This window comes from Mycobacterium sp. (assembly GCF_044223235.1).
Lineage (GTDB): Bacteria > Actinomycetota > Actinomycetes > Mycobacteriales > Mycobacteriaceae > Mycobacterium.
Genome location: NZ_JBGAME010000025.1, coordinates 1 through 57,671, shown reverse-complemented (window position 1 = coordinate 57,671; position 57,671 = coordinate 1). Strand labels below are relative to the sequence as shown.

Sequence of the window (57,671 nt, the reverse complement as noted above, 5' to 3'; positions counted from 1 at the left end):
ACCGAACGCGCGGCACAGCTCGCGGATCCGCACCGCCGGTTCGGATTCCGCGACATCGTCTTCGGAGGAGAACCGGTCGTCGCGTGGCATCGTCAACGTCAGCCGCGACGCCAGCAGCGACTGGGTGTATTCATGCTGTGGATTGCGCACCACCTCGGCGGCCGGCCCGATTTCGACCAGCTCACCGCGGTAGAGCACGGCGAGCCGGTCGGCGATCTGGTCGGCGACCCCGAGGTCGTGGGTGATCAGCAGGACCGAGCAGCCGAAGTCGTCGCGCAGCTCGCGCAGCAGGTCTAGCAGCTGCGCCTGCACGGTGACGTCCAGCGCGGTGGTCGGCTCGTCGGCCACGATCAGGCTGCCCCGGAGTGCTTTCCCGTCGCTTCGCTCGCCCAGGCCTGCAACCGCGATCGCCGCCATGACCCGCTGCCGCAGGCCGCCGGACAACTCGTGGGGATAGACCCGCAGCCGCAGCTCGGCGTCGCGCACCCCGACCGTCTGCAGCAGCCGCACCGATTCGGCGTCGTCGTGGGTGCGCTCGCCGATCTGTCTGCCGATGCGCATCGTCGGGTTCAGTGACGTCATCGGGTCCTGGAAGATCGCGCCAAGCAGGTCTCGGCGCACCCGGCGCACCTCGGCGGCCTTGGCGCGCAACATGTCCACCCCACCGACCGCCACCTCGCCCTCGACCTGCGGCTGGGAGGCCTGCGGCAGCAGACCGAGCAGGCTAAGGGCGAGAACGCTTTTGCCCGAACCGGATTCGCCGACCAGCCCGAGGATCTCGCCGGGCCGGATCCGCAGGTCGACACCCTTGAGGACCTGGCTGCGAACACCGTTGCGCACCAGGGAGATCGAGTAATCGCTTACGCTCGCGACGGCGCCGGTCATGACCGCAGCTCCGCGACCGGCGCCGGGAACAGGCTGGGCGCATCCAGCACCGCCCGGTATATCTCACCCGGCGTGGTCAGCCACACGCCCGTGGCCTCGGCGACGTGTTGCAGTGCCCGGCGCACCGCGCGCAGCCGGAACGGCACCCCGCTGATGAAGCTGTGCAGCACGACGCTCATCACCATGGGGTGCCGGGTTGCCGACATCTCGGTGAACTCGTCGACGATCATGCTCTCGAACTCGTGGGCCGATGCCTGCCTGCCGATCATCGTCGACGAGTCGTTGAGTTCGGCGTTGTATGGGATCGCCAGCAGCCGGCCGGCTTTCGTGGCCAGCCAGATGGGCTGGTCGTCGGCGCGCAGATCGAGTACGTAGCGGTATCCGGTTTCGGCCAGCAGCCCCAGCGTCGCCGGGGTGTGGCTGAGCCACGGACTGGACCAGCCGCCGGGCGGCGCGCCCTCGTGCGCGCGGATGCGCTCGGCGACGCCGGAGAGGTAGGCGCGTTCGGCGGACGGCAGCATCCCGGACAGCGAATCGGAGTTGGACCGGCCATGCCCGACGATCTCGGCACCGGCCAGCCGCGCCGCGTCCAGTACCGCGGGGGCCTCGTCATAGACGTCGGTGTTCAGCAGCACAGTCGGTGGAATACCCAGTCCGGCAAGCATATCGAGGATCCGGAAGACGCCCACTCGATTCCCGTAGTCCCGCCACGCCGTGTTCACCAGATCCGGGGCGGGTACGCCGGGCAGCACGTCTTCGGTGTGGCCGTCGCCGAATCGGTAGGACTCCACGCCGACACACACCACGACGGCCAACCGGGCCCCATTCGGCCAGGAGCCTGCCGGTCGGCCCGCCAGCGGACTGTAGGTGTAGCCCGCGGTCATGGCGCCACCCACCGGCTGAAGCCGACGTCGGTCGCGGCCGCTCGGCGGACGATGTGCTGGTAGGCCGGGAGCAGGTGTTCGGCGACGTCGCGGGCGGCGTTGAGCGCGGATCGCTTCGCGGCGAACAGCTCCCGCGCCTCGTTCAGGATTGCCTCCTCGTCGACGGTGGTGACTTGGCCGTTCTCGGCGACGACGCTGCCGCCCACCATGGTCAGCACGACGCCGCGGCCGTCCTCGCAATGCACCAACTGTTCCCTCAGGTCGTTGAGCGGAGTGAACGCGACGGTGTGCAGGTCGACCAGCGCGAGGTCGGCGAGCATGCCGGGCGCGATCACGCCCAGGTCGTCCTCCCGCCGGACTGCGCGGGCGCCACCGGGCCACAGGGCGTCGAGAATCTCTGCGGGCGTGGGCCATTCGTCGCTGTCCAGACCGCTGATGTTGTGGATCAGGCCCGCGGTCTTGGCGACCGTCCACACATTGATGGTGTCGTCGCAGATCGCCTCGTCGGTGCCCAGTGCCACCGGGATGCCGCGCTCCAGGAACGACCGCCACGGCGCCACCCCGCTGCCCAGTCGCAGGTTGCTGACCGGGTTGTGCACGACGGTGGCGCCTGCGGCGGCGATCGCGTCGAGGTCGGCATCGTCCACCCACACCGCGTGGATCACGTTGGTGTGCGGCTTGAGCAGCCCGGCCCGGGCGGTGTAGCCGACCACGGAACGTCCATCGAAGCGCGGTTGTTCGGTCATCAGCGTGCGCTGCACCTTGGTTTCGAGCATGTGTGCGTAGAGCGGCAGCCCGTGGCGTTCGGCGAGATCGTCCAGCGCCGCGAAGTACTCGAGGCTGACCCGCTGCGGCGCCGAGATCGATACCGCGGCACGAATCCGATCATCCGCCGCACCGTGCCAGGTCTCGATCAGATGCTGATACATCTCCAACAGTTGCCAGGATGGCGCGGGTGCAGGCGCGGTGAGGACTTTGCGCACGGCCTCGTCGAGTTCGCCGACGAATGGCAGCTTTTCGGCCTCGGGCAGCTCCGGCTGATCCAGCGCCATGAAGGCCCGGATCCCGCTGTCGCGGTAGGCCGAGGCGACCGCGTCGATGATCTCCGGTTCGGGAAACGGCATCATGAACGCGTCGTCCTGCACACAGGTGATGCCGCGCTGCAGCATCTCGATGGCGCCGAGCATCGTCCGCAGGTACGCCTCCCGCGGGGTGGGGGTCAGCGCGGGTTCGGCGGGCGACTCATAGAGCATGAACAGCTCCAACGGCAGGCTGCGCACCGAACCCTTGAGATGGTTGGCGGTCGAATGGAAGTGGGCGTTGATCAGCCCCGGCACCAGCAGGTGACGCCCGCCGCCCTCAACGACCCTGGCCCCCAACGGGTCCGGCACCGCGCGGACCGCGGCGATCCTGTCGCCCTCGACGAGCACATCCGTCGGACCGGTCATCGCATTCGGGGCGGCGGCGTCGTAGACGTACACCTCGCGGAACAGCACGCTCATGGCAGATCCACCAAACCGACCGGCGGCAGCTCGACATGGGCGAACGTGTTGGCGCGCGAGGTGTTCAGCCCCATCGCCACCAGGCCGGCCGCGATGCCGACACCGGCGGCTACCCCGTCGATGACGGGCAGCCCCAACGTTTCCGACAACGGGTCGGCGAGGTCGGCCAACCCGGCGCAGCCCAGGACCACGGCCTCGGCGTGGCGGGCGGAGCGGGCGGCTGCGGCGAACGCGTCGAGCAAATGGGTCGAACCCGCGGTCAGCTCCGCCACCGGCACGTCGACCGCGAGCACGTCGCAGCGGTGCTCCAGCCCGAGCGCGCGGACCACCCGCTCGCTGTGGGCGATGGTGCGGGCCGGAAGCGTGATGACCACGAAGCGGTGCGCCACCAGACATGCCGTCTGCAATGCGGCCTCGGTCATCCCGACCACCGGGCAGGTCGCGACCTCGCGGGCCGCCGCCACCCCGGTGTCGCCGAAGCAGGCGATCACGAACGCGTCGGTGTCGGCCTGGTATTCGCGGACCAGTTCGATGACCCCGGCGGCGGCGACGGCTTCCTCCGCATGGCTTTCGACGCTGGACACACCGACCGTCGGGTAGATGCCGGTGACGGTCACCCCGGGCCCGGCGACCGCCTGGGCCGCCTTGGTGATCGCAACCATCAGCTCGGCCGAGGTGTTTGGGTTGATGACGGTGACACGGGTCATGACGGCACTCCCGGCACCAGCGCGCTCAACAGTCCGTTGACACCCGGCCCGCTGACGGCGACACGCGCCGCGGCCGCCCCGGCCCGTGCCGCGGCATACGCGTCGCCGCTGCGCAGGTGTTCGGCGGCGAACGCACCGCAGAACGCGTCCCCCGCGCCGGTGCTGTCCACCGGGTCGACCGGGTCGGCGCGAACGAGGATGGGTTCGGGATGCTCGCGGGTCGCGACCAGGCAGCCGGCCTCGGCAAGCTTGACCACGACCACCCGCGGGCCAAGTTCCAGGAAAGCCCTGGCGGCCGTGCGCTCGTCCGCTGCGCCCGCTAGGGCGGTGGCCTCAATTGCACTGGGCAGGAACACATCACAGCTGCGAACCGCCTCGAGCAGCGCCGGCTCGTTCCCGGTGATGTAGTCCTCCTGCGGGTCGAAGTAGATGGTGGCGGCGGTGCGGGGCCGTAGCCAGGCGGCCAGGTCGAGCTGGGCGTGCAAGCCCATCGCCGACATCAGCACGGCGTCGGCGTTCCACGCCGCGGCCGTGACATCGCAGCGGTGCACCGACAACATCTCAAAATGCTCCTCGCCGAGAATCAGATCCCATACCCGACCACCGGCGTCGTCGTAGCGCACGACGTTGCGCACGGTGGGCAGGTCGCGGCGCGGAAGCGTCGCCGGATCGGTCCCCGCGGCGCGGATCGCGTCCAGCAGTTCCGGAGTGGCGTCGGCGCCCAGCGGGGCGAGCATCGTCGGATGCCCGCCGGCCAGCCTGGCGGCGAGCGCTGCGAAAAGTGCGTCGCCGCCGACGGATTCGATGCGTCCACCCGACGGCGAGACTGCCTCGTCGATAGTCAGGTTGCCGATGCAGATCAACCTGTCATCCACGGGCGGCCTCATAAGACGCCAGGCCGAGGTGGTAGCCGACCAGTTGGGCGGGCAGCATATACACCAAGGGCGACAACGGTTCCGGGACCGGTGGCAGGGTGATGACACGGCCGGCAAGACCGTCGAACGCCCGCTCACCCTCGGTGGTGACGACGTAGAGACGTCCGCCCCAGCGCAGCGCGTCGCTGCCCGTGTCGACCGCGCGCGGCACCGACGGGCCCGACGGCGCGAGCAGGAACAGCGGCTCGCCGGCCTTCTGCGAGTTGTAGTGGTGGTACTCCTCGACCTGGATCTCGAGGGCGTGCAACGTCGTGCACTCCTTGACCTTGGCCGCACCGACGATCGCCGACGCCAGATTGGGACCGGCCCCGGAGAACAACACGGTGTGCACCCCGGCGGCGACCTCGTCGGCGGCGATGCCTGCGACCATCGGATCGATCCGGTGCAGTGTCTCGGCCATGGTGTCGGGAAGCCCGTCGAACGCCGCGCGCAAAGATACGGCCAGGTCTGGGACGCGCCACTCGCCGACACGGATGGCCAGTTCCAGCAGCAGCGCCAATGCGGCGGTCGAGGACTGGGTGGGCCAGCCGACCCGGGTGGCCTTGATCGCCAGCGACGTGTCGGCCTCGGCCTGCAACGTAGAACCCGGCGTGTTCGTCAGGGAAACGGTATACGATCCGCGAAGTTGAGCGGTCAGGAGCGCTTCGACGGTGCGGGTGGTCTCCCCGGAACTGGACAGGGTGACGACGGCGGTGCCCGCGTCGGCGAGGCTGGCGTGGTAGTAGGCGAACTCCAGGCTCTGCATCGGTTCACAGGGCACGCCGAGCATGGTTTCCATGGCCCGGCGGGCGGCGATCATGACGGCGAGCGAATCGCCACAGCCCACCAGCACGACCCGGCGGATCCCCTCGGTGAGCCGCTCTGCGATGGAATCCAACGCTGCCCCATTGAACTGCAGCGTTGCCCGAATGGCCGCGGGCTGGCCGAAGAGTTCGGGTCCGGTGGCCTGCACGCGCGATCGCAGCTTGGGGTCGAGCGGGTCGTTGCTGGGCAGGGCGAGGATGTGGGCACGCTCGGCGTCGGCGACCCGTTGCACGACCGCGCGCTGGCGCTCGTCGAGCGGGCTGCCGTTCGGGTCGAGAAGGGGGCTCACAGGAGCGCGCAACGCGCACCACGCTTTCGTTCCTCGGCCGCGGCGCGGCGCGCCGTCATCTCACCTGCACAAAACGGTATACCGTTTGTGTTTCATCGGTGTGACGTTTGGTCCAGCGCGCCGAATGTACAGATGCTGTACACACAAATCGCGAGACGGTGCGCGAACAACCGTACGTTCGGCGCTAAGGCAGGGCTAAGGCTGGGCTAAGGCTGGGTCAGCGCCCCAGCGTGAGATACACGGGCCGCAGCAACTCGGCCAGCGACCGCCCCCGCACCGCGACGCCGATGTCGGGGAGCTGATCGAGCAGGGCCGTCGACGAGGTCATCGGCGGGCTCGGCATACACGCCACGTCCTGTCGAACGAAGAAAGAATCGAGGCAGTCGGTGAGCGGCCTGCCGGACTGCACCGTCCGGTCCGCGGCCGCCGAGCCCGACCGAGCAGCCTGCAGGTTGGCCAGCAGATCCTCACGCTGGCGGCCGCGCCAGGCGAGGATCACGAACGGATCCTCGTCGAACGACTCCGCCAGCAGATAGAAGACGGCGGCCAAGTGCTTGCACGGCACCGCGCTATCCGGGCAGGTGCAGTCGAGCGACACCTCGCGTGCACTCGTGGGGAACAACGACAGGCCCACCCCGTCGAACACGTCCTCCATGTCGCCGGGCATCTCGCTTGCCAACAATGCCGCTGTGTACGAGGCGTCTTCGGCAAGAGCCCGCTCGACCAGCGACCACTCCGCTTTACCGAAGGCTCCCAATCCGATGCGCACCCGGTAGGGCCGCGCCCGACTGCCCTGAACCTCCGCCGTCACAAGGCCGGGGGCGACGTCCAGTGAGATGACCTGCCCCCTGCGCGCGTAGTTGCGCCCACGCTGCAGGCGGCTACCGACCCCGATGTCCTCGAGCACCTCGATGAAGCGTTGAGACCACCAGGTCTGGGCGATGGGACCGCGGGCACTGCGGGCCTTCAGGCCGCCGTCGACCGCACGCGGCCGCGACGGCGGCGGAAACCAACCCGAGCGGGAGTCACTCACCGACGGCTCCTTCCGACAGGGCGAACAGGCTGCGCAGCTCGCCGGTCGTCATCTCGGTCAGCCAACCCTCACCGTCGCCGACCACGAGATCGGCCAACGCCTTCTTCTGCTCGATCATGTCGTCGATCTTCTCCTCGAGCGTGCCCGTACAGATGAACTTGCGCACCTGCACGCTGCGCTTCTGCCCAATCCGGAACGCGCGGTCGGTGGCCTGGTTCTCCACCGCGGGATTCCACCAACGATCCAGGTGCACAACATGATTGGCGGCCGTCAGGTTGAGTCCAGTGCCACCGGCCTTCAACGACAGCAGGAATATCGGCGGGCCCTCACCGGATTGGAAGCGTTCCACCATCTCGTCGCGGCGTTGCTTGGGTGTGCCTCCGTGCAGATAGAGCACGTCCTGCCCGAACCGCGCCGCGAGATGCGGCACGAGCATTTCGGCGAACTCGGTGAACTGGGTGAAGCACAGCACCCGGTCGCCCTCGGCCAGGATCTCCTCCAGGATCTCCTCCAGCCGGATCACCTTCCCGGACCGCGCGCCCACCGGTGACCGGTCGTGCAGGAGCTGGGCGGGGTGATTGCACACCTGCTTGAGCTTGGCCATCGCGGCAAGGACGTTGCCGCGCCGCTGAATTCCCTCACTGTTCTCGATCTTCTGCATCATCTCGTCCACGATGGACTGGTACAGCGAGGCCTGTTCGGTGGTGAGGCGGCAGTACTGCTTGATCTCGATCTTCTCGGGCAGGTCGTCGATGATCGTCGGGTCGGTTTTGAGCCGACGCAACACGTACGGACGGGTGATCGCACGCAGCCGTTCCGCCGGCTCGGTCTGGCCATGCCGTTCGACCGGGATCGCAAAGCGGGTGCGGAACAGCTCCGGCGAGCCCAGCAGTCCGTGATTGAGGAAGTCCATGATCGACCACAACTCGGCCAGGCGATTCTCCACCGGTGTCCCGGTCAGGGCTACCCGGTGGCCGGCGTCGAGCCGTCGGACCGCCCTGGCTGCCCTCGACAGGCTGTTCTTGATCGCCTGCGCCTCGTCCAATACCACCCGGTGCCAGCGGTACCCGGCGAGTTCGTCGATGTCGCGGGTGGCGGTCGCGTAGGTGCTGACGATCAGGTCGGTCGCATCGAGTTGATCGCGCAGCTCCTCGCCGCGCAGGCGACCGCCGCCGTGGTGCGCGTACACCCGGAGGTCCGGGGCGAACTTGGCGGCCTCGCGTTGCCAGTTGCCGACCAGCGACATCGGACAGATCAACAGGCTGGGTCCGAGGTTCGGATCTTGTTGACGGTCAACGGATTCCAGGGCGAGCAGTTGCACGGTTTTACCCAGCCCCATGTCGTCGGCCAGGCAACTGCCCAGCCCGAGCGAGGACAGGAACGACAGCCACGACAGGCCGCGTTCCTGGTAAGGACGTAGGGTAGCGGTGAACGAAGCCGGCGGCTGTACGGGTTGCAGCGACTGGCCGGCGGCCCCGTTGAGCAGGTCGCCGAGCCAGCCGTCGGCCCGCACCTCCGTGACCTCGAGCGGGGTGTCGGTGTCCTCGGCGTGGCGGGCCGCCAACGCCAGGAGTTCGGCGACACTCCCCTTCTCGCTGGGTTTGCGCGCCAGGAATTCCAGTCCGCGGCGCAACTGCTCCGGATCCACCGCCACCCATTGACCACGAAGCCGGATCAACGGCGCTTTGGCCTCGGCGAGCGCGCTGATCTCCTCGGGGGTGAGGGTGTCGTCGCCGACCGCGAGCTCCCAGCGGAACTCGACCAGCTGGTCGCGGCCGAACCTTCTGGTCGTGGCAACCACTCCATCGACCGGCGTGGACGCCGACACCACCAGTCCGAGCTTGTGCCGCCGATCCCACCAGGACGGCAGCAGCACGCCGAAGCCCGCCCCGTCCAGCGCCGGCGCGGCGGCGGACAGGAAGTGGTGGGCGCCGTCGGCGTCAAGGCTGATCCCCGATGGGCACGCCGTCCGCAGACCGGCGGTCAGTTGCGGGTAGATGCGGGCGGCGCGGCCGAGTTCGGTGAGCAGCAGTTCCTGCGGGCGCTCCAGCCACCGCCGCAGGCCACCGTCGTCGTCCCAGGTCTGCTCGGCGGACACCAGCAGGCTCGGGTCCTCCAGGGATTGCAGCAGGAACTCCAGCCGCCAGCCCGAGTCGTCTTCCGTGTCGTCTTCCGTGTCGGTCAGCCGGAACGTCGCCCTGGCCGAACCCGGCCGGTCGGCCCCGATCTCGTTCCACGGCCCGAGCTGCTCGGCCAATGCGTCGAGCTCGCGGGCGTCGGCGTCGAAGCGGCCGTCGGCGGCGGTGAGCGCGGCCAGCCAGCCCTCCGGCGCCGGCAGGCGTTTGGGTCGCGGGCCCCGCCTCGGCGGGAGCAGTTCGCACGCCGGCGGCACCACATCGCGGACCGCCGCGTCGACCATCGCGCGCAGCGCCGCCGCGGCGAGGGCATGGGGATCCGGTGCGCCCGACTCGGCGCGGCAAACGGGCGGCATCGCGGCGGTCAATGCGTTGAGCGCCATGGCATCCGGGCCTTCGACAACGGGACGCCAGACGGCGGCAGGCCCGTGTTCGTCGCGGTCGAGTGCCGGCACGATCCGCCCGCGCTCGACAAGATCCCGCGCGAAGGTTGCCAGGTCGGCGAAGTAGCCGATGGACGCGCCGTACCGCACATCCGCGGCGGGCTGGGCCAGGGCGGCCAGCGCCGACTCCGCGGGCAGGGACATTACCGGAACCGTCCATGCCAAGAGTGTGGGCGGAGTCCGCGGTGCGGGCCGCGGGGTGATGCGCAACAGCTCCGGCGAGTCCATCGGCGCCGACCGCAACGACGGCAGCAGCAGGGTCACGGTGCCGGGCTTGCCCGGGTGGATTCCCGCGATCACGTCGGCCGACGCGGCGAACGGATGCGGGCGGGCCGTGCGCAGCGCCTGGCTTGGGCTCTTCACCGCGAGGGTGGAGTCTTCTGCCCACATCGACAGACCGTTGGACCACAGCCCGTGCAGGACCAGCATGCAGCGCCTCTTTCGTGGATGTGCGGCCAGGCTAACCGGTCGCGGTGACAGCGACCGCGCCCCACGCCGGGCGGGGCCAGGCACACGGGCGCGGCCGGGCAGACGGGCGCGCCGAATGTACGGAAGTTGTACACAAATCGCGAGAAGGTGCGCGAACAACCGTACATTCGACGCGGAGGCGGCGGGCGGCGCAGGCGCAGGCGCAGGCGCAGAGGCGGCCTCTACTGCTGCGGGGCAGGCGTCAGCACGCTGAAGATGGCGCCCTGCGGATCGCTCACCACCGCGCAGCGCCCGACCGACGGAATGTCGAACGGCTGGGCCACCACGCCACCGCCCGCTGCAGCCGCCGCAGCCGCGGTCGCGTCGGCGTCGTCCACCGCGAAGTAGACATGCCAATGGTTGGGCACGCCGGGCATCGGCGGTCGCGCGCAGCCGCCGACATCGACTCCGTCGACCTTGAGCAGCGTGTAGGTCTGCCCTGGCCCCATCTCCACCGACGCGTGCGATATGCCGACCACTGCGTCGAGGAACGCCAGTGCGGAATCCGGGTTGTCCGTGAGCAATTCATCCCAGATGAGGGTCCCCGACTCGTTGACGAGCGTTGCACCGATGCGCTCATTCGCCTGCCAGAACGCCACGGTCGCGCCGGTGGGATCGGCGGCGACAGCCATCCGGCCGGCGTCGCCGATGTCGAACGGCTGCATCAACACCTGCCCGCCGGCCGGCGCAACCGCGGCGGCCGTCGCGTCGACGTCGTCCACCGCGATGTAGGTGTTCCACATCGGCGGCCTGCCCTCGGGGACGCCGGGGGGCATCGGCGCGATCGCCGCCACCGTCTCGCCGTTCACCGTGGCCATCGAGTACACGGCGCCCGGCATCGGAAGGTCGTCGTACTCCCATCCGAAAAGCGAGGCGTAGAACTGCTTCGCCCCCGCCTGATCGGTGGTCTGCAGGTCAACCCAGTTGGGCGTGCCCTGGGCGTATTCGGTCCGCTTCGGCATGAGAGATCCCTTCTACTTGGCAGATGCAACAAAGGCTGGGCGACGGCCGGTGAACGCGATCAGCCGGTCCAGCGCTGCGGCGTCGGGCGCCGGGTCGACCTGATCGGCGAATCCGGCGTAGCCCCGCGCCGCCGGGGTGATCACCCGATTGGCAATCCCCAGCACGTACTCCGACACCGGATCGGAGACGGTTACGGACGTTCCCGTAGCCTGAGCGAAATCCCAAGCGTGGACCAGGAATTCGAGCGACAGGATACCTGCGGGCAGCACGGCTGGCACTTCCGCCGCGGCCAGCTGCACGGTGCCGGCCAGGCCCCGCTGCCGCCATGCCTCCAGGGCCGCCTGGGCGGCGTCGGCCACCTGGGTCTCCAGCGGGGCGTTCTTGTCGTGCGGCGGCAACGCCGCGTCCGCGGCCGCGCCGATCGTCGCGATCGAGCGCAGGAGGTGATCCGCCAGCGCCGCGACGTCGTATTCGGTACAGGGCGTTCGCTTGCTCAGATCCGATACGTCCAGCCCCCGCAGCAGGTTCTGCAGGACCGCCAATGTTGCCTCGGCGCTGGACAATTCGTCGAGCTGCTGGGGTGCCGCCGCCCACTCGTCGGCACCCGCATCGCCGCGCGTGCCCGCGACGACCAGCCGGTCCAGGTAATGGTTCCACCCCTCGGCGTGGCGGGCGGCCTGCTCGTCGGTCAGGCCGTCGTGTACCAACCGGACCTCCGTCCCGCCGTCCACCGGCGTCAGCGTGACCGTCACCGTCGATCCGCCCGGGTGGGGATCGCCGTCGGTCCAGCCCCAGGTCAACACCACCCGCCTGCCGGGTTCCATCTCGACGACGCTACCCGCGGCGATGTGGCCGGGGGTCACGGTCCACCGGTACTCGCCTCCCGCGCGCAGTTCCAGCCGGGCGGTGACCGCCAGCCAGCGCCGAAGCCGGTCAGGCTGGGTGATGAGCGCGAACGTCTGCGCCGGATCCAGCGGCACGACGACGGACTTGTCGAACGGCATCGGTCACGTCTCCTTCTGTCGGGGTCGGGTGGCGTCGGCGACGAGGCGGTCGAGTTCGGAGCTCCAGAAGGATTCGAACATCTCCCGGAGCCGCCGCATCCCCTCCCCGTCGAGCCGGTAGTACCGTTCACGTCCCCGCTTGCGGGCGGTGACCAGCCCGACTTCGGCGAGGATCCCCAGATGCTGCGATATCGCGGAACGGGTGACGGGGAACTGCGACGCGAGTTGCGTGACGGTGCACTCGCCTGATGCCAGCAGTTGCAGCAGCCGACGCCTGGTCGGCTCCGCTGCGACCTCGAGCACGTCGAGCACACGGTAATACGTTAGTCATTCCTAACGTATTACGTCAATCGTCGAGCAATTCAAAGGCGGGGTGGACTCCAGCGAAGGTTCGTGCCACGGTGGAAAGCGGATGTCCATTTCGACCAGGAGGTGCGACACCATGGAACAGCAACAGCAACAAGCCGCTCAGACCTGCCCGGACTGTCACGCGCTGACCGCAGACCTGGCGGCACACAAGCAGTGGCATTCCCGGCTCGTCCACGACATCGCCACCGCCGTGGACACGGACGTGACGCGACGCGTGGGAGCCCATTAGGAGAGCACGCGTGGTCTGCGTTACACAGGGCGCAACGACGGCTTCTCGCGCTGCGAGCACATCCTGCTTTCTGGGTTCTGAGTTCACAGTGTTGCGCGAGTAGTCAAATACCTGCGCTGCATGGGAATGCCTGCAGTAGCTTCGGGGCGCTATCGGCCGAACGCCTCTCACGGGGTGCCCTGGCGGGTTCCGGGTGTCTTTCAGCATATCGACAGCCGATGTTCAGCTGGCGGATCGTTGGTCGGGTGCGCATGACTCCGGCGGCAAACCGCTGAGGTTCAGTTGATGTGTTTGTCTCACAGTGCTCCGTGCTGCCGGTAGCACCCCGGAAACAAGTAGCTCTCTACTCATGCGCCCGATCGACGAGGTGCCTACCGTCGAAATTCACCACAAGGACCGCGTCCTCGGTCGCGAGGGCTGCCGCGGCTTCCTCGTCACCCGTGATCAGGCATCGGAGTGAGAAGTACTGGGAATGGCCACACGAGAAATCACGTTCTCCGCAACGTATTTGACGCTTGTCGAGGAGTTCGCACTGTGCATCGGCGGTCGTCGGGTGCCGATCCCGCCGATATCCGAGCGGGTGCTGGCCTATCTTGCGCTGGCAAACCACCCCGTGGCGCGGGCGCGGCTGGCCGGTTCGCTATGGCCCGACTGCACCGATGACTCCGCGGCGAAGCGGCTCAGGACCCTGTTGTGGCGCCTGCGCCAGGTCGACCGCAACCTGGTCCGAATCACCGGCGAGCGAATCTGCCTGGATCCCGATGTCGCAATCGATATTTGCGAACTGAGCGAACTGGCACATCGACTGGTACACGCCCCCGACAGTGAATCCCTGTCCCAACTGCAACTTCTGATCGATCGCGTCGAAGTCTTGCCCGACTGGGACGACGACTGGGTGGTAGCCAGCCGAGAACGATACCGGCTGGCACGCCTTGCCGCCCTGGAGAACGCCGCACACACCCTGCTCGACCGACAACAGCCAGGACCGGCGTTGATCGCAGCGCTGGCCGTGGTCCAGAGTGAGCCGCTGCGGGAAAGTGCACGGCGAATCGTGATGCGCGTCCATCTCGCCCAGGGCAACGCCGTCGAAGCGATGCGCGAACGTCACCGCTACCGACGACTGCTGCGCTCCGAGTTCGGCGTCGAACCGTCGGCCGAGATGGAGGAACTCCTCGCCACCTGCTACCGGTAGTCACCGAACTCGCCGTCGTTGCGCTGGTGTCCCCGGAGCAGACCTGCCCTGATCGTCGGCCACTCCGAGCGAAGAGCGCGGGTCAGCGCCGCTGCCACCGACTCCAGTTCGGCCTCGTCGTCGAACAACTCCCCGGCCTCGAACATGTCCTCGTACTGATGTTCCCATTCGGTGTCCTCGAACGCCTCACCCGCGGCGCCCGGCGCCAGGACGCGAACCGCGCCGGCCGGCAGACCTATAGCCGGTCGCTGGATGAAGAACGCGTTCTTCAGCTGATTCAACTGGGCGACCTCACCGATCCATTTCCACTTCTTGGCTCCGGCGAAGGCCAGGGTGTACTGACGCCATTCCGCGGTGCTCGGATAGCGCCCGTGCTTCTGACGGAAATAGACCCTGGTGGAGGCGAACTGGGTGGACAGCCCGATCCCCGGGTTGGCCAGCCGACCGGTCAGCGCGCGGGTGGCAAGTTGCCGCGCTGACAGTTTCACCGCACCCCACGGCGCCTTCTGGATGTCGAGATGCCGCTTCAGCTGGCCGCGAGGAATGTCGGTGCCCGGGTAGGTGCCCCCAGTCCTGACGAATTCGCTTGGCGGACGGTGCATGTGCCGGGCGGCCGCCTGCGGGTTGCGCAGCACCGGCTGCAGGGTGGTCGAGTAGGCCCGGATGAAGCTGCTGAAGCTCAGGTAGTCGTCGTACGTGAACAGCGCATAGCGATTGAACATCGCCCACAGCACGGCGGCGTTGTCCACGTTGTCCTCGCCGCCGGCCTCGTGCACGAGCAGTTTGGCGGTCCATACCAGATCCTCGGCGGTGAACTGGTAGGACCAGGTGCGGGTCGCGGTCCGCACCACAAGGCTGCCAAGAGCCACGTTCGGTGAATCGACCTCCCACTCGCCGGCGTCGTCGACCTCCCACTCGCCGGCGCCGCCTTCGTCGGCCCCCTCTTCCTCACGCATGTCGACGAACTCGCCATCGTCGAGTTCGTCCACGTAACCGACGTCCTCCGCTTCGGTGACATCCTCGAAGGTTTCGAATTCGTCCGACCCGGTGTGCGATCCCTCGTCCCATTCGTCCTCCCGGGCCACTGCTCGTTCCGCCTGAGCGTCGGGCATATCGGCCGAGGCATCGATGAGCAGTCGCCAGCCGTAGTTGCGCGGAATGGCGAAATGGTCGTAGTTGCTCGCCTCCACGCGATACCACCGCGCGAGGTCCCCGAGGTGTCCGGCCAGTTGATCGCGCAACCGCAGGCTGTGAGGTCTGGTGCCACCGCGGACCCGACCCTGGTAGAAGACGCGCAGCGCTCCGCCCTGCGTGCGCATGTATTCGTCAGCCGACTGTGTCCCCAACGCCTGCAACGCCTGTCGATCCCGGGCGATGCGGTTACGCGCCCATGTGGCCAGTGTTCCGGCGTCCTGATAGAGGGCGTCGAACACATGGACCTGATGGGGGTCGGTGTGCTCGAGGATCTTCAGCAGCGCCGCTCCGCCACCCGAGTGGGCGGTGAGGATCAGCCGGCCGACGCGGGGCGGCGGTCCACCGACCTGCTTCGCGAACCGCTCCAGGGCAAAACGGATGAGGCTGTCCAGTCCGTCTTTCGTCACGATCCGAGGGAAGGTGAACTTGTTGTATCCGTACTTGTAGGTACCGTCTTTCTGCTTGTACTTCTGCGTGACACCGGTGTCGTGCCCGCGGGGCAGCACTGTGAGCGTCGGACGTGAGCGCCGCTGGGCGCTCTGCGTTGGCGACAGATCCACGCCGCTGACGGGCCTGATGTCGTCGAGCACCTTCGGACGGGGATACCAGTAGCCGTGCAGGTGTACCACGACATCGATCGCCTCGGGAATCGCGGACATGGTGTTCCAACCCAGCACGAGGTCGTAGGACGGCCGGGTGCCGCGATGCGCCGACAGCAATGGCACACTCTGTACCTTGATCTCACCCGCCGAGATCGCGCCGCTTGCGGTCTCGTCCTCCCACGCTTCTGCACCGACGGGACGCCGGTAGGTCCAATGCCAGGCTTCGGCTTGGTACGGATGGAACCCGAAATGCCGGGCATGCGTGGTCAGCCACTTGTGGAACCAGGACTTCGCGCCGATCTTGCCCAGCCCGCCGTGCCGGCGATCACCCGTCCCGAAGTCGATGGCCAGTCCGTCCTGGTGATTGCTGAAGCCCGGCGCCGCAATCCATTTCGCCATCTCCGTGGCCATCTTTGCGACGGCCGTCGGCCCGAAGTCGCCACGGCGCAGCCGTCCGGAGTCGAGCATTTCCTTGTAGTAATAGGGAAAGCCGCCGGACCTGCCTTTGCCCTGCCAGATGACGAACTGATCACCCGCCGACCGGTAGGCGCTGACGATGCCGATCGTCACGCGGTCAGCCAGGCCCGCGGCGGCCAGATCCACCCGGGCCTGAGCGAGCATCTCACGCGCGGCCGCCGCGGCATCCGGACGCGCGGTGTGCCTGCCCTCGATGGTGGCAACCTGCGGCAGATCGGCCGTGTACGTCCCGGTCGACTTGGCTCCCTGACGGTCGTAGACCGCACGCATGAACGCGAGTTCCTCGGCGGACCTGCCGGGCCATTGCAGCCTGCTCGCCGGGTAGTCCCCCGCTGCGCCGTCCTCATCGTCGAAGGACCCTGACACTTCGAACTCGTCCTCACGGCTACTGGAAGCACCCTTTCGGTATTCCCAATGCCATTCCTCCGTGGGTATCGACTGGAATCCGAACAGCTCCGCATTCTGCCCCAACCAGTGATGAAACCAACTGTCCCGCCATGCCTTTCGTGCACGCGACGTCGTCGAGTTCCTGACCGCGTGGCCAGCGGTGCGATCCTGGCGGAAGTCGATCGCGATGCCGTTCTGGTGGTTGCTGTAGCCCGGGGCCGCGATCTTTCCGCGCAAACCGAATCCACCGGGGTCGAGCATGTATTCGACCGCGCGTTGGGAATGCGGACCGTCGGGCAGGCTCGCACGGGCGACGCGGGTCTGGTTGTAGTAATCCTTGAAGTAGCCCAGCCAGAGTTCTCGCTGGCGTTGACTGCCGCGATAGCCGCTGTTGACGCCGAGTCCGATCGTGCGCAGCGCGTCGGCATTGCCGGCTCGCTTGGCAGTTGCCAAGTCCGCGTGAGCCGCCCGCAGCAGGCGGCCCGCCGCAGCAGCCGTGTCGGGGAACGTCGTGACGTTCGTCCCCGGGATCGTCACCAACCTCTTCGCCTCATCGGTCGAGAGGTCTCGCAGCGGTGCGCCGCGCCGCTTCCTGGTGTGTGCGAGGTGTGCAGCCAGCACCCGCTCACGGAACTGGAGCTGTTCGGCCGAGCCCGTCCAGGTCGGCGATTCGAACTGCTCGGCCTCATCCAGTTCTGCCTCGTCCGATCCGAATTCGGGTTCCGCGTATTCGAATTCGGTCCCCTGTGCATCAACCTCGTGTGCATTGGCCTCGTGTGCATCCTCGGCACCTTCACCCAACATGTCGGCGAAGCTGGGCGACTCAGCGACGAGAGCGGCGAACGGCGATTCGAGCGCCGGCGTGGCCTCGTCGGCTTCCGGCTGCGCTATCCGACCCGCGAAGGGCGAGATCAACGTGTCGGTGGCCGATTGCCCATTCGTGGACACGGTCATGATCAACTCCTACGGGTCTCACCGATGTCCATTGGTGGCGGCGACGGCGGGCACGGGATCGGGAGTCGGGATCCGCAGCGGCTGCGCGCTGAGCACACCGGCCGTGTTGCCGATCGGCCGGTCCTTGACTCGATCACCGGTGGCCGACTGCCACAGGTCGATGATCTGGTTCATATCCCGCACCAGCTGTTGGTTGACCCCACCCGCCAGCGGCACGTACAGCGTCTCGGCCTTCTCTCCGGTGTCGAAGTCGCCGAGCTCGATCATCCGCAGCAGCGTGGACATCAGGTCGGCAAGGTCGAACAACTCGCGTGCGCGCGGAGCCGGTTGCATGCCCACCAGCTGCGCGATCCTGGCCAGCCGGTCGGCCTCGCTGGTGGCGTCGGCCCGCAGGTCCTGCACGATCGGGCTGTTGCTTGCCAGCGTCAGGTGGAACCACGACATCGTCGAGACGTAGATGAACTCCTCGCGGGCGAGCTGGCCGCCGCGCCTGCGCATGTTCATCATGTCCTTCAGCGCGCGAGCGAGCAGTGCGATGTACTCCCGGTCGGTGGCGTTGGGCCCGGTTTCGTTGCGCGCGTTCTCGATTCCCAACCACACCTGTCGGAGCAGCTCGGTCCACTTCTCCCGGAACCCGGAATTCACCCCGCCACCGATGTCGGACTTCCACGTCTCACCGCCGCCGGATCCGGCCCACCGGCCCGGGACCGGGTGAGGCAGGTCCAAGGCGAACATCCGCCAGTAAGCATTGCGCTGGTTGACGCGGTCGTACGGACGCACCTCGCTGACCGCTCCGCTGATCGAGAACAGCGGCGGGTCACGGAAGAACAGCTCCTCGGTCGACCGCAGCCACTTGATGCTGGGCGCACTCAGGGTGTTCAGCGTCTCACCGACGAGCAGGCGGCGCACCACCTCGGCCATCACCTCGAATACGCCGGTCGACTCGATGAGGTAGGCGTAGATCAGGTGGTCCCACACCAGCCCGGCGGACGTAGTCACGACCCCATCGTTCTCGGTGACGATCCGGTAGGCCCGGTTCGTGAACACGTCGGGGTCGACAACCTGACCGCCGATGAAATCGATACCCGCCGGGGCAATCTCCTGCTCCTGCGAGTAACCGATCACTTTGGGACGCGGCAGATCGAGGATGTCGACGATGTCCACGTCGCTGATGAAAGGCGGCCGCGAAGAGGTCGGATGTCCGAAGGACGGGACGGTACTCGCCGACGCCCACGCCTCGTCGAGCCAGCGGCTGAGTTGCATGGGATGAATACGGAACACGTCGGTGGGGCTGCCCATCAGCCGCGCAAGGTTTCTGAACATGTCGGTCTCTTTCAGTCGTCTGTTCGGGTGCGGGTCGATCGAGGTGCGACCATCCGCGGGCCGACGCGCAGCGGTCGGTCGTCCTCAGCGAGAAGTTCGATACGGCCGATGTCCCGGCCCTTGGAAGCGCCCAGGACCACGTCGATCTGGTCGCTACCGACCCAACTCAAATCCGTGATCACCTCCGGGTCCTTGGCGCCGTCGACCTGCACCGATACCTTCGCCACACCGTCCGGAACGCCGATCAGAGCAAGCGAGGCCGGATTCCCGAGGGATCGGCGTGCACTGACCAGATTGTCCTTCTGGAACACATCACCGGCGCGGCCCATCATCTGCCCGATCGCCCGGTAGTTCAGGATCGTTCGCAGTTGCTCCACGCCGGCTTCGCGGTCGTCGGTTCGTTGCGCACCGCGTTGGTCGGCCCGCGCCAGCATCCGGGTGTTCTGCTCGAGGTTCTGGCTGAGGACCTCGATGAGCTTCTGGATCACGACGTCAGCCGAGGGCGCAGGCGCGTCGCCGTTGCTGACCGGAGACATTTCCAGCACCTCGTGCACGGTTTTGGCGGTCGTGGTTTTCCGAGGTGGCCGTACCGACTTGCTCTCCATGGGCGTTCCTTTCTCAAAGGTGTTGTCAGGCAATACGAGCGGTGGGCTCGGCGGACAGGCCGGCCAACCAGACCTGCAGCGTCTTGCGATGGGCGGCGGCGTTGACCGGATCGGCCGTCGACCGCGTCGACAGCCACGACAGGATCTCGATCGAGTTGCGCCGGGCGAGGTATTGCGATGTGAGCAGCGCCGGACCCGCCTGGTGCGCGAGCGCATCGAGAGCCGTCGGCGACACCCGCGTGGGGTCCGACAGCGCACTCAGCGGTCGTCCGCCGAAGGCGTCCATCGGTCGCCGGGTGCACACGTCGACGATGTCGCCGAACGCCCCGACACTCAGCCGCGCCAGGGCGCCGATATCGGCGGGTGCCTTCGACGGCGGGTGGCGCTTGACCCACGCCGCGGCCACCGCGTCCCACGGACCGGCGCCGAACCAGCTCCTGCACAGCGCCGTGTTGAGCATGACCCGGATCCACGGAAACGGGTGTGGGTCACCGGGGATCGTTCGGTACACGCCGGCACTGTCGCCGTCGACGACGTTGGCCAGCGGTGCCAGCGGGGCCCAGCCCGCCTGCACGAAGGCGTGCACGTCGGCGGCGACCTCGCTGGCCCAGCCCCGCCAGGTCGACGCGAGCTCGGCCGATCGCGGCGCGAGGACGCGATCCAGGCAGTCGGCAAGTTCACCGGTCCAGCCGGTCAGGTGGGCGACCTGGTGTCCGGTCTCGTGCAACAACGCTGTCGGGCACCACAGGTTGTGGCGGGTCAGCTTGATCGCGGCGACCGGTGACACACTGGTCCGGTCCCAGAGGCGGACGTCGGCGCGCAGGATGGCTGCGCCAAGTCCCTTGTCCACGTACACCATTGCGGTCGGTGCCACGATCCCCAATGGCCTCAGCATCCGTTCGAGGCTGTCCGCGGCGATCACGTCCAGTCCGCGCAGTGTGCCCGCCAGCGTCGGGTTCTTTCTGGAACCGACTGCGTCGCCGTAGAAATCGAGCACGGTTTCGACCTGCAGGTAGTGCCTGCGCAGCCGCAGCAGCCGTCGCCGCACTTCCGCGGCCGCATCTCCGCGGGCCGAGCCACTCGACACCGACGCCGCTTCGCGCGACAGCTCCGCGACCGCGGCGGCCAGCCGGTCCCGCACCCGCATCCGCAGGTATTCCTCGAGGCTGGCCCACGCCGCCGGGGAGGCGACGGAGTCGAGATCGGCCAAGGCGTCGCAGGCGAAGCGCCAGTGGGCGATCTCGTCCATCACCTGGTCACGCTCCGCGGCCGCGGGGTCAGTCACGGCGGTGTCCGGGGCGGATGGTGAGCGCCGGACTGCCCGGTCGCCCGTCGAGCAGGGCCGTGCGATCCGGGTACGGGAACGCGAACGTCAGCGTGATCCCACTCGCGGGGTCCTTGGCCGCGCTCGCCAGCGTCGCGGCCGCGGCGGGAAGGTCTTTGGCGACGGCGGTGAGCATGGCTTCCGCCAGGGTGTCCGCCATCGCGAGACACCGATCGTCGGACAAAGGGTGCGTGGCGTTGAGGGCACGGCTGCGCCCCAGCCGCGCCGCGATCCCCCGGCGCGCGGCCGGACCCAGCAACGTGCGGATGGTCGCGACCACCTGTGTGTGCGCCTGCTCGGCGAGCTGACCCGCCATCACGTGCGCGGCACGCTCACCGATGCGCAGGTGCACCCGCAGGACCGGTTGAGCCGCAACGACATCCAGCCGCAGCGCGATGCGGCGCACTCTCCGCCCGGCCGAACGGCCCGCGGTGACAACCCGGAAGTACCGCAGGCCGGGCGCAGCCATCCTGGTAGCCCCACCGCGAACCGCCGGACGGCCCAGGCTGGGGGCGTGCAGCAGCACGCCCGCGGCGTGCGGCGTGAGTTCGCCGAACTCAGTGCTCGGCGCCCATTCGGCGGACATGGGATCGGTTGCGGCACCGGACAGATGACCGAGCTGGGTACCGGGGATCGCCTCGTACAGATGCACTTCTGCCTCCGCCGGCCACACCGTCACACCCTCGTCGAGGAGGCGGTCCTCCAGTGTTTCGTCGTTCTCGAACATGATCGCGCGCGCGGCAGGCCGGCTCAGCAACACCCGGTGCGGGCGGGTGTGGGCCCGGTAGCGGAAGTGCGGGCGCGCTCCCCTTGGCATCATGACCCAGCCACCGCGCTCGGCTTCGGCTTCACCCTCTTCGAGATCCGCCCGGAGCATCCGCGCAGGCAGGTATCGGGCGGCGGCGTCGGCGAAGGCTTCCTGCACCTCCGCGCGCACCCGCAGGTCGTCGGCCAGCGACTCTTCTGGCAGTGAAAGCACCTGGCGGACAGTCTCTTCGACGGTCGACACGAGCGCCTCCAGGCCCAGTGTGGCCGAGGTTTCATGTTCGAGCTGCAGGAGTTTCATGCCGGCATCGGCGATGTGGGGCGCCAACTGGCCCGCCGCCTGACCGCCGATGTAGGGCGCAATGAACGCCGCGACCGGTTGCGCGAGCATCCCCTTGATCCGGTCCCGTCCGATCATGCGGGTCGCGGTGCGGATGAGCGGCATCGCGGCCATGACGGCGGGGATGAACTGCTCGATCTGCACCACGGGTGCTTCACCCGTCGTGGCGGTTCGAAGGTCGTCGACCAGCCGGGCCCGTGCCTCGCCGAGCGCCCCGATCGGATCGTCGGCCGCGGCGGCGGCGGCCTCGTCGGCGGCGGTCAACACCCGGTCGAACGCCGCCGAGTTCGGGGCCGTCAGCGCCTGGGCCACCTGCCGGTCGAAGTCGGCGCTGAGTTCACCGGCGGTGGCGGCGCCCCCGCCGGTGAGCCGGGCGGCCAGCGTTCGGGCCGGTCCCTGCAGCGCCGGGGGCAACCGGTTGACGACGGTGTTCACCACGCGCTGGACCAGCGGACCCACCAGCTTCTTGAGCAGACCGGTGATCTGGCCGAGTCCGGCAATCCGGCCGACCGCCGCCAGCCCCGTTTTCACCGCGCTCTTGAGTTTGCTCCCAAGTCCGCCGAGGAACTGCTCGGTGGCGGGGCTGACCGGCTCTGTGTTGAATTGTGCTGTGGCAAGGTCGATCTCGGCCTCGGTGAGCGAGTCGAGCGCGCGGTCGGCGAATTGGCTCTCCAGGTGATCGAGCAGGCGGTGGGCATCGTCGGTGACTCGCCGACCCCACGCCTGCAGATGGTCGAGCCCGCCCTCGGATTCGGTCGCCCACGGCGAGGACAGTTGCAGGGCGGCGGCCTCGTCGACAAGCGCCTCCACCGCCTCGTCGAATGCCTCGTCCTCGAGCTCGTCGAACAGCCGCTCCTGTGCGTCCTCGTGCTCGCCGAGCCCGCGGCTGACCACGGAGCCTGCGAACGGTGAGACCAGGCCCGCGACGGGAGCGTCCGCGAACGGGGTGCTCGCGGGTACCTCAGCGAGGTAGCCGCCGCCGAGGAACGGCGAACCGGTCGGCGCGGCCCCGTTGCCGTTGCGGGCGTAATGATCTTGGGCGAGAACCGACTCCATGACGACCTCCTGGATGGGCTTGCCGTCACGCTAGGTTCACCGGGTCTCCCCAACGTCACGGGCGCGTCCCCGGATCGCCACCGGCGCGCCCCGGGCCGGCCTGCGGTAGCCTCGCGGCCATGGGGCCGGAGGCGGAGTTCACCCACGAGGCGGCCGATCCTCACGATGCGCCGGTTGCGCTCGCACCCACGAGTCCCGTTGCGGCGAAACATCGCTGGGGCCTGGGCGCCTATGTCGTCGTGGAGCTGGCCTACCTGCTCACCTCGGCGGCGTTCCTTCCGCTCCTCTCCGGCGGCAGCCCGCTGCCGCTGTCGACCGTCCTCGTGGCGGTGGCCGCACCTTCGGTGATCGCGGCGGGTCTGGCCCTGCTGATCACGATGATTCGCGGTAACGGCCCCGGACCCGATTTGAGGCTGTTCTGGTCGGGGCGCGCGGTGGGGCTCGGCCTGATGTTCGGCTTCGGCGGGCTGTTCTTCATCGTTCCGGCCGCGATGCTGTACGCGACGGCCGTCGGGCCCGACGCGACGTCGGCCGCGGGGGCGGCGTTCGGCGGCTTCCTGGCCGCCTGGCCATGGGCAGTGGCGGTGTTCGTCCTCGTGGTGTTCCTCGCGCCGGTCTGCGAAGAGATCGTCTACCGCGGCCTGCTCTGGGGTGCGGTGGAGCAGCGGTGGGGGCGGTGGGCCGCGCTCGCGGTCACCACGGTGTTGTTCGCGGTGGCCCATCTGGAGTTCGAACGGACCCCGCTGCTCATCCTGATCGCGATTCCGATCGGGCTCGCCCGGTTGTACTCCGGCAGCCTGTTGGCCAGCATCGTCGTGCACCAGGTGGTCAACCTTCTGCCGGGCGTCGTACTGATGCTCAGTGTCGCCGGTGCCATCCCACCGGTCTGAGAAAGCCAGTCAGCGAAGTACTCGCGGTCGGAGGAGTTCACCGCGCCCCGCACCGCCGCCGCCGGCTGGTCGACACGCGAACTGTCCTCGGGCAGTTGAAGAACCGAGAATCGCAGCGGGCCCTTGGTGGTGTTCACTAACGACTTGGCGCCGGGCGCGAGTTCATCGCCGTCGATCTGCTACCGCCCACGTCCCCCGCGCGACCGCCGCCGTCACCAGCACGTCGGTCGTGATCACGTCGGAACGTGCGCACTCGGGCGCGTCGGACCCGGGGTGGGACACAGTCAATCGATGCTGCATCAGCGCGGGACTTATCGCACGCCGATACGCGATCTGCGTGCGATAAGTCCACGCCCAGCGACGCGAGAAGTGGTCCCGATGTAGATTCTGGAAATGAGAGACGCCGCGACCGGCTCGGTGCTGCCGGCGTGAACGAAGCTGCCCCGCCGCTGGATCCGTTCGGCGCGGGTCCGATCGCGGTGCGGTTCTCGGCGCCGCGCACCGGCAATGACGATGTGCGCCACGTCCGGCAGCGGCTGCGCGACATCGCCGACGGCGCGACGGGTGAGCTCGACCTGATGTGCCCACCGCCGACGGCTGCGTTCGGATCCCGCGACGCGCTGCTACCCGGCTATGGGCGGGCGTGCGCCGAGGTCGAGGCGCTCGGGTTCGCACCGATGGTGCGCCCGGTGGGCGGGCATCTGGCGATCTATGACGAGGCGGCACTCGTCGTCCACCTCACCGCACCCCATCCCGCCGCGCGGGATCACATCACGCAGCGCTTCGAGGCCTTCGCGCACGTGCTCGTCGACAGTCTGACCGGATTCGGCGTCGACGCGCGCATCGGGCCGGTGCCAGGTGAGTACTGCGAGGGGAAGTTCAGCGTCAATCGCGCGGGGACGGCGAAGCTCGTCGGCACCGGCCAGCGGCTTTCGCGCGGAGGCTACGCATTCAGCGCGGTCGTCTCGGTGCGGGAATCGGTTCCCGTGCGCCGGGCACTCGAAATCGGTTATGCGGCTTTGGATCTCGATCTGAAACCGGAGAGTGTGGGTTGCGTCGCCGATACCGCTCCCGACGTGACGGTCGCCGATATGCGCCGCGAACTCGTCGCGGCATTCGGCAGGGTGGTGTCGCTGGCCGACGCGTCGACGCTCCGCGTCGGCTCATGACCGCCGTCGCCAGGTCGTTCCCCCTGCCGATCGCAGGCCATATCAGTGCGGGCGGAGGGACTCGAACCCTCACGCTCTTTCAAGCACGGGCACCTAAAGCCCGGGTGTCTGCCAATTCCACCACGCCCGCAGCGTCGCGATCGTATCGCTTTGACGGCGCCCGCCCCGCGTCGGGCGCCCGGGTGTGTCTCGGACGAACCGCGGCCCGAGCCGCCCGCCGTCGCCCCGGCGAGGGAAACGGTCGTTGGGAGCCCACCCGTACTGTCGCGGTACCGTGGAGCGGTGTCCACTACACATCGTAGGAGGCCGGCACTGGTCGTGCTGGTGATCCTCGCCGCCGTGGGCTGCCTGGCCCTGGCCTGGTGGCAATGGACCCGCTTCGAGTCGAACTCCGGCACCTTCCAGAATCTCGGATATGCCCTGCAGTGGCCCTTCTTCGCCGGATTCTGCGTCTACGCGTACTACAAGTTCGTCCGCTACGAGGACGCCCCGCCCGATCCGAACCCTGGCACGGATATGACCGAACTGCCCGCCGGACTGCTGCCCGAGCGCCCCCAACGCCACAGCACCGCCACCGAATCCGACGACGATCCGGCCCTGCGCGAGTACAACAAGTACCTCGCCGAACTCGCCGAGGCCGACAAAGACGACAGGACCCGTCCGTGACCGCATCCGATACCGCCAGCACCGCCACCCCCAAGGAGACGATCCGGAAATCCCTCCTCGGTTATCGTGTGCTGGCCTGGGCGACGGGTCTGTGGCTGATCGCGCTGTGCTACGAGATGGTGCTGAAGTACATCGTCAAGGTCGACGATCCGCCGAGCTGGATCGCCGTCGTCCACGGCTGGGTGTACTTCGTCTATCTGCTGTTCGCCGCCAACCTGGCGGTCAAGGTGCGCTGGCCGATCGGCAAGACCATCGGCGTTCTGCTGGCCGGTACGGTGCCGTTCCTCGGCATCATCGTCGAGCATTTCCAAACTAAGCAGATCAAGGCCCAGTTCGGCTTGTAGGGCGCAGCGCCGGCATCGACCCCACAGACGCGAAAGGGGCACCCGAACAACGGGTGCCCCTCGCCGACGCTGACGTCAGCGGCTCTGGTGAACCGTGGTGTCGACGTGCGGTACGGAGACCGACGGGCTGATCTGATAGATCCATGTCTGATGGTCGACCGCGGCCTGCGCCGGACCCGCCGCAGCGAGGATGCCTACCGCCAAACCCGAGGCGACGATTGCGGCCAATCCAAACTTCTTCATGATGATCACTTCTCTCTGAGGTTCTGTCCTCGACTTCCGATGGATAGAACCAGCAGGCCAACCGAATGATTCCGGGAGTGACGAGCAATGACGCCCCGCTGGCGAGCGATGCTCGTCACCCGAACGCACCAGCCTCTTAGGCTCCCGCCAGCTCCCGCAGCGCGGGCAGCAGCAACGCGAGTGCGCGGCCCCGGTGCGACACCGCATCCTTTTCGGCCGGACTCAACTCAGCAGCGGTTTGCGAGGTGCCCTCGGGCAGGAAGACAGGGTCGTAGCCGAACCCGCCGGCTCCCCGGGGCTCGGCGACGATCGACCCGCGCCATTCCCCTCGTACGACGGTCTCACCGGCCGCCGACACCAGCGCGCACGCCGACACGAACGCCGCACCGCGCCGATCGGCGGGCACCTCGCGCATCTGCCCCAGCACCAAGGCGGTGTTGGCCGCGTCGTCACCGTGTGCACCCGACCATCGCGCCGACAGCACCCCGGGCATCGCGTTGAGCGCGTCGACCTCGAGCCCGGAATCGTCGGCCACACAGGCCAGGCCGGTGGCCTCGAACCCCGACCGGGCCTTCAGCAGCGCGTTGTCCTCGAACGTCGCCCCCGTCTCTGGGACCTCGTCGAAGGCGGGAACATCGGCCAGAGACAGCAGCGTCAGCGACACCCCGGCGGCGTCGAGTACCCGCCGCAGTTCGGCCAGCTTCTTGGAATTGCGGCTGGCGACCAGGAGCCGAGTCACAGCGGGTTCAGCTCCCGAACGCCTTCTTGGCAGGCGTCGCCGACTCGGGCAGCGACCCGGGGTAGGGCAACTCCAGCGCCTCCCGCTGGATCTGGAACAGCTGCTCACAGGCGGCCAGCGCCGCGTCGAGCATCTTGTCCAGCGTCGAACGCGGGAATGTGGCGCCCTCACCGGTGCCTTGGATCTCCACCAGCGTTCCGGTGTCGGTGGCGACGACGTTCATGTCCACCTCGGCGCGGGAGTCTTCGCTGTAGGGCAGGTCGACGCGGATCCGTCCGTCGACCACCCCCACGCTGACCGCCGCGATGGCACACGACAGCGGCCGCGGGTCCGACAGCTTGCCCGCCGCGGACAGGAACGTCACCGCGTCGGCCAGCGCCACGTAGGCGCCGGTGATCGCCGCGGTGCGGGTACCGCCGTCTGCCTGCAGCACGTCGCAGTCGATCGCCACCGTGTTCTCACCCAGCGCACCCAGGTCGATGCACGCCCGCAGGGAGCGGCCGATCAGCCGGCTGATCTCCTGGGTCCGGCCGCCGATGCGGCCCCTGACCGACTCGCGGTCGGAGCGCTCGTGGGTGGCGGCGGGCAGCATGGCGTACTCGGCGGTGAGCCACCCGTGACCGGATCCCTTACGCCAGCGGGGAACTCCTTCGGACACACTGGCCGTGCACATCACCCGGGTCTGGCCGAACTCCACCAACACCGAACCCGCAGGATGCGAGGTGAAGCCACGGGTGATCACCACCGGCCTCAGCTCGTCGTCGAGCCTGCCGTCGTCTCGTCTGGACACGTGCCAACCCTAGTGGGTCGCGCCGATGTCGAATGCCTCCCCGGACACCACGGCATGCACCGGACCCTCGAATTCCGCCTTGGCCTCGCTGATGACGTCCTCCCGCGACGTCCATGGCGGGATGTGCGTCAACAACAGCTCCCCCACGCCGGCGCGCGCGGCCATCTGCCCCGCCTCCGTGCCCGACAGGTGCAGCCCCGGCGGATGCGACGGCGAGTGGGTCCACGACGCCTCACACAGGAGCACGTCGGCGCCCAGCGCCAGCTCGACGAGCGCGTCACACACCCCGGTGTCGCCGCTGTAGACCAGCGTGGCGCCGGACGGATCGGTGAACCGCATCCCGTAGGACTCAGTCGGGTGGCACACCCGACGCGGCAGGACGCTCAGCGAACCGATCTTCACGGCGCGTTCGTCGCTCCAGTGCCGCACCTCGAACAGGTCGGTGAAGTCGTCGATCTCACCGGGCTCCGGCGACGACGCCGCGCCGATCCGGGCCCAGGTGCCCTCGGGGCCGTACATGACTCCTCGCCCGACGGCCGGGCTCGGGTGGTAGCGCCGCCACACGAACAAGCCGGGCAGGTCCAGGCAGTGGTCGGCGTGCAGATGCGACAGCAGCACGTGGACCGCGTTGGGATCGGCATAGCGCTGCAGCGCTCCGAGCACGCCCGCGCCGAAGTCGACCACCAGCGGTGGAGTGTCGGGCGCGGTCAGGAGATAGCCAGACGCCGGCGAATCGGGCCCGACGACGCTGCCGGAGCACCCCAAGACCGTCAATCGCACAACCACTAGCTTGCCATGTCCACAATCGCCGTGACCGAAACATCACGGGGTTCGTGGGCCAACGTCACTTTCAGCCGCCGACGTGACGCTGGGCGGAGCGCACCCCGTCGAGCGTCGGCCCGAGGAATCGCGCCGCCAGCGCAGCGAACGCCTCGAGGTCGCCGGTCGCCTCGAACTCCCGCCGCGGAGGTGGCGCATCGTGAGGCCGCAGCAAATCCTGCTGGGTCAGCACCCGCAACAGGTCCTTGGCGGTTTCCTCGGCGCTGGACACCAGCGTGACGTGATCACCGAGCGCCAGCTGGATCAACCCGGACAGCATCGGGTAGTGCGTGCAGCCCAGCACCAGCGTGTCGACCTCGGCGCGCTGCAGCGGTTCGAGGTAGCCCTCCGCCAGTCCCAGCACCTGCCTGCCGCTGGTCACCCCGCGCTCGACGAAGTCGACGAACCGCGGGCACGCCACCGCGATGACCTCGGTGTCGCGGGCCGCGGCGAACGCGTCCTGGTAGGCGCCCGAGGAGATCGTCGCCGCTGTCCCGATCACCCCGATGCGACCGTTACGGGTGGCCGCCGCCGCGCGACGCACCGCGGGCAGGATCACCTCGACGACGGGGATGTCGTAGCGTTCCCGCGCATCGCGCAGACATGCCGAGGAGGCGGTGTTGCAGGCGATCACCAGCGCCTTGACACCGCGGGAGACCAGGTCGTCGCCGATGGCCAGGGCGTGGGCCCGGATCTCGGGAATGGTCAGCGGACCGTAGGGACCGTTGGCGGTGTCGCCCACATAGACGATCTCCTCGTCGGGCAGCTGATCGATGATCGCGCGCGCCACCGTGAGACCGCCGACGCCGGAATCGAAGATTCCAACAGGCGCCATGGCGTCGGGGTGGGTCACGACCTCAGATACGGGTTCGCCGCCTGCTTGCGGGATTGCCGCGTCCTGCGCTCGGGCCCGGACAACACGTAGGCGGCGATCACGCCGGCGATGGCCCCGCACAGATGGCCCTGCCACGAAACCCCGAACGTGCCGGGGAGCACGCCCAAGAGGATTCCGCCGTACACAATCAGCACCACGACACCGACGGCGATCTCCCACGCCGTGCGGGTGAAGATCCCGAACACGATCAGGAACGCCAGCCAGCCGAAGATCAGCCCGGACGCGCCGATGTGGTTGGTCTCGACGGCCATGCCGTTGTAGGTCGGCGCCCCCAGGTTGCCGATCAGCCAGGTGCCGAACCCGCCGAGGATCCAGATCATCGCGGTCGCCCAGATGAACCTGGCCATCCCCGCCAGCGTCATCAGGAAGCCGAGCACCAGGGCGGGTGCGGTGTTGGCCACCAGATGCTGCCAGTCCGCGTGCAACAGCGGCGCGAACGCGATGCCCCACAGGCCGTCGGTCTCCAGCGGCCGGATTCCGTTGCTGTCCAGCTGGTGCCCGGTCAGGACGTCGATCAGCTCGATCACATATAGCAGTGCGACGAAGCTGAGGATTGTGGCCCCACCGACCACCCAGGTGGGGCGCTTCTTCGGCTGCGGTGCCGGCGTCCCGTAGGCGGGACCCATCATGCCCATAGCTGCCCTTCCAGCGCGTCCTCCGCGTCATCCAGGCTACCGGCGTACGCGCCGGTGGACAGGTACTTCCACCCGGCGTCGGCCACCACGAAGGCGATGTCGGCCCGCTCACCTGCGGTGATGGCCTTGGCCGCCATCCCGAGTGCGGCATGTAACACCGCGCCGGTGGAGATGCCGGCGAAGATCCCCTCCTCGGCCACCAGCTGCCGGGTGCGCCGCACCGCGTCGAAGGAGCCCACCGAGAAGCGGGTGGTCAGCACATCGGAGTCATACAGCTCGGGGATGAAACCCTCGTCGATGTTGCGCAGCGCGTACACACCCTCGCCGTAGCGGGGTTCGGCCGCCACGATCTGCACACCCGGCACGTGCTCGCGCAGGAATCGGCCGGTACCCATCAGCGTGCCGGTGGTGCCCAGCCCCGCGACGAAGTGGGTGATCTCGGGCAGATCCTTCAACAGCTCGGGGCCGGTGCCGAGGTAATGCGCGTCGGTGTTGGCCGGGTTGCCGTACTGGTAGAGCATGGTCCATTCGGGATGGTCGGCGGCCAGCTCCTTGGCGCGGGCGACCGCGGTGTTGGAGCCGCCCTCGGCCGGGGTGAAGATGATCTGCGCGCCGTACAGCTCGAGCAGCTGGCGGCGTTCCTCGGAGGTGTTCTCCGGCATCACGCAGATCATCCGGTAGCCCTTGAGCAGGGCCGCCATCGCCAGCGAGATGCCGGTGTTCCCGCTGGTGGGCTCCAGGATCGTCGAGCCGGGGGTGAGCAGCCCGTCGCTCTCGGCCTGCTCGATCATCCGCAGTGCCGGGCGGTCCTTGATCGACCCCGTCGGGTTGCGGTCCTCCAACTTGGCCCACAACCGCACGTGCGCGCCCTCCGCGGCGTCCCGCCAGCGCGGTGACAGTCGCTGCAAACCCACCAGCGGGGTGTCGCCGAGGGCCTGCAGCAACGAGTCGTACCGGGTCAAGACCTAACCACCCGCCACGGCGGGCAGGATCGTCACCGCGTCGCCGTCGGCGATCTGGGTGGCCAGGCCCCCGGAGAACCGCACGTCCTCGTCGTTGACGTAGATGTTCACGAAGCGGTGCAGCTTGCCGTTCTCAACGAGGCGATCGGAGATCCCGGAGTAGTTCGACTCCAGGTCGCTGATGACGGCCTGCAGGGTGTCGCCCGAGGCGCTGACGCGCTTCTCCCCACCGGTGTGTGGGCGCAGGATGGTCGGGATCGAGACGGTGACAGCCATGGGGAGCTCTTCCTCGTGAATCGGTGCTGTGAATTCAGTACTCGTCAACGATTGTGACGGGTTCCTCGGTGACCTCGCCGTCCACGATGCGATAGCTGCGCAACTCGTGCGCGTGCGGGTCACGGGTCGAGACGAGCACGTAGTGGGCGAACGGCTCGGATGCGTACGAGATGTCGGTGCGGCTGGGGTACGCCTCGGTGGCGGTGTGCGAGTGATAGATGACGACTGGCACCTCGTCCGCATCGTCCATGGCCCGCCACACCGCGAGCTGCTCACCGGAGTCGAACCGGTAGAACGTCGGCGACCGCTCGGCGTTGACCATCTGGATGTAGCGCTCCGGGCGGTCGGATCCGTCCGGTCCGGCGATCACCCCGCACGCTTCGTCGGGATGGTCGGCGCGGGCATGGGCGACCATGGCGTCGACGAGGTCACGACGAATCACGAGCACCGCCAAGCACCTCTCACTCGAATGCCCCCGGCAACAGGCTGCGGTACGTAGGTATTCCGGCGACCGGCTCGGCGGCCACCATCCCCACCAGGACGGCCCGGGCCAGGCAGTCCGCCGCGGCCGCACCGACCTCGGTGAGCAGCGGGACCTCCGGCGACATCGACGACGGGATCTCGGTGGCCGGCTGCACCTCGATCGCCCCGGTGGCCAGCGCGAACACCGTGTCGCCGTCCAGCGGGGTGTGGCACGGACGCAGCGTACGCGCCAGCCCGTCGTGCGCGGCGACCGCGACCCTGCGGCAGGCGGCGGGGCTCAACGCCGCATCGGTGGCCACGACCGCGATGGTGGTGTTCAGGGGGCTGTGCTCGGCGATCCGGTCCGCGTACCCCTCGAGCTCGTCAGCGGGCGGCGCGACGAGCCCGAACTCCTCGATCAGGTCGGCCTGCCACGGTAGCCCGGTTGCCTTGTCGATTGCCTCGCCCGCCGCGTTGACGACGGCGATCGCACCGACCGTGACACCTGACGCCAGGGTCATCGACGCCGTCCCAACCCCGCCCTTGAGCACACCGCACCGTGCGCCGGTGCCCGCACCCACGCTGCCGAGCGCGAATTCGATGCCCGCGTTCCTCGCCGCGGCGTAGCCGAACTCCTCGGTCGGGCGGCAGGCCCAGCCACCGACCGGCAGGTCGAAGATGACGGCGGCGGGCACGATCGGCACCACGCCGCCCGCCATCGCCACTCCCCGGCCCTGCTCCTCGAGCCACCGCATCACGCCGTGCGCCGATGCCAGGCCGTAGGCGCTGCCGCCGGAGAGCACCACCGCGTCGACGTGGCGCACCGAGTTGGCGGGGTCGAGCAGATCGGTCTCCCTGGTGCCCGGCGCCCCACCGCGGCAGTCCACTCCACCGGTGGTGCCAGGCGGGGTGAGCACCACCGTCGTGCCGCTGGCCCAGCCCGAGCCCGGCGTCGCGTCGTCGTCCAGACGGTGGTGCTGGCCCACCGTGATGCCCGCGACGTCGGTGATCGAACCACTCATCGCTTGCTGCCCATGAGGCCGAGCACCAGGTACTCCTGCAGCACCGTCAGCCACTGGTAGACGTCGAGATGGCCCGCCATCGGATGCTCGGGCGGCAACCGATCGGGCCCCTCGGGACCGACCTCCAGCATGGTGCCCAGTGCCAGCCGCACGTCGTTGACGGCGGCCGCCCACGCGTGCGCGTCGTCCTCGGTCAGCTCGAACTTCCCGCCACCCGCCGGGACCGTGCGCAACAACCGTTGCGCCGCTTCACGTTTCGCGTCAATGATGGCCGGCTCGTGCAGGCTGCGCAGCGCGCGGTTGAGGCTTTCCGCCGTAGCGGAGCCGGCGGGGTGGTCGGTCTGGGGCCGGTAGAAGTCGGGCAGCAGCCGCTTCATCGTCGCGTCCTGGGGCGGCTGCGAGTTGCCGGTCTTCATTCCGGTGAGCTCTTCGAGTTCGTCTGCGGGGGAAGAGGATTCGCGATCCTCCAACATGCCGAGCAGGGAGCCGACCAGGCTGGTCAGCAGTGCCGCCTCATGGGCCGCCAGCGCGGACCGCAGCCGCGGACCGCCGGGGGTGTCGACCCGCTTCCATTTGCGCACCGTCGGTCAGCGGTCCTGCTGCATGGTTGCCCACAGCCCGGCCGCATGCAGCTTGGACACGTCGACCTCCATGGACTCCCTGCTGCCCGCCGACACAACGGCCTTGCCCTCGTTGTGCACCTGCAACATGAGCTTGGTCGCGTGCGGCTCGCTGTAGCCGAACAGCTTCTGGAAGACATAGGTCACGTACGTCATGAGGTTGACCGGGTCGTCCCACACGATCGTCACCCACGGGCTGTCGGTGGCCTCTGCTGTCGAGACGTCGCGCTCTTCACGGGTCCCAGGTCGCGTCCTCGCCGGCGTAACCATGCGGACAAGGATAGCCGGGCCGTACCCTACCTTCCGAACCACTAACGTTGCAGCTGTGACGGCCGCGCTGCTGACCGACAAGTACGAGCTGACGATGCTTGCCGCGGCGCTGCGCGACGGCACCGCACACCGGCGCACCACCTTCGAGGTGTTCGGCAGGCGGCTGCCCGAGGGTCGCCGCTACGGCATCGTCGCGGGCACCGCCCGGCTGGTGGAAGCGTTGGCGCAGTTCAGGTTCGACGACGCCGCGCTGGCCTCCCTCGAGGACTTCCTCGACCGGGACACCATGGCCTACCTGGCCCGGTACCGATTCCGTGGCGACGTCGACGGCTATCCGGAGGGTGAGCTGTACTTCCCGGGGTCGCCGATCCTGTCGGTGCACGGGGCCTTCGGCGAATGCGTGGTGCTCGAGACGCTGGCCCTGTCGATCCTCAATCACGACACCGCGGTCGCATCGGCCGCCGCGCGGATGGTCAGCGCCGCCGGCGACAGGCCGCTCATCGAGATGGGCTCGCGGCGCACCCACGAGTGGGCCGCCGTCGCATCCGCCCGCGCCGCCTACCTCGCCGGCTTCACCGGATCGTCGAACCTCGAGGCGCAGCGCACTTACGGCGTGCCCGCCCTCGGCACCAGCGCACACGCCTTCACGCTGTTGCACACCACCGCGCCAGAGCCGGGCGATCGCGGGCCGAACACCTCGGCGTGGGAGCGCGCGGCGTTCCGGGCCCAGGTCGACGCGCTCGGAGTGGGCACCACCCTGCTGGTGGACACCTACGACATCACCGCGGGGGTGGCCAACGCCATCGAAGTGGCCGGTCCGCAGCTCGGCGCGGTGCGCATCGACTCCGGCGACCTGGGCGTGCTGGCCCGCCAGGTACGCGACCAGCTCGACGGGCTCGGCGCCGCCGACACCAGGATCGTGGTGTCCGGTGACCTCGACGAGTTCGCCATCGCCGCGCTGCGGGCCGAGCCCGTCGACTCCTACGGGGTGGGAACGTCCGTGGTCACCGGGTCAGGTGCCCCCACCGCCAGCCTGGTGTACAAGCTCGTCGAGGTGGACGGCATGCCGGTGGAGAAGCGCAGCACCCACAAGGAATCCCACGGCGGCCGCAAGGCGGCGACCCGGCTGGCCAAACCATCGGGCACGATCGTCGAGGAGATCGTCCATCCCCACGATCGCCCGCCGGCCGAACCCGACCAGCGTCGCCTGACCGTCGAGTTGGTCCGCGGCGGAGAACCGGTCGCCGGCCCCGACGCCCGGACCGGCCTGGACGCCGCGCGCTCCCGGGTGGCCGCGGGGCTGCACAGCCTGCCCTGGGACGGCCTGAAGCTGTCGCGGGGTGAGCCGGCCATCCCCACCCGGATGATCCCGCCACCCGGATGATCCCGCGGTAGTGGAACCCGTCAGCGCGCTGTTGGCCCGGGCCGTCGCCGGGGTGGGCGGCAGCGAGCGCACCGGGCAGGTGGAGATGGCCGAGGCCGTCGCAGGCGCCTTCGACACCGGTGAGCACCTGGCCGTGCAGGCGGGCACCGGCACCGGAAAGTCGCTGGCCTACCTCGTCCCCGCCATCGCACGGGCGGTGACCACCGGCGAGCCGGTCGTCATTTCGACGGCGACGATCGCCCTGCAACGCCAGCTCGTCAACCGCGACCTGCCCCGCCTCGCCGACGCCCTGACCGTCGCACTGCCGCGCAGGCCCACGTTCGCGCTGTTGAAGGGCCGCGGAAACTACCTGTGCCTGAACAAGATTCACAGCGGCGCCGCGGAGCCCGCCGATGGGCCGCAGGAGGAGCTGTTCTCGCCCGTCGCGGTCAGCACGCTCGGCCGCGACGTGCAGCGCCTCTCCGAATGGTCGTCGAACACCGACACCGGGGATCGCGACGAACTCAAACCCGGCGTGCCCGACCGGTCGTGGTCGCAGGTCAGCGTGTCCGCGCGGGAATGCCTGGGAGTGGCGCGCTGCCCGTTCGGCACGGACTGCTTCGCCGAGAAGGCCCGCGACGTCGCGGGCCGCGCCGATGTGGTGGTCACCAACCACGCGCTGCTGGCCATCGACGCCATCTCCGACGCCGCGGTGCTGCCCGAACACGATGCGCTCGTCGTCGACGAGGCCCACGAACTGGTCGACCGGGTCACCGGGGTGGCCACCGCCGAACTGTCGGCGACCTCGATGGGCGTGGCCCATCGACGCGCGGCCGGGCTGGTAGATCCCGAACTCGCCCAGCGGCTGGAAGCCACCATCGCCACGCTGTCGTCGGCCGTCCACGACGCCGAGCCCGGCCGCATCGACCGGCTCGACGACGAGATGGCGACGTATCTGACCGCGCTGCGGGATGCGGCGAGCACGGTCCGGTCGGCGATCGACACCTCGCCCGGGGATCCGAAGGCGGCCTCGGCCCGCACGGAGGCGGTCACCGCGCTTGCCGACGTCGCCGACACCGCGGCCCGCATCATCGGCTCGTTCGGGCCCGCCGTCCCCGACCGCACCGACGTGGTCTGGCTGGACCGCGACGACACCAGGGCGGTGCTGCGAGTCGCGCCGCTGTCGGTGGCAGGACTGTTGCGCAGCAGGCTGTTCGGCCAGGCGACGGTCGTGCTGACCTCCGCGACGTTGACGCTCGGCGGCACGTTCGAGGCGATGGCGGCTGCGTGGGGACTCACCGGATCCGGCGACGAGGACGTGCCCGCCTGGCGGGGTCTCGACGTCGGCTCGCCGTTCGACCACGCCAGGGCCGGCATCCTCTACGTGGCCGCCCACCTGCCGCCGCCTGGGCGCGACGGCACCGGGTCGGCCGAGCAGCTGCGCGAGATCGAGGAGCTGATCACCGCCGCGGGCGGCCGCACGCTCGGGCTGTTCTCGTCCATGCGCGCCGCAAAGGCGGCCGCGGAGGTGATGCGTGAGCGGCTTGGCACCCCGGTGTTGTGTCAGGGCGAGGACACCACCTCCGCGCTGGTCGAGCGGTTCGCAGCCGAACCCGAGACGTCGCTTTTCGGCACGCTGTCGCTGTGGCAGGGCGTCGACGTGCCCGGCCCGTCGCTGTCGCTGGTGCTGATCGACCGGATCCCGTTCCCGCGCCCCGACGATCCCCTGCTGACGGCCCGCCAGCGCGCGGTGAGCGCCCACGGCGGCAACGGCTTCATGACCGTCGCGGCCAGCCACGCGGCCCTGCTGCTGGCCCAGGGCGCGGGGCGGCTGCTGCGGCGAGTCGACGATCGCGGGGTGGTCGCCGTGCTGGACTCCCGGATGGCGACCGCCCGCTACGGGGGCTACCTGCGTGCGTCGCTGCCGCCGTTCTGGTCCACCACCGACCCGCAGCAGGTCCGCGGCGCCCTGCAACGCCTGCGCGGCTGATGCGGACCGCCGCGCAGGTTTGTTCACTATCCTGTCAGCCTGACAGCGAACTTTCCGCGCGTGCCGCCACGGGCCGCCCGACCAATCCGAAAGGCGCTCCCCATGCGCTCCCAACACCTGCTGGGTATCGCCCTCTCGGGTGTCACAGCGGTGCTCGTCGCCGCCTGCTCCACGACGGTGCATGGCAAAGCCGTGTCAGTTTTCGACGACCCGTTCCGGGTCGCGGGCATGGCGGCGACCGAAGGGCCCACCGGGCTGCGGCCCGACGCACAGCCACCGTCACGCGAGGTCACCGACACCGACGGCGGAGACATCGACAACCTGGCCGCCAGCGCGATCAGCGACATCGAGGACTATTGGGGCGAGGCCTATTCGCAGACGTTCGGCGAGGGGTTCACACCCGTGAACGACCTCATCTCGTGGGATGCGGACAGCTACGATGGCCGGTTCTGCGATCAGTACACGTACGGGCTCATCAACGCCGGGTTCTGCCTGGAGGACCAGACCATCGGATGGGATCGCGGCGTGCTGATGCCCGCCCTGCTCGACGCCAACGGCGAGATGGGCGTCGTGATGGTGCTGGCCCACGAGTACGGCCACGCCATCCAGCGCCAGGCCGGACTGGTCAGCAGGGGTACGCAGACCCTGGTGGCCGAGCAGCAGGCCGACTGCCTGTCCGGGGCCTACATGCGCTGGGTTGCCGAAGGGAATTCGTCGCGGTTCACCTTGAGCACCGGCGATGGGCTTAACAACGTGCTGGCGTCGGTGATCGCATTCCGCGACCCGGTTCTCAGCGAGGGCGACGATCTGGTTGGGGTCGACGAACACGGCTCGGCGTTCGAGCGGGTGTCGGCGTTCCAGTTCGGTTTCACCGACGGACCACCCGCATGCGCGGCGATCGACCCGCGTGAGATCGCTCAGCGCCGCGGCGATCTCCCCGTGCTCCTGCCCGAAGATCTATCCGGCGAGCTGGCGGTCTCCGAGGACTCGGTCCGGCAGATGGTCGACGCGATGAACATCCTGTTCAAGCCTGCCAACCCGCCCCAGCTGAGCTTCGATGCGAAGGTGGCGTGCTCCGACGCACGTCCCAGTCCCCCGGTGTCGTTCTGCCCCGCGACCAACACCATCACGGTCGACATGGCCGAGCTGACGGCGCTGGGCAGGCAGTCCGATGAGGCCGATGGTGGTCCTGTCACCGGGGACAACAGCGCGTACTCGATCCTGATCTCGCGCTACATGCAGGCCGTCCAGCACGAGGGCGGGCTGGTCCTCGACAACGCCGTCGCAGCGCTGCGCACCGCATGCCTGACGGGCGTGGCCACCACGAAACTGTCACACGAGGTCACCACACCCGACGGCAACACGATCATGCTGACCGCCGGCGACGTCGACGAGGCGGTCTCGGGCATCCTCACCAACGGCTTGGCGGCCAGCGACGTCAACGGCGAATCGGTGCCGTCGGGCTTCTCCCGCATCGACGCGTTCCGTCTCGGCGTGCTCAGCGACGTGGACCGCTGCGTGAAGCGGTTCCCCTGATCAGGCGAGGGTGACGAGCCCGAGTTCGGTGTCGCCGGCCAGCAGCGGGTGGTGCGGCAGCACCCGCACGGTGTAGCCCACCGGCCCGGCAACCGGCAGCGGCGTGGTGGACGAGAACGTCTCGTTGCCGCCATCCCCGATGCCCGCGTAGGCCATCGGCACGGTGATCGGATTCAGAAGTGAGCCGTCGCCGTCAACGCGTCCAAGCAGGGCCTGCACCGTCACCTCGTCGTGTTTGAGTCCGGCCAGATGGACCGTCGCGGTCAGCGTCAACTCGGAGCCGAGCAGCGGGGTGTCCGGCAGCCCGGTGCTGTCGACATCGGTGATCTCGATCTTCGGCCAGGCGTCCTCGGCACGCTGCCGGTAGGCCGCCAGCCCGGCGGCAGCGCCCACCTCGACGGTCCTGCGCAGCGACTTGGCCGCCGGCGCGTAGTACTGCTCGGTGTAGTCGCGAACCATCCGGGAGGCCAACACCTTGGGCCCGAGCGTGGCCAGCGTGTGGCGCACCATCTCGGCCCAGCGCGGCGGCACCCCGCGCTCGTCACGCTCGTAGAAGGTCGGCGCCACCGACTTCTCCAGCAGGTCGTAGAGCGCGGACGCCTCCAGGTCGTCGCGGCGCTCCTCGTCGGTGACACCGTCGGCGGTCGGGATCTCCCAGCCGTTCTCGCCGTCGTACCACTCATCCCACCAGCCGTCTCGGATCGACAGGTTCAGCCCACCGTTGAGCGCGCTCTTCATTCCCGACGTACCGCAGGCCTCCAGCGGGCGCAGCGGGTTGTTCAGCCAGACGTCACACCCCCAGTACAGAAGGCGTGCCATCCGCATGTCGTAGTCGGGCAGGAACGCGATCCGGTGCCGTACCTCGCTGCGGTCGGCGAACCGCACCACCTGCTGGATCAACCGCTTGCCGCCGTCGTCGGCCGGATGTGACTTGCCCGCCACGACGAGCTGGATCGGCCGCTGGTCGTCGAGCAGCAGCCTCTCGAGGCGTTCGGGATCACGCAGCATCAGGGTCAGCCGCTTGTAGGTCGGCACCCGGCGGGCGAAACCGATGGTCAGCACGTTCGGATCGAATGCCGAGGAGATCCAGCCCAGTTCGGCCTCGGCCATGCCTCGCTGATGCCAGGACGCCCGCAGCCTGCGCCGGACATCCTCGATGAGCAGGCCGCGCAACTCGTCGCGGATCTGCCACAACTGCTCGGGTTCGACGTCCTTGAGCGACTCCCAGGTGCTGCCCTCGGTGAGCGAGGCGCCGCCGGTGAGGGTTTTGGCCTTCGCGATCCATTGCGGCGCCGCCCACGTCGGCGCGTGCACACCGTTGGTGATCGATCCGATCGGCACCTCGGTCGCGTCGAATCCCGGCCACAGCTCGCTGAACATCTCCCTGCTGACCCGACCGTGCAGCAGTGAAACCCCGTTGGCGCGCTGGGCCAGTCGCAGACCCATGTGGGCCATGTTGAACTTCGACGGATCGTCCTCCGCGCCGAAGGCGACAATGCGGTCCAGCGGCACACCGGCCAGCAGCCGTGAGTCCGCACCCGACGGGGCCTGCGGTCGGCCGAAGTAACGCTTGATCATCTCCACCGGGAACCGGTCGATGCCGGCGGGGACCGGTGTGTGGGTGGTGAACACCGTGCTGGACCGCACCGCCGCCAGCGCGGTGCTGAAATCCATATCGGAATCGGCCATCAGTTCACTGATGCGTTCCACCCCCAGGAAGCCGGCATGGCCTTCGTTCATGTGGAAAACCTCGGGATCGGGCAGCTGCTCGATCTCGGTGAACGCCCGGATCGCGCGCACACCCCCGATGCCCGCCAGCATCTCCTGCTTGATGCGGTGCCCCTGGTCGCCGCCGTAGAGCCGGTCGGTGACGTTGCGCAGCTCGTGTTCGTTCTCGGGGATGTCGGAATCCAGCAGCAGCAGCGGAACCCGGCCGACCTGCGCGATCCATACCCGTGCGCGAAGCACTCGGTCGTCGGGCATGTCCAGTTCGATCAGCGCGGGCGACCCGGTGCCGTCGCACAGCAGCCGCAGCGGCAACCCCTGGGGATCCTCCGACGGGTAGGTTTCGGCTTGCCAGCCATCGGTTGTCAGCGACTGCCGGAAGTATCCGGAGCGGTAGTGCAATCCCACCGCGATCAATGGAAGGCCCAGGTCGGACGAGGCTTTCAGATGATCACCCGCCAGGATGCCCAGGCCGCCCGAGTAGTTCGGCAGCACCGCGGTGACACCGAACTCCATTGAGAAGTAAGCGATTCCGACCGGCAACGCCGCTCCGGCGGCGAGCTGCTGCTGATACCACAGGGGCTTGGTCAGGTAGTCGTCGAGATCGGCCGCCTGACGGTCGAGTGCGGCCAGGAAATCCTGGTCGGCCGCCAGTGCGTCGAGGCGCACCGGACTGACCTCTCCAAGCAACGCAACCGGGTCAAAACCCACGCGTTCCCACAGGTTTCGGTCGATCGACGCAAACAGATCCTGAGCCGGCTTATGCCACGACCACCGCAGATTGATGGACAGCTTCTCCAGCGCCGCGAGCCGGCCGGGCAGGTGAGTGCGGACGGTGAACCGACGCAGAGCTTTCACGCGTCATCACCTTACTGAGAAATTGTGCGGGCGCAGACCAGCCAAGTGATCTCTTCGACCACGGGGGATTGAACCGGCCATTACGGTGGGTACAGGCGCGACAGAGGCTGTAGACCAGACAAGCAGATAGCGGCCGCGTCGGCAGACTTAGTCAGCGGCCGCGCCAGCGTAAGGAGTGAGTTGGTGGCCGGTCGTATCGAGATCGACGACGTGCAGCCCGTCGTTTCCGGCGGACGCTTCCCGGCGAAGGCCGTGGTCGGCGAGGTGATACCGGTGTGCGCTTCGGTGTGGCGCGAGGGTCACGACGCGGTCTCCGCATCGCTGGTGGTGCGCTACCACGGCGCCGCTTACCCGCCGCTGGCCGAGGATCCACCCGGGCTGGCCGCGACGGTTCAGCCGGTTCCGATCCAGGACGTCGTCAATCCGGCCACCCCGATCAAGCCGCAGCGGCTGCCGATGTCGCTGGGAACCACACCGGACCTCTTCCACGGCCAGTTCACCCCCGACATCGTCGGCCTGTGGACCTTCCGGGTGGACGGCTGGGGCGACCCGATCAGCACGTGGCGCCACAACGTCACGGCCAAACTCGACGCAGGGCAGAGCGAGTCCGAGCTGTCCAACGACCTGCTGCTCGGTGCGCGGCTGCTGGAGCGGGCCTCCAGCGGTCTGCCCCGCAAGCTGCGCGATCCGCTGTTGGAGGCGGCGACGACGCTGCGCACGCCGGGCGATCCATTCTGGCGGGCCGGGGGGGCGTTGTCCGAAGAGGTCACCGAACTCCTCGACCAGTATCCGCTGCGCGAATTGCTCACCCGCGGAAAGCAATACGGCGTGTGGGTGGACCGCCCGCTGGGCCGGGTGAGTGCCTGGTACGAAATATTCCCCCGCTCCACCGGCGGCTGGGACGAGGGGGGCCACCCCGTCCACGGCACGTTCGTCACGGCGGCCGCCGCGCTCCCGCGCATCGCGCGGATGGGCTTCAACATCGTCTACCTGCCGCCCATTCACCCGATCGGCCACGTCCATCGCAAGGGCCGCAACAACTCGGTTACCTCCGCGCCCGAGGACGTCGGGTCACCCTGGGCGATCGGCAGCGACGAGGGCGGCCACGATGCGGTGCACCCGAGGCTCGGCACCATCGACGACTTTGACGCCTTCGTCGCGGCCGCCCGCGACCAGGGCCTGGAGGTGGCACTGGACCTCGCGCTGCAATGCGCACCGGATCACCCGTGGGCCAAGGCGCATCGCGAGTGGTTCACCGTACTTCCGGACGGCACCATCGCCTATGCGGAGAATCCGCCGAAGAAGTACCAGGACATCTACCCGCTGAACTTCGACACCGATCCAGCCGGCCTCTTCCAGGAGTGCCTGCGTGTGGTCCGGTACTGGGTTTCCCACGGCATCAAGGTCTTCCGGGTCGACAACCCGCACACCAAGCCGCCGAACTTCTGGGCATGGCTCATCGGCCACATCAAGAACGACGACCCCGACGTGATCTTCCTCTCGGAGGCCTTCACCAGACCCGCGCGGCTCTATGGTTTGGCGAAACTCGGCTTCACCCAGTCGTATTCGTACTTCACCTGGCGCACGTCCAAGTGGGAGATCACCGAGTTCGGCCAGCAGATCGCCGAGCACGCCGACGTTGCCTGCCCGAGTCTATGGGTCAACACCCCCGACATCCTGCACGAAAGCCTGCAGCACGGCGGGCCGGGCATGTTTGCCATCCGCGCCGTGCTCGCGTCCACCATGAGTTCGTCGTGGGGGGTGTACTCCGGCTTCGAACTCTTCGAGCACCGCGCCGTGCGCCCCGGCAGCGAGGAGTACCTGAACTCGGAGAAGTATGAACTGCGCCCCCGCGATTTCGAGGGGGCGCTGGCCGAAGGACACTCACTTGAGCCGTTCCTGGCGCGGCTCAACGAGATTCGCCGCAACCACCCCGCGCTGCGCCAACTGCGCACCATCAAGTTCCATTCCATCGACAATGACGCGCTGCTGGCGTTCAGCAAGTTCGATCCGGTGACCGGTGACTGTGTGCTGGTGGTCGTGACGCTGAACGCGTTCGGCCCGGAAGAAGCCACGCTGCGGCTGGACATGCCCGCACTCGGAATGGAGTGGTACGACCGGTTCTGGGTGCGCGACGAGATCACAGGCGAGGAATACCAATGGGGACAATCGAATTACGTGCGGATCGATCCGGTCAGGGCGGTCGCGCATGTGCTCAATCTGCCGGTCATACCGTACGAGTCTCGATTCAACTTGCTACGCAGGGAGTGAAAGACCAATGACGCGAACCGATCAACTCACCAGTGTGCACCTGCGGCCCGACCCGTCGGACCTGGGCCGCTTGCTGGCGGGCGAGCATCACGATCCGCATTCGATCTTGGGTGCCCATGAATACGGTGATCAGACGGTGATCCGGGCGTTCAAACCGAACGCCAAGCATGTCACCGCTGTGATCGGTGGTGAACGCTATCGGTTGCAGCACATCGATTCTGGGTTGTTCGCCGTAGCGCTGCCGTTCACCAACCTGGTCGACTACCGGCTGGAGATCGGCTATCCGACACCGGACGGCGGCAGTTTCGGTCCGACCGTGGCCGACGCCTACCGGTTCCTGCCCACCCTCGGCGAGATCGATCTGCACCTGTTCTCCGAGGGCCGCCACGAGCGGCTGTGGGAGGTACTGGGCGCGCATCCGCGCACCTTCACCCTGCCCGACGGCGAGGTCAGCGGGGTGTCCTTCGCGGTGTGGGCACCCAACGCCACGGGCGTCAGCCTGATCGGCGAATTCAACGGCTGGGGCGGCAACGACGCCCCGATGCGGGTGCTGGGCTCCACCGGGGTATGGGAGCTGTTCTGGCCCGGCTTCGCCCCCGATGGTTTCTACAAATTCCGCGTCCACGGCGCCGACGGCAGCATCACCGACCGCGCCGACCCGATGGCCTTCGCCACCGAAACGCCCCCCCGGACCGCCTCCAAAGTCACCGTCAGCGACTACACCTGGGGCGACGAGGACTGGATGCATCGCCGGGCGGCGCTGAATCCGGTGTTCGAGCCGATGAGCACCTACGAGGTCCACCTGATGTCGTGGCGCCCCGGCCTGTCCTACCGCCAACTAGCCGTCGAGTTGACCGATTACGTGGTTCAGCAAGGCTTCACCCACGTCGAACTGATGCCGGTAGCCGAGCACCCGTTCGGCGGCTCCTGGGGCTATCAAGTCACCTCCTACTACGCCCCCACCGCACGACTGGGCACCCCCGACGACCTGCGCTACCTCATCGACCACCTCCACCAGGCCGGTATCGGCGTGATCATGGACTGGGTACCCGCGCATTTCCCCAAAGACGCCTGGGCCTTGGGCCGCTTCGACGGCACCGCGCTCTACGAACACGCCGACCCCCACCGCGGTGAACAACTCGACTGGGGCACCTACGTCTTCGACTTCGGCCGCGCCGAAGTCCGCAACTTCCTCGTGGCCAACGCCCTGTACTGGCTGAAGGAATTCCACATCGACGGACTGCGCGTGGACGCCGTGGCCTCCATGCTCTACCTGGACTACTCGCGACCGGCCGACGGCTGGACACCCAACGTCTACGGCGGCCGGGAGAACCTCGAAGCCGTGCAATTCCTGCAGGAAATGAACGCCACTGTCCACAAAACCGCCCCCGGCATCGTCACCGTCGCCGAAGAGTCCACCTCCTGGCCCGGAGTCACCCGACCCACCACTCTGGGCGGGCTGGGCTTCTCCATGAAATGGAATATGGGCTGGATGAACGACACCCTCGACTACATCAGCCGCGACCCCATCTACCGCAGCTACCACCACCACGAGATGACGTTCTCCATGCTCTACGCCTTCAGCGAGAACTACGTCCTGCCCATCAGCCACGACGAAGTCGTCCACGGCAAAGGCACCCTCTGGGGCCGCATGCCCGGCAACGACCACGTCAAAGCCGCCGGCCTGCGCACCCTGCTGGCCTACCAATGGGCCCACCCCGGCAAACAACTCCTGTTCATGGGCCAAGAATTCGGCCAACGCGCCGAGTGGTCCGAACAACGCGGGCTGGACTGGTATCAACTCGACGAACACAGCTTCTCCACCGGCATCCAAACCATGCTGCGCGACATGAACACCCTTTACCGCACCCACCCCGCGCTGTGGTCCCAAGACACCAAACCCGAAGGCTACTCCTGGATCGACGCCAACGACTCAGCCAACAACGTGCTGAGCTTCCTGCGCTTCGGCACCGACGGATCCGTACTTGCCTGCGTGTTCAACTTCTCCGGCACCGAACACACCCGCTACCGCCTGGGCCTACCCCACCGCGGCGCCTGGCACGAAATCCTCAACACCGACGCCACCACCTACAACGGCACCGGCACCGGCAACCTCGGCGCCATCGAAGCCACCGACACCCCCTGGCACGGCCGACCAGCCTCAGCCCTCATGGTCCTACCACCACTTTCAGCACTCTGGTTCGAACCCAGCTAAACCACCCAGCCCGACCGGGCCCCCGCCTTCCCCCGGGAACAGACGCCAAAACCCCATAAACACGGACACTTTGCGACTGCTCACCGAGGAAATGCGGCAGGGCTCAGTAAAGGGCGTTGGCCAACTTGCGGCGGCCGGCGATGACCTCGGGGTCGGCCGGATCGAACAGGTCGAACAGCTCGATCAAGCGGGTGCGCACCGCGGTTCGGTCATCACCGGCGGTCCGCTTCACGAGCGCGATGAGCCGGTCGAACGCGGCAGCAACCTGCTGTTGCAGGATCTCGACATCGGCGGCGGCGAGTGCGGCCTGCACATCGCCGGGCGCAGCGTCGGCGACGGTGACTGCGTCGGGGCGCTGAAGGGTGGCCCGTTGCAGGAAGGCGATCTGACGGACCGCGCCCTTCGCCTCGGCGTGGTCAGGCGTCTTGTCGAGAATGGCCTGATACGTCTGAAGCGCAGCGTCGAAGTCGCCGCCATCGAGGTGGTCCCTCGCCTGGGCGACCTCGGGGTCAACCTCCTCGGGTTGCTCGGGGTCACCGGCGCCGCCGAGTTTGCCAGCGGTGGCGTTGATTAAGGAATCCACCCACCGGCGCAGCTGCTCGGGCGGCTGGGGACCCTGAAAACTCGAGAGGGGCTGCCCCGCGGCCAGCGCCACCACCGTCGGCACCGCCTGAACCCCGAACATCTGCGCCACTCGCGGCGCGGTGTCGACGTTCACCGTCGCCAGCGACCATGCGCCGCGGTCATCGTTGGCCAGGGTCGCAAGCATGGTCGCAAGCTGGACGCTGGCATCGCTGCGCGGCGACCACAGCAGGACCACCACCGGAACCTGGCTTGACCGGACCAGCACTTCGGCCTCGAGGTTGGCCTCGGTGATCTCGACGCCTACGGGTGTGCCGGGGCCCGTGCCGGCACCCTCGGCTGGCGCCGCGGCCCGTTGTTTGAGCGCCGAAAGGTCAACCGCGCCGGCCAGGGAGGGCCCGCCGGAAGGTCGTGGACGTGTCACGCGTCCAAGTCTGTCATGCCGATTCGGCGACCCGCCCCGGTGGCTGTCCAGTGACGCTCACGGCCCCCATTCGGCCGGTTCTGTCGGCCCATATGAGGAAGATCACACTGCCCAGCGGCACGATGCTCGCCAGCAACGCCAGCAACCATGTGCCCAGGCCCCACTTGAACGCCAAACCGGCCAGCAGACCGAGCACCACGAAGGCGATGAACACCAGCCCGTGCGCCATGCCGAACACCTTGACACCGATCTCGGTGCGTGGACTGCCCAGGTACTTGAAGTACATCCCGACCAGCAGTCCGACCCAGCTGACCGCCTCGAGCAGCGCCACCAGTCGGAACCATCCGGCCACACTCCGGAAATCAAAGGTGCTCGTCATGAGCCCCATTGTGCCGGAGCGTCAGGCTAGCTACTACACCGCGTCGTTGACGAGGTGACCGACGTCACGGCCGCCGCAGGATCAGCGCGTCGCCCTGCCCACCGCCGCCGCACAGCGCCGCGGCCGCGTAGCCCGAACCCCGCCGGGCCAGCTCAAGGGCGGCATGCAGAGTGATCCGCGCCCCGGACATGCCCACCGGATGCCCCAGAGCGATCGCCCCGCCGTTGGCGTTGACGATCGACGGGTCGAGATCGAGATCACGGATGCCCGCCAGCACGACCGCCGAGAACGCCTCGTTGAGCTCGACGACGTCCAGCTCGGCGGCGGTGATCCCGGCCTTGCTCAGCGCCTTCGTGATCGCCTGACCCGGCTGCGACTGCAGCGTGGAATCCCCACCTGCGACCGCGCCATGAGCGACGATCTCGCACAGCCAGGTCAGCCCCAGCTCGGTGGCCTTCTCCTTGCTCATCACCACCACCGCCGCGGCACCGTCGGAGATCTGCGACGAGGTCCCCGCGGTGATGGTGCCGTCCTTGCGGAAGCCCGCCCGCAGCCGCGCCAGCGACTCCACGGTGGTGTCGGCCCGCATGCCCTCATCGGTCGTGAACTCGATCGGATCCCCCTTGCGTTGCGGGATCGACACGGGCACCACCTCGTCGTCGAACACCCCGTCCTTCCACGCCGCCACGGCCTTGCGGTGCGACTGGGCGGCGTATTCGTCCTGCTCTTCGCGGGTGAAGTGGTAGTCGGCACTGTTGCACTGGTCGGTCAACGCGCCCATCGACTGGTCGGTGAGCACATCGTGCAGACCGTCGTAGGCCATATGGTCCAGCATCGTCACATCGCCGTACTTGTAGCCTTCCCGGCTGCCCTTGAGCAGGTGCGGCGCCTGGGTCATCGACTCCTGGCCGCCGGCGACCACCACCTCGTACTCACCGGCCCGAATCAGCTGATCGGCCAGCGCGATCGCGTTGATGCCCGACAGACACATCTTGTTGATGGACAACGACGGCACCGTCCACGGGATCCCAGCCGCGATCGACGCCTGCCGCGCCGGCATCTGGCCGGCACCCGCGGTCAGAATCTGCCCCATGATCACGTACTCGACCGCCTCCGGGGCCACCCCGGCCCGCTCCAGCGCGCCCTTGATGGCGATCCCACCCAGCTCGCTGGCCGAGAAATCCTTCAGCGATCCCAGCATCTTGCCAATCGGTGTCCGAGCTCCAGCAACGATGACAGACGTTGTCATTTCCACCTCCACAGGGTCCCGCGCGGCCGACCGGCCGATCACGGAAGCGCGATCTTTCCCATTAGGTTACCGTTAAGTAATGACCGCTGATCAAGTCGACGCCCGTCCGTTACTCGCCACAGCGCTTGTGACGGGGATTGATCATGTGGGTATTGCGGTGCCTGACCTCGACGTCTCCATCAAGTGGTACCACGACCACCTCGGCATGATCGTGCTGCACGAAGAGGTCAACGAGGAGCAGGGAATCCGCGAGGCGATGCTGTCGGTGCGCGGTGCGCCAAAGGGCAGCGTGCAGATCCAGCTGATGTCCCCGCTCGACGAGACGTCGACGATCGCCAAGTTCATCGGCAAGCGCGGTCCCGGCCTGCAGCAACTCGCCTATCGGGTCAGTGACATCGACGCCCTTTCCCAGCAGCTGCGCGACCACGGGGTCCGGCTGCTCTACGACGCACCGCGGCGGGGCACCGCCAGTTCACGGATCAACTTCATCCACCCCAAGGATGCGGGTGGTGTGTTGGTCGAGCTGGTCGAACCGGCACCGGATGCGTTTGCTGGCCACTGAATCCGAGTCGCCTCAACCGAACTCGGTAGTCCCGGCGGGTTCCGCGCCGACGCGGCTTTGGTGGCCACCCGACCACCGCCCCCGCACCGCCGGCCTGGTCAGTTCTGGAGCACGCCCGCCGAGATGTGTGACGTGGTCACAGCTTCCTCACCGCGCGCCTCCAGCGATTTCGTCAGCTTGTCGCGGATCTCGGCGATCGCGTCCACCAGTGTCTGCCCGCCGAGCTGCGGCCATTCGATCAGCAGCTGGTCTCGGATCTCCTTGACGTAATCCGGTGTCTGCGGCGGTGTCAGCGTCCTTATCTCGGACGCCTCGAACTCACCGCGCATATCCTTGGCGATCTCGCCGCGGAACCAGTCCATGTCGAGATTGCCCGGATCCCATTTGGTTTGCCGGATCCCGGCCGGTCCGAACTTCGCCCATTCCTCGTGTGAGATGTTGTGATCCGCTTCCACCCCAAGGAATTTGGTGATCGCCGCCCCGACGTCGCGCATCGAGATGATCTGCGCATCCGGCCAGCGTTCCCGGGTTTGGGTGCCCTCGGTGATGCTGGTGTCGAACGGCCATGCGCATTCCACACCGATTGTGACCGCGTTCGCGTTGTCGGTTCCGATGCCGACCCACGATCCGCGTCCACCGTGGTTGCAGGGGCCGACGGCAACGATCGTCACGATCCCGTTCGGATCGATGTGGAGCTGCGCGAGCGGACCGCTGAGATCCGGGCGTCCGTCGCGGATGCTCCGCGCGGATGCTCGGGCATTACCGGTGTGATGCCAGATGATCCCCCATATCCGGCCCATCGTGCCGCCGACGCCAGAGGTTTTCCAGCCGGGAAGCGTCCGCAGCCTGTCGCCAAGCGCAGGACGCAGCACATCCTCGAGCCATACGGGGTCGCCAGTGGCCGAACGCGCCGCGGCCGGTGACCCCGTCGACTCGGCCGCGTCGGCCACGGCGCCGGACTGGCCCGAGCACGATCCGACGGCGTCTGGATAGCCATCTACGCCGTCCATGCGATCGCTGGAATTGGCCGTCGCCCTGGTCGCGTGGCCGTTGGTTTCAGGCACGACGGAGAACCGGTCCGCGAAAAGCTCCGCCCATGTCACGACGCCAATCTCGCCGTCCACGGTCAGCCCGCGGCCGCGTTGGAACGCCACGATCGCGCCGCTCGTGAGTGTCGCGCACTCACCGTCCACAAGCAGTCCCGCGTCGGCCACGGTGTTGAGCCGATCCTGAACCATCGCCACGTGCCGGCCGACGGCTCCCTGGGCAATCGGCGCACCCGGATACGTATCGTCGGATATCGCCTCCGGCTCCAACGCCGGCATCGCGGCGTACTGGCTCACCTTCTGCCGGAAGTAATCCCAATCGAAGCCGGCACCAACATCGGTGTGGGTCCCGACACCCGTCGCGATCCGCACGCCGTTGTGGTCGGTGATGCCCGTCAAGCCCCTTCCGGCCTCCTCTGGACTGATCACCCGCGGCTGCAGCCCGTGACGGCGAGCATCTCGAACCGCGAGGTAGGCCGCGACATCGATGCCATGTCGCATCCGCTCGAGCCAGGTCTGGCGCGACCAACCAGCCTTGGAACCCGCGAACGCCAGGTTGATGGACTTCGAATTGCCCGGCTGGAAAACAGAGTTCGCGTAGCGTGCGGTGTCGACGATGTTGAACACGTTCCCGTCGTTGTCGACGGTGTAATGGTAGGAGACCCGGTTCTCGTTGTTCGACAGATACCGGGCCAGGTGGCGGGCGGACGGACTGTTCCCGTCCTCGGTGTGCAGCACGAACCACAGGACATCGGTGCCGCCGCGGGAGCCATGGTACGGACTGCGGATTTCGGTGCTCTCCTCGAAATGCGGTGGGGCCACCAGAAGCCGAGACGACCGGTCGAGATCCCACTGCCCGAAGTCCGGCGCTAGTACCTCGTTGACATCGACACGAGTGCCGCCGACCAGCGGCCCGGGGTTCGACGCCGTGTCGACGACGTTCTGGAACAGCACCGCCGCCGGTTCACGTTGGCCACGTGACCACGCCCTCGTCTGCCACACCCATCGCCGGCCGGGACTCGTCGATTGACCGACCACCTCGTCTTGGATCGCCCAGGCGCACACCCGGGAGTGCCCGTAGATGCCCGTGCGCGCCACCCCGAGTACCGAGTTGATGCCCCGGAACCACTCGACACCAACCCTGTTCCACGTCGCGAGCGTGATGTCCTCATCAATGCTGAAGATGATCGGTGCGGAATCCGGGCCGCCCGCGGCCTCGTGAAGCCCCAATGCGGTGTGTGCGTCTTGGACTCCGCCGTCAAACCCCCGGGTGAAATCGGAGGGTGCCGTTCCGCCAGGTTTGCCGAACTGGAAATTGCTGACGATGTGCAGGCCTTCGGCGCGAAGGGCATCTGCGTACTCGCGCGTCAGCGGCTTCGCCCCGAAGTTCGCGCCGGGGCGTGACCCCGAGACATAGGCGACGACACCGTCGTAGCCCGCACCCTTGACGGCGGCCGGCGGTATCTTTCGGGATGCGAAATCGATAAGCCTCATAACCTACTCCCCCTGCTGTCGAGTCCTCATATGTTCTCCCGTTGCAGCACAACGCAATACGGGATGCAGAGCGGGCGGCCGAGAGCGCGTCCTCCGACCGAAGCCCGTGCCCGACCCTCCGCAGCATCATGATGTCGCCGCAGCAGCCGTTCGCTGTGAGTAGTCCGCTACTTCATTCCGAGGCGTGGGCACACCGATGCGGTGGAGTACCGAACGCCGGGGCGATGCTGCCCTACGATCACCGTTCGGCAGCGACGTCTGATCGACGGTGCGTCAAGACCATCTGCGGGTCGGGCTGCGCGTGGCCCGATGCGTCCAACAAGGCGTATGCCAGTGCCGCCTGTCCTCGGCCCCCGAATCTCCCACGTCCGCCAGCCAGACCACTAGATGAGCTGTGCCGACCCCGATTTCGTGGTCACATCCCGGACACCGGTAGACCTTCACCGCCCGCGCGGCAGCGATCGGCCGCACCTCGTAGTCGTATCCGTCGGGACCGATCTCGATGCGCCGCGCAGCTGGCAACGGCGGTGGCGGCCCCTGCCTACGAGACGGGATGCGACGCCTGCCCATGATCACAGTGTAGGGAGCTCAGAACAGCCGGTACTCGTCGCTGTCCATACCCCGCATCTTGTCGTAGTCCAGAGTCAGACAACGGATCCCGCGATCGCTCGCTAGCGTGCGGGCCTGCGGCTTGATCTGCTGGGCGGCAAACACCCCGGTGACCGGGGCGAGCAGGCTGTCGCGGTTGAGCAGGTCGAGGTAGCGGGTGAGCTGTTCGACGCCGTCGATCTCACCACGCCGCTTGATCTCGACGGCGACCGACCCGCCTCGCTCGTCGCGGCACAGCAGGTCCACCGGGCCGATCGGCGTCATGTACTCGCGGCGCACCAGCGTGTACCCCGCCCCGAGCAACTCCACGTGTTCGGCGAGCAGCGCCTGCAGGTGTGCCTCCACACCATCCTTCACCAACCCCGGATCCACCCCGAGGTCATGGCTGGAGTCGTGTTCGACCGCCTCCACCGTGATCCGCAGCTGCTCACCGGTCTTGTTTTCGACCACCCAGACCGGCAGGTCGCCCTCTTTGTCCTCGGTGAGCCAGCACGGCGGACTCATCCAGTTCAGGGGTTTGTAGGCGCGGTCGTCGGCGTGCACGCTGACCGACCCGTCGGCCTTGATGAGCAGCAGGCGGCGCGCCGACGGCAGATGCGCGGTGAGGCGTCCGATGTAGTCCACGGTGCACTGGGCGATGACGAGGCGCACCGCACAACTGTAGGTGACCCGGTTGACGCTCCCGGTGTAACTGGGCTCACGCACGCGGCGCGTCAGGAGAACAGTGCACGGCGGAACCGCTTGGCCGAGTCGATCGCATCCTGAAGATCCGGCATCACGATCACGTCAAGGACCGGATCGTCGCGCCGCTCGAACCGCACCACCACGCCGTCGGGGTCGACGACGTAGCCCTCCTTGCCGATGTCCTTCAGCATCGCCCGCATCCCGGCCAGCAAGTTGCGCGCGGCATCGTTGGAGTCGTCAACCCGTGACACCTCGAGAATTGCGACGTCGAAGCTGTCCTTGTCGCGTTCGATGGTGCGCAAGACCTGTTCGGCCCCGGTGAACAACAGATCGCCGTGCACCTCGTAGACCCGGATTCCCGCGGCGGCGTCGTAGATCGACCGTATCGTTGAGCGGGATTCCCTTGTCACGGTGAGGAAATGCAATCCGAGCTCGCGAGACAGGCTGCGGCACACCCTTATCCCGCGCACGCTGTTGCCTTTGCGATCTAAACGTGGTGAATAGACCCCGATTCCGAGCTGGCCGGGCAGCACCGCGACGATACCGCCACCCACACCGCTCTTGGCGGGCATCCCGACCGCGGTCACCCAGTCACCGGCGGCGTCGTACATGCCGCACGTCACCATCACGCTCAGGGTCCGCTGCACCACCGATCCATCGGTGACCCGCCTGCCGGTCAGCGGGTTGACGCCGCCGCGCGCCAGGGTGACCGCCATCCGTGCCAGGTCGGTGCAGGTGACGGTGATGGAGCACTGCCGGAAGTAGACATCGAGCACCTCCTCGGGGTCGCCGTCGAGGACCCCGAAGCAATCCAGCATGTAAGCGATCGCCCGGTTCCGGCTGCCGGTCGCCTTCTCCGAGGCGTACACGTCGAGGTCGACGCCGAGTCGCCGGCCCGCGCATGCCGAGTAGAAGTCGTGGATGCGTTCGAACCGTTCCTCGGGCGTGGCACCCGGAACCAGCGACACGGCCGCGATCGCGCCCGCATTGATCATCGGGTTCTTCGGCGTCTTGGTGGTGTCGTCCACGCTGATCTCGTTGAAGGCCTCGCCTGAGGGCTCGACCCCGATCCGCGCATCAACGGCCTGTTGACCGATCTGGTCGAGGGCAAGCGCATAGGTGAACGGCTTCGAAATGGACTGGATGGTGAATTCAACTGCAGTGTCCCCGGATTCGTAGACGAAGCCGTCAGACGTGGACATCGACAGCCCGAATCGGTCCGGGTCGACCGTAGCCAGTTCGGGGATGTAGTCGGCAAGGTGGCCCTCGGTGACGCCGGCATGTTCCTCGCGGATCCGATCGAGGTATCGCTGCACCAGTTCCGCCACGGCTCGGAGTCTAGCGAGCCGGGCTACCGCGACCACGTCGATCCGCCGGGTGGGAGGCTGATGCACCCCTGTCGTGGTGTCGGCATCGCACATCGAGTAGTCGACTACTGTCGATCCTGATCGCGCCGCGCCGCACACTTGCCCAATGCGGCTCACCGATCACCATGGAGTTAGAGAATGCATCTGAACAAGAAGCCTGGTCAGTGGGGCGTGTCGCCGCTTCGGTTCATCCTGAGCACGGTCGCAGGGCGAGCCATTCGGTCCCAGCGAGAGGGAAACGCCGGGGTCGCCTCGGAGCGCGACGGAAGCGCTACCGCACTCTCCGGTTCGCCAGACGCACCGGAGAGTGGCGGCATCATCTTGTGCTGGTAAGGCGGCATGCGCTCGCCCGCGCCGACCTGCGGCGAGATTCACGACGATGTCGTTTTTCCGCCAGTCATGTCGGTGACGGCGTGTAAGGGTCGAGGTGTGCACACCGACTTCGACCGCTGTTATCGCGCCGTCCAGTCCAAGGACGCGCGGTTCGACGGTTGGTTCGTCACCGCGGTCCTGACGACCAGGATCTACTGCCGACCCAGTTGCCCGGTGCGTCCGCCGTTCGCACGCAACATGCGCTTCTATCCGACCGCCGCTGCCGCGCAAGCCGCCGGCTTTCGAGCATGTAAGCGCTGCCGACCCGACGCGTCACCTGGATCGCCGGAGTGGAACATCCGCGACGATCTGGTGGCCAGGGCCATGCGCCTGATCGCCGACGGCACCGTCGACCGCGACGGCATCACCGGCCTGGCGGCCCGGCTCGGCTACACGACCCGCCAACTCGAGCGGATTCTGCAAGCCGAGGTCGGGGCCAATCCGCTGGCGCTGGCGCGAGCCCAGCGAGCGCAGACCGCGCGAGTTCTCATCGACACCACCGATCTACCGTTCGGAGACGTCGCCTTCGCCGCCGGCTTCGCCAGCATCCGGCAGTTCAACGACACAATCCGGGCCGTCTGCGCGCTGACCCCGACCGAGTTGCGCCGCCGCGCGCGCATCAGATTCGGATGCGCCGACACCCGTTCGGCCGGGGCGATCTCGCTCCGCCTGCCTGCACGCACTCCGTTCGCCTTCGAAGGATTGTTCGGCCACCTGGCCGCCAGCGCCGTGCCGGGCGTCGAGGAGGTCCGCGAAGGTGCCTATCGGCGGACGCTCCGGTTGCCGTCGGGCAGCGGAATCGTCAGCCTCACACCACAACCCGACCACGTCCGCTGCCAGCTTGTACTCGACGACTTCGGGGACCTGGCCAGCGCTATCGCGCGGTGCCGGCGTCTCCTCGATCTCGACGCCGACCCGGAGGCCGTGGTCGACGCGTTGTCAGCGGATCCGGACCTCGCCGCGCTGGTGGCCAAGGCACCTGGACAGCGGATTCCCCGCACCGTGGACGAAGCCGAACTTGCCGTCCGGGTGATCCTCGGCCAGCAGGTATCCCTCGCCGCCGCCCGCACCCACGCGGCACGGCTCGCCGTCGGCTATGGACAGCGAATCACCGACGCCGGCGGGGGCCTGACGCACGTTTTCCCCTCTGCGGCAGAGCTCGGCGACCTCGATCCGGCGCATCTGGCCTTCCCCCGTGCACGGCGCGCCTCTCTCGTCACGCTGATAAGTGCCCTGCACGGCGGGCATCTCGCCCTCGATCCAGGATGCGACTGGAATGTCGCGCGCGACCAGTTGTCGGCCCTGCCGGGCGTCGGCCCATGGAGCGTCGAGATGATCGCCATGCGCGGACTGGGCGATCCTGACGCGTTCCCCGTCAGCGATCTGGGACTGCGCCGGGCCGCCGAACAGCTGGGACTGCCCTCGAATGCCCGGGGCCTGGCGGTACGCAGTACCCGTTGGCGGCCTTGGCGCGCATATGCCACCCAGCACTTGTGGACGACGCTCGAGCACGAGGTGAATAAGTGGCCGCCGAAGGAGATGACATGACATCGATGCACTTCCGCACGACCGACAGCCCGGTGGGGCGACTGACACTGGCCGGTCGCGACGGCACCCTCATGCACTTGCGCATGGTCGACCAGACCTACGAGCCCAGCCACGAGGGTTGGGAACCCGACGACACCGCCTTCCCCGAAGCCGTCGAGCAACTCGGGGCGTATTTCGATGGCGAGCTGACCGAGTTCGACGTCGATATCGCCTTGGCCGGCACCGCTTTTCAGCGCCGGGTCTGGAATGCGCTGTTGACCATTCCCTACGGCGAGACCCGCTCCTATGGTGAGATCGCACAGCAGATCGGCTCACCTGGCGCCGCGCGGGCGGTCGGATTGGCCAACGGCCACAACCCGATCGGAATCGTCGTGCCCTGTCATCGCGTGATCGGATCGAATGGCAGCCTCACCGGATATGGGGGCGGGCTGGATCGCAAGAAATCGCTCCTTAATGTGTGTTCGGCGGTGTCCTACTTTTCCACCCGGGTTGGGTAGTATCATTGGCGCTGGCAGGCTTAGCTTCCGGGTTCGGGATGGGTCCGGGCGTTTCCCTGCCGCTGTGGCCGCCGTAACTTTATTGTGTTGTGTTTTTATGGGGTGTGTTTTGGTGGTGGGGTGGGTGTGTGGTGTGGTTGCGAGGCGTTTGTTTGTTGGGTTTTACACACTGGTTTTTGGTTTCTTTTTCCCTTTGTGGGGGTGTGTGTAAGTTTTCGGCCGGTTAGTGCCAGTTCCCTGAACCCATTGCTGGGCGTGTAGGTCTGGTCTATTGATCCCGTGGTCTGCGGGGGGCCTTATCCCACTTGATGGGTGAGAAGCCTGGTCTTGGAGGGGGTTTCCCGCTTAGATGCTTTCAGCGGTTATCCTGTCCGAACGTGGCTATCCAGCGGTGCCCCTGGTGGGACAACTGGTGTACCAGAGGTTCGTCCGTCCCGGTCCTCTCGTACTAGGGACAGGTTTCCTCAAGCTTCTGACGCGCGCGGCGGATAGAGACCGAACTGTCTCACGACGTTCTAAACCCAGCTCGCGTGCCGCTTTAATGGGCGAACAGCCCAACCCTTGGGACCTGCTCCAGCCCCAGGATGCGACGAGCCGACATCGAGGTGCCAAACCATCCCGTCGATATGGACTCTTGGGGAAGATCAGCCTGTTATCCCCGGGGTACCTTTTATCCGTTGAGCGACACCCCTTCCACTCGGGGGTGCCGGATCACTAGTCCCGACTTTCGTCCCTGCTTGACATGTCCGTCTCGCAGTCAAGCTCCCTTGTGCACTTACACTCAACACCTGATTGCCGTCCAGGTTGAGGGAACCTTTGGGCGCCTCCGTTACATTTTAGGAGGCAACCGCCCCAGTTAAACTACCCACCAGGCACTGTTCCTGAACCCGGTTCAGGGTTCGAGGTTAGAGGCCCAATACGATCAGAGTGGTATTTCAACAATGACTCCACCCACACTGGCGTGCGGGTTTCACAGTCTCCCACCTATCCTACACAAACCGCATCGAGCACCAATACCAAGTTGTAGTGAAGGTCCCGGGGTCTTTTCGTCCTGCCGCGCGTAACGAGCATCTTTACTCGTAATGCAATTTCGCCGAGTCTATGGTTGAGACAGTTGAGAAGTCGTTACGCCATTCGTGCAGGTCGGAACTTACCCGACAAGGAATTTCGCTACCTTAGGATGGTTATAGTTACCACCGCCGTTTACTGGGGCTTAAATTCTCAGCTTC

The 57,671-nt window shown here is 67.8% G+C and carries 47 protein-coding genes, 1 tRNA gene, 2 rRNA genes and 3 pseudogenes (1 of these 53 running past the window's edge); 14 read left to right on the top strand and 39 right to left on the bottom strand.

The window, feature by feature from the left end:
- From ADBZ6K_RS22295 to ADBZ6K_RS22250, 10 genes and pseudogenes are all read right to left on the bottom strand, one after another.
- A protein-coding gene (locus tag ADBZ6K_RS22295; protein ID WP_526350766.1) for an ATP-binding cassette domain-containing protein crosses the window boundary here: on the bottom strand, positions 1 to 885 show its 5' portion. 705 nt of this gene lie to the left of the window's left edge; the window shows 885 of its 1,590 coding nt (coding positions 1-885); the start codon lies at positions 883 to 885; the stop codon falls past the left edge of the window.
- Positions 882 to 1,769: a polysaccharide deacetylase family protein gene (locus ADBZ6K_RS22290; RefSeq protein WP_526350764.1), complete on the bottom strand. Its 888-nt coding sequence runs from the start codon at positions 1,767 to 1,769 to the stop codon at positions 882 to 884. The genes ADBZ6K_RS22295 and ADBZ6K_RS22290 overlap by 4 nt, the downstream gene beginning before the upstream one ends.
- Entirely contained in the window at positions 1,766 to 3,271 is a 1,506-nt protein-coding gene (locus ADBZ6K_RS22285; RefSeq protein ID WP_526350762.1) for an amidohydrolase family protein, read from the bottom strand. The genes ADBZ6K_RS22290 and ADBZ6K_RS22285 overlap by 4 nt, the downstream gene beginning before the upstream one ends.
- Positions 3,268 to 3,978, bottom strand: coding sequence for an aspartate/glutamate racemase family protein (locus ADBZ6K_RS22280; RefSeq protein ID WP_526350760.1), 711 nt, complete (start codon positions 3,976 to 3,978; stop codon positions 3,268 to 3,270). Before ADBZ6K_RS22280 ends, ADBZ6K_RS22285 begins: the two co-directional genes overlap by 4 nt.
- Positions 3,975 to 4,853, bottom strand: a complete 879-nt coding sequence (locus ADBZ6K_RS22275) for a carbohydrate kinase family protein (RefSeq protein ID WP_526350758.1) — start codon at positions 4,851 to 4,853, stop codon at positions 3,975 to 3,977. Before ADBZ6K_RS22275 ends, ADBZ6K_RS22280 begins: the two co-directional genes overlap by 4 nt.
- Complete coding sequence (locus ADBZ6K_RS22270; protein ID WP_526350756.1) at positions 4,846 to 6,006, bottom strand: SIS domain-containing protein; 1,161 nt, start codon at positions 6,004 to 6,006, stop codon at positions 4,846 to 4,848. The genes ADBZ6K_RS22275 and ADBZ6K_RS22270 overlap by 8 nt, the downstream gene beginning before the upstream one ends.
- A 217-nt stretch (positions 6,007 to 6,223) precedes the next feature.
- Complete coding sequence (locus ADBZ6K_RS22265; protein ID WP_526350754.1) at positions 6,224 to 7,039, bottom strand: SWIM zinc finger family protein; 816 nt, start codon at positions 7,037 to 7,039, stop codon at positions 6,224 to 6,226.
- Positions 7,032 to 10,046: a DEAD/DEAH box helicase gene (locus ADBZ6K_RS22260; protein ID WP_526350752.1), complete on the bottom strand. Its 3,015-nt coding sequence runs from the start codon at positions 10,044 to 10,046 to the stop codon at positions 7,032 to 7,034. Before ADBZ6K_RS22260 ends, ADBZ6K_RS22265 begins: the two co-directional genes overlap by 8 nt.
- 221 nt (positions 10,047 to 10,267) lie before the next feature.
- Complete coding sequence (locus ADBZ6K_RS22255) at positions 10,268 to 11,047, bottom strand: VOC family protein (protein ID WP_526350750.1); 780 nt, start codon at positions 11,045 to 11,047, stop codon at positions 10,268 to 10,270.
- 12 nt (positions 11,048 to 11,059) lie between these two features.
- Positions 11,060 to 12,364: pseudogene (locus ADBZ6K_RS22250) on the bottom strand (TIGR03086 family metal-binding protein).
- A 130-nt stretch (positions 12,365 to 12,494) separates the two neighbouring features.
- Between ADBZ6K_RS22250 and ADBZ6K_RS22245 the strand changes: the two are divergent.
- Together ADBZ6K_RS22245 and ADBZ6K_RS22240 are read left to right on the top strand one after the other, a co-directional pair.
- Positions 12,495 to 12,650, top strand: coding sequence for a hypothetical protein (locus ADBZ6K_RS22245; RefSeq protein ID WP_526350748.1), 156 nt, complete (start codon positions 12,495 to 12,497; stop codon positions 12,648 to 12,650).
- 472 nt (positions 12,651 to 13,122) lie between these two features.
- On the top strand, positions 13,123 to 13,842 hold the full coding sequence (locus tag ADBZ6K_RS22240) for an AfsR/SARP family transcriptional regulator (protein ID WP_526350746.1): 720 nt from the start codon (positions 13,123 to 13,125) through the stop codon (positions 13,840 to 13,842).
- Here ADBZ6K_RS22240 and ADBZ6K_RS22235 read toward each other — a convergent pair.
- The 5 genes from ADBZ6K_RS22235 to ADBZ6K_RS22215 all read right to left on the bottom strand — a co-directional run bounded on the left by ADBZ6K_RS22235 (position 13,833) and on the right by ADBZ6K_RS22215 (position 22,869).
- A complete protein-coding gene (locus ADBZ6K_RS22235) occupies positions 13,833 to 17,456 on the bottom strand; it encodes a D-alanyl-D-alanine carboxypeptidase family protein (protein WP_526350744.1) in 3,624 nt (1,207 codons plus the stop codon). The two genes, ADBZ6K_RS22240 and ADBZ6K_RS22235, sit on opposite strands and share 10 nt — an antisense overlap.
- Positions 17,457 to 17,474: 18 nt before the next feature.
- Entirely contained in the window at positions 17,475 to 18,779 is a 1,305-nt protein-coding gene (locus ADBZ6K_RS22230) for a hypothetical protein (RefSeq protein WP_526350742.1), read from the bottom strand.
- An 11-nt stretch (positions 18,780 to 18,790) separates the two neighbouring features.
- Complete coding sequence (locus ADBZ6K_RS22225; RefSeq protein WP_526350739.1) at positions 18,791 to 19,315, bottom strand: hypothetical protein; 525 nt, start codon at positions 19,313 to 19,315, stop codon at positions 18,791 to 18,793.
- A 94-nt stretch (positions 19,316 to 19,409) separates the two neighbouring features.
- Positions 19,410 to 20,669 (bottom strand): hypothetical protein, encoded by a 1,260-nt coding sequence (locus ADBZ6K_RS22220; protein WP_526350737.1) that lies wholly within the window; start codon positions 20,667 to 20,669, stop codon positions 19,410 to 19,412.
- A complete protein-coding gene (locus tag ADBZ6K_RS22215) occupies positions 20,662 to 22,869 on the bottom strand; it encodes a hypothetical protein (protein ID WP_526350735.1) in 2,208 nt (735 codons plus the stop codon). The genes ADBZ6K_RS22220 and ADBZ6K_RS22215 overlap by 8 nt, the downstream gene beginning before the upstream one ends.
- Before the next feature lie 119 nt (positions 22,870 to 22,988).
- Between ADBZ6K_RS22215 and ADBZ6K_RS22210 the strand changes: the two genes are divergently transcribed.
- Positions 22,989 to 23,759, top strand: a complete 771-nt coding sequence (locus tag ADBZ6K_RS22210; RefSeq protein WP_526350733.1) for a CPBP family intramembrane glutamic endopeptidase — start codon at positions 22,989 to 22,991, stop codon at positions 23,757 to 23,759.
- Positions 23,760 to 24,187: 428 nt separating this feature from the next.
- Positions 24,188 to 24,928, top strand: coding sequence for a lipoyl protein ligase domain-containing protein (locus ADBZ6K_RS22205; RefSeq protein WP_526350731.1), 741 nt, complete (start codon positions 24,188 to 24,190; stop codon positions 24,926 to 24,928).
- Between the two features lie 46 nt (positions 24,929 to 24,974).
- Here the strand turns inward: ADBZ6K_RS22205 and ADBZ6K_RS22200 are convergent.
- Positions 24,975 to 25,058, bottom strand: a tRNA-Leu gene (locus tag ADBZ6K_RS22200).
- 152 nt (positions 25,059 to 25,210) lie between these two features.
- On the opposite strand from ADBZ6K_RS22200, the gene ADBZ6K_RS22195 reads away from it, so the two are divergent.
- Complete coding sequence (locus ADBZ6K_RS22195) at positions 25,211 to 25,594, top strand: hypothetical protein (RefSeq protein WP_526350729.1); 384 nt, start codon at positions 25,211 to 25,213, stop codon at positions 25,592 to 25,594.
- Complete coding sequence (locus ADBZ6K_RS22190) at positions 25,591 to 25,938, top strand: DUF3817 domain-containing protein (protein WP_526350727.1); 348 nt, start codon at positions 25,591 to 25,593, stop codon at positions 25,936 to 25,938. Before ADBZ6K_RS22195 ends, ADBZ6K_RS22190 begins: the two co-directional genes overlap by 4 nt.
- 75 nt (positions 25,939 to 26,013) lie before the next feature.
- On the opposite strand, the gene ADBZ6K_RS22185 is transcribed toward ADBZ6K_RS22190, so the two are convergent.
- From ADBZ6K_RS22185 to clpS, 12 genes are all read right to left on the bottom strand, one after another.
- On the bottom strand, positions 26,014 to 26,181 hold the full coding sequence (locus tag ADBZ6K_RS22185) for a hypothetical protein (RefSeq protein ID WP_526350725.1): 168 nt from the start codon (positions 26,179 to 26,181) through the stop codon (positions 26,014 to 26,016).
- Positions 26,182 to 26,317: 136 nt separating this feature from the next.
- Positions 26,318 to 26,920 (bottom strand): RdgB/HAM1 family non-canonical purine NTP pyrophosphatase, encoded by a 603-nt coding sequence (gene rdgB / locus ADBZ6K_RS22180; RefSeq protein ID WP_526350723.1) that lies wholly within the window; start codon positions 26,918 to 26,920, stop codon positions 26,318 to 26,320.
- A gap of 7 nt (positions 26,921 to 26,927) precedes the next feature.
- Complete coding sequence (rph, locus tag ADBZ6K_RS22175; protein ID WP_526350721.1) at positions 26,928 to 27,710, bottom strand: ribonuclease PH; 783 nt, start codon at positions 27,708 to 27,710, stop codon at positions 26,928 to 26,930.
- A 9-nt stretch (positions 27,711 to 27,719) separates the two neighbouring features.
- Entirely contained in the window at positions 27,720 to 28,496 is a 777-nt protein-coding gene (locus tag ADBZ6K_RS22170; RefSeq protein WP_526350719.1) for a cyclic nucleotide-degrading phosphodiesterase, read from the bottom strand.
- A gap of 64 nt (positions 28,497 to 28,560) precedes the next feature.
- Positions 28,561 to 29,364 (bottom strand): glutamate racemase, encoded by an 804-nt coding sequence (murI, locus tag ADBZ6K_RS22165; protein ID WP_526350717.1) that lies wholly within the window; start codon positions 29,362 to 29,364, stop codon positions 28,561 to 28,563.
- Between the two features lie 14 nt (positions 29,365 to 29,378).
- Positions 29,379 to 30,059: a rhomboid family intramembrane serine protease gene (locus tag ADBZ6K_RS22160; protein ID WP_526350715.1), complete on the bottom strand. Its 681-nt coding sequence runs from the start codon at positions 30,057 to 30,059 to the stop codon at positions 29,379 to 29,381.
- Entirely contained in the window at positions 30,050 to 31,021 is a 972-nt protein-coding gene (locus tag ADBZ6K_RS22155) for a cysteine synthase (RefSeq protein ID WP_526350713.1), read from the bottom strand. Before ADBZ6K_RS22155 ends, ADBZ6K_RS22160 begins: the two co-directional genes overlap by 10 nt.
- A 3-nt stretch (positions 31,022 to 31,024) precedes the next feature.
- A complete protein-coding gene (locus ADBZ6K_RS22150) occupies positions 31,025 to 31,297 on the bottom strand; it encodes a MoaD/ThiS family protein (RefSeq protein WP_526350711.1) in 273 nt (90 codons plus the stop codon).
- A gap of 34 nt (positions 31,298 to 31,331) precedes the next feature.
- The gene (locus ADBZ6K_RS22145; protein ID WP_526350709.1) at positions 31,332 to 31,745 is read right to left on the bottom strand and encodes a M67 family metallopeptidase; all 414 of its coding nucleotides are present in this window, start codon (positions 31,743 to 31,745) and stop codon (positions 31,332 to 31,334) included.
- Positions 31,746 to 31,758: 13 nt separating this feature from the next.
- Positions 31,759 to 32,781, bottom strand: a complete 1,023-nt coding sequence (locus ADBZ6K_RS22140) for a P1 family peptidase (protein ID WP_526350707.1) — start codon at positions 32,779 to 32,781, stop codon at positions 31,759 to 31,761.
- Positions 32,778 to 33,362, bottom strand: coding sequence for an oxidative stress transcriptional regulator AosR (gene aosR / locus ADBZ6K_RS22135; protein WP_526350705.1), 585 nt, complete (start codon positions 33,360 to 33,362; stop codon positions 32,778 to 32,780). Before aosR ends, ADBZ6K_RS22140 begins: the two co-directional genes overlap by 4 nt.
- A gap of 6 nt (positions 33,363 to 33,368) precedes the next feature.
- Entirely contained in the window at positions 33,369 to 33,671 is a 303-nt protein-coding gene (clpS, locus tag ADBZ6K_RS22130) for an ATP-dependent Clp protease adapter ClpS (protein WP_526350703.1), read from the bottom strand.
- Here clpS and ADBZ6K_RS22125 point away from each other — a divergent pair.
- The 3 genes from ADBZ6K_RS22125 to ADBZ6K_RS22115 all read left to right on the top strand — a co-directional run bounded on the left by ADBZ6K_RS22125 (position 33,670) and on the right by ADBZ6K_RS22115 (position 38,560).
- Positions 33,670 to 35,055 (top strand): nicotinate phosphoribosyltransferase, encoded by a 1,386-nt coding sequence (locus ADBZ6K_RS22125; RefSeq protein WP_526350701.1) that lies wholly within the window; start codon positions 33,670 to 33,672, stop codon positions 35,053 to 35,055. The two genes, clpS and ADBZ6K_RS22125, sit on opposite strands and share 2 nt — an antisense overlap.
- Before the next feature lie 10 nt (positions 35,056 to 35,065).
- Entirely contained in the window at positions 35,066 to 37,024 is a 1,959-nt protein-coding gene (locus tag ADBZ6K_RS22120) for an ATP-dependent DNA helicase (protein WP_526350699.1), read from the top strand.
- 102 nt (positions 37,025 to 37,126) lie between these two features.
- A complete protein-coding gene (locus tag ADBZ6K_RS22115) occupies positions 37,127 to 38,560 on the top strand; it encodes a neutral zinc metallopeptidase (RefSeq protein WP_526350697.1) in 1,434 nt (477 codons plus the stop codon).
- Here the strand turns inward: ADBZ6K_RS22115 and glgP are convergent, their stop codons facing one another.
- Positions 38,561 to 41,143 carry an alpha-glucan family phosphorylase gene (gene glgP, locus ADBZ6K_RS22110; protein ID WP_526350695.1) on the bottom strand — a complete coding sequence of 861 codons (2,583 nt, stop codon included), beginning with the start codon at positions 41,141 to 41,143 and terminating at the stop codon, positions 38,561 to 38,563.
- 183 nt (positions 41,144 to 41,326) lie between these two features.
- Between glgP and ADBZ6K_RS22105 the strand changes: the two genes are divergently transcribed.
- Positions 41,327 to 43,414 (top strand): maltotransferase domain-containing protein, encoded by a 2,088-nt coding sequence (locus tag ADBZ6K_RS22105; protein ID WP_526350693.1) that lies wholly within the window; start codon positions 41,327 to 41,329, stop codon positions 43,412 to 43,414.
- A 7-nt stretch (positions 43,415 to 43,421) separates the two neighbouring features.
- Positions 43,422 to 45,629 (top strand): 1,4-alpha-glucan branching protein GlgB, encoded by a 2,208-nt coding sequence (gene glgB / locus ADBZ6K_RS22100; RefSeq protein WP_526350691.1) that lies wholly within the window; start codon positions 43,422 to 43,424, stop codon positions 45,627 to 45,629.
- Positions 45,630 to 45,732: 103 nt separating this feature from the next.
- Here the strand turns inward: glgB and ADBZ6K_RS22095 are convergent, their stop codons facing one another.
- From ADBZ6K_RS22095 to ADBZ6K_RS22085, 3 genes are read right to left on the bottom strand one after another with little or no spacing between them, the layout of a single operon-like run.
- Entirely contained in the window at positions 45,733 to 46,635 is a 903-nt protein-coding gene (locus ADBZ6K_RS22095; RefSeq protein WP_526350689.1) for a tetratricopeptide repeat protein, read from the bottom strand.
- Between the two features lie 13 nt (positions 46,636 to 46,648).
- Entirely contained in the window at positions 46,649 to 47,023 is a 375-nt protein-coding gene (locus tag ADBZ6K_RS22090; RefSeq protein ID WP_526350687.1) for a DUF3817 domain-containing protein, read from the bottom strand.
- 55 nt (positions 47,024 to 47,078) lie between these two features.
- Positions 47,079 to 48,263: a thiolase family protein gene (locus ADBZ6K_RS22085; RefSeq protein WP_526350685.1), complete on the bottom strand. Its 1,185-nt coding sequence runs from the start codon at positions 48,261 to 48,263 to the stop codon at positions 47,079 to 47,081.
- A 79-nt stretch (positions 48,264 to 48,342) separates the two neighbouring features.
- On the opposite strand from ADBZ6K_RS22085, the gene mce reads away from it, so the two are divergent.
- Complete coding sequence (gene mce, locus ADBZ6K_RS22080; RefSeq protein ID WP_526350683.1) at positions 48,343 to 48,825, top strand: methylmalonyl-CoA epimerase; 483 nt, start codon at positions 48,343 to 48,345, stop codon at positions 48,823 to 48,825.
- 98 nt (positions 48,826 to 48,923) lie between these two features.
- Here mce and ADBZ6K_RS22075 read toward each other — a convergent pair whose 3' ends face one another.
- From ADBZ6K_RS22075 to glsA, 5 genes and pseudogenes are all read right to left on the bottom strand, one after another.
- The gene (locus ADBZ6K_RS22075; RefSeq protein ID WP_526350802.1) at positions 48,924 to 50,693 is read right to left on the bottom strand and encodes an N-acetylmuramoyl-L-alanine amidase; all 1,770 of its coding nucleotides are present in this window, start codon (positions 50,691 to 50,693) and stop codon (positions 48,924 to 48,926) included.
- A 15-nt stretch (positions 50,694 to 50,708) separates the two neighbouring features.
- Positions 50,709 to 51,365: pseudogene (locus tag ADBZ6K_RS22070) on the bottom strand (glycoside hydrolase domain-containing protein); the annotation flags it as partial.
- 273 nt (positions 51,366 to 51,638) lie between these two features.
- Positions 51,639 to 51,935, bottom strand: a complete 297-nt coding sequence (locus ADBZ6K_RS22065; protein ID WP_526350681.1) for an Rv1322 family protein — start codon at positions 51,933 to 51,935, stop codon at positions 51,639 to 51,641.
- A gap of 18 nt (positions 51,936 to 51,953) precedes the next feature.
- Entirely contained in the window at positions 51,954 to 52,625 is a 672-nt protein-coding gene (gene nucS / locus ADBZ6K_RS22060; RefSeq protein WP_526350679.1) for an endonuclease NucS, read from the bottom strand.
- 62 nt (positions 52,626 to 52,687) lie between these two features.
- Positions 52,688 to 53,986, bottom strand: coding sequence for a glutaminase A (glsA, locus tag ADBZ6K_RS22055; protein ID WP_526350677.1), 1,299 nt, complete (start codon positions 53,984 to 53,986; stop codon positions 52,688 to 52,690).
- A gap of 468 nt (positions 53,987 to 54,454) precedes the next feature.
- Between glsA and ADBZ6K_RS22050 the strand changes: the two genes are divergently transcribed.
- Both ADBZ6K_RS22050 and ADBZ6K_RS22045 read left to right on the top strand, forming a co-directional pair.
- Positions 54,455 to 55,945 (top strand): AlkA N-terminal domain-containing protein, encoded by a 1,491-nt coding sequence (locus ADBZ6K_RS22050; protein WP_526350675.1) that lies wholly within the window; start codon positions 54,455 to 54,457, stop codon positions 55,943 to 55,945.
- Positions 55,942 to 56,403, top strand: a pseudogene (locus tag ADBZ6K_RS22045) (methylated-DNA--[protein]-cysteine S-methyltransferase); the annotation flags it as partial. The gene ADBZ6K_RS22050 and the pseudogene ADBZ6K_RS22045, both read left to right, overlap by 4 nt.
- A 1-nt stretch (position 56,404) precedes the next feature.
- On the opposite strand, the gene rrf reads toward ADBZ6K_RS22045, so the two are convergent.
- Both rrf and ADBZ6K_RS22035 read right to left on the bottom strand, forming a co-directional pair.
- Positions 56,405 to 56,518 (bottom strand): 5S ribosomal RNA (rrf, locus tag ADBZ6K_RS22040).
- A gap of 127 nt (positions 56,519 to 56,645) precedes the next feature.
- Positions 56,646 to 57,671 (bottom strand): 23S ribosomal RNA (locus ADBZ6K_RS22035); the annotation flags it as partial.

What these genes read in the sequence shown, in the direction of transcription:
- ADBZ6K_RS22290 (WP_526350764.1), bottom strand. Translation starts at nt 1,769, where the DNA reads ATGACCGCGGGCTACACCTACAGTCCGCTGGCGGGCCGACCGGCAGGC.
- ADBZ6K_RS22210 (WP_526350733.1), top strand. Translation starts at nt 22,989, where the DNA reads ATGGGGCCGGAGGCGGAGTTCACCCACGAGGCGGCCGATCCTCACGAT.
- ADBZ6K_RS22280 (WP_526350760.1), bottom strand. Translation starts at nt 3,978, where the DNA reads ATGACCCGTGTCACCGTCATCAACCCAAACACCTCGGCCGAGCTGATG.
- clpS (WP_526350703.1), bottom strand. Translation starts at nt 33,671, where the DNA reads ATGGTTACGCCGGCGAGGACGCGACCTGGGACCCGTGAAGAGCGCGAC.
- ADBZ6K_RS22125 (WP_526350701.1), top strand. Translation starts at nt 33,670, where the DNA reads ATGCGGACAAGGATAGCCGGGCCGTACCCTACCTTCCGAACCACTAAC.
- ADBZ6K_RS22240 (WP_526350746.1), top strand. Translation starts at nt 13,123, where the DNA reads ATGGCCACACGAGAAATCACGTTCTCCGCAACGTATTTGACGCTTGTC.
- ADBZ6K_RS22150 (WP_526350711.1), bottom strand. Translation starts at nt 31,297, where the DNA reads ATGGCTGTCACCGTCTCGATCCCGACCATCCTGCGCCCACACACCGGT.
- ADBZ6K_RS22225 (WP_526350739.1), bottom strand. Translation starts at nt 19,315, where the DNA reads ATGTCTCCGGTCAGCAACGGCGACGCGCCTGCGCCCTCGGCTGACGTC.
- murI (WP_526350717.1), bottom strand. Translation starts at nt 29,364, where the DNA reads ATGGCGCCTGTTGGAATCTTCGATTCCGGCGTCGGCGGTCTCACGGTG.
- ADBZ6K_RS22235 (WP_526350744.1), bottom strand. Translation starts at nt 17,456, where the DNA reads ATGACCGTGTCCACGAATGGGCAATCGGCCACCGACACGTTGATCTCG.
- ADBZ6K_RS22185 (WP_526350725.1), bottom strand. Translation starts at nt 26,181, where the DNA reads ATGAAGAAGTTTGGATTGGCCGCAATCGTCGCCTCGGGTTTGGCGGTA.
- ADBZ6K_RS22085 (WP_526350685.1), bottom strand. Translation starts at nt 48,263, where the DNA reads ATGACAACGTCTGTCATCGTTGCTGGAGCTCGGACACCGATTGGCAAG.
- glgB (WP_526350691.1), top strand. Translation starts at nt 43,422, where the DNA reads ATGACGCGAACCGATCAACTCACCAGTGTGCACCTGCGGCCCGACCCG.
- ADBZ6K_RS22255 (WP_526350750.1), bottom strand. Translation starts at nt 11,047, where the DNA reads ATGCCGAAGCGGACCGAATACGCCCAGGGCACGCCCAACTGGGTTGAC.
- ADBZ6K_RS22160 (WP_526350715.1), bottom strand. Translation starts at nt 30,059, where the DNA reads ATGGGCATGATGGGTCCCGCCTACGGGACGCCGGCACCGCAGCCGAAG.
- ADBZ6K_RS22065 (WP_526350681.1), bottom strand. Translation starts at nt 51,935, where the DNA reads ATGGGCAGGCGTCGCATCCCGTCTCGTAGGCAGGGGCCGCCACCGCCG.
- ADBZ6K_RS22230 (WP_526350742.1), bottom strand. Translation starts at nt 18,779, where the DNA reads ATGTTCAGAAACCTTGCGCGGCTGATGGGCAGCCCCACCGACGTGTTC.
- ADBZ6K_RS22090 (WP_526350687.1), bottom strand. Translation starts at nt 47,023, where the DNA reads ATGGGGCTCATGACGAGCACCTTTGATTTCCGGAGTGTGGCCGGATGG.
- ADBZ6K_RS22215 (WP_526350735.1), bottom strand. Translation starts at nt 22,869, where the DNA reads ATGGAGTCGGTTCTCGCCCAAGATCATTACGCCCGCAACGGCAACGGG.
- ADBZ6K_RS22285 (WP_526350762.1), bottom strand. Translation starts at nt 3,271, where the DNA reads ATGAGCGTGCTGTTCCGCGAGGTGTACGTCTACGACGCCGCCGCCCCG.
- ADBZ6K_RS22260 (WP_526350752.1), bottom strand. Translation starts at nt 10,046, where the DNA reads ATGCTGGTCCTGCACGGGCTGTGGTCCAACGGTCTGTCGATGTGGGCA.
- ADBZ6K_RS22115 (WP_526350697.1), top strand. Translation starts at nt 37,127, where the DNA reads ATGCGCTCCCAACACCTGCTGGGTATCGCCCTCTCGGGTGTCACAGCG.
- mce (WP_526350683.1), top strand. Translation starts at nt 48,343, where the DNA reads ATGACCGCTGATCAAGTCGACGCCCGTCCGTTACTCGCCACAGCGCTT.
- ADBZ6K_RS22140 (WP_526350707.1), bottom strand. Translation starts at nt 32,781, where the DNA reads ATGAGTGGTTCGATCACCGACGTCGCGGGCATCACGGTGGGCCAGCAC.
- ADBZ6K_RS22245 (WP_526350748.1), top strand. Translation starts at nt 12,495, where the DNA reads ATGGAACAGCAACAGCAACAAGCCGCTCAGACCTGCCCGGACTGTCAC.